Raw genomic sequence first — 55,579 nt, 5'->3', positions numbered from 1 at the left:
AAGAAGCCAAGCAACAGGGCCTGAACTTCGAAGTCGCCACCTTCCCGTGGGCTGCTTCCGGTCGCGCCATCGCGTCCGACTGCTCCGACGGCATGACCAAGCTGATCTTCGACAAGGAGAGCGGCCGTGTCATCGGTGGTGCCATCGTGGGTACCAACGGTGGTGAACTGCTGGGTGAAATCGGTCTGGCCATCGAGATGGGTGCCGACGCCGAAGACATCGCGCTGACCATCCACGCTCACCCGACTCTGCACGAGTCCGTGGGCCTGGCTGCCGAAGTGTTCGAAGGCTCCATCACCGACCTGCCGAACGCCAAGGCCAAGAAGAAGAAGAAGTAATTCTCTTCCCGCCTCATGAAAAAGCCGCTCAATCGAGCGGCTTTTTGTTTTTCAGCGGCAGGCGGCCGGTTGTCAGCAGCGCCCCTTCTTCGCCTGGCCGGGCGGGCAGAAGGTGCCGTAGCCCCCCCGATCCCCGTCGCTGACCCGGATCCGGGTATCGTCCACGCTCACGTCGGCACCGTGCACCCGCACCGGCCCGCTGCTGCAGGCGCTGAGCAGCCCCCCCAGCACTATCATCACTACCAGCTTGCCCATAACTCCTCCTCTCATTTTCCTGATTATGGGGCATTTTCAGAAGCCGGTGGAGGCGGCGTAAAAGCGCCTGCGTCACGGCTTGCCGTGGTGGCGACAGAGGGCGCCGCAGCGCCCTCTGTCGGGTGATGAAGTAGGCGCCAAAAGTTACAGCCGGAAGTTGCCGACCAGCTTGTCCAGCTCGCCGGAGAGGTGCTGCAGGCTGCGGCTCGACTCGGTGAGCTGGTGGGCGATGTCGGCGGTCTCCATGGTGAGCTGGTTGATGTCTTCCACGTTGCGGTTGATCTCGCCCACCACGCTGGATTGCTCCTCGGTGGCGGTGGCGACCTGGATGTTCATGTCGCTGATCTGGGTGATGTGGGCGGTGATCTGGCCGAGGGCGCCGTTGGCGGCATCGGCCTGGGTGACAACTTCCAGGCTCTGGTTGCGGCCCTGGGTCATGGCGTTGACCGCGCGGGCGCTCTGCTCCTGCAACCGGTTGATCATGCCCTGGATCTCGGCGGTGGAGGCGGCGGAGCGGCTGGCGAGGTTGCGCACCTCGTCGGCCACCACCGCGAAGCCGCGGCCCTGCTCGCCGGCACGGGCCGCCTCGATGGCGGCGTTGAGCGCCAGCAGGTTGGTCTGCTCCGAGATGCTGCGAATGGTGTCGAGGATGCTGCCGATGGAGTCGGTCTGGCTGGCCAGCGACTCGATGACCCCGGCCACCCCTTCAATCTCGCCGGAGAGGCCGACGATGCCATGACGGGCCTGGGCGACCACGCCGGCCCCTGCATCCGCCTGCTCGTTGGCCTGTCTCGCCACTTCTGCGGCGAGGGAGGCATTGCCGGCGATTTCGCTCACGGTGGCCCCCATCTCGTGGATGGCAGTGGCCACCTGCACGGTGCGATCCCGCTGGGCGGTGCAGTTGTGCTGGGTGAGCTGGGCCTTGGCGGCCACCTCGTCGGCGGTGGCCGCCAGTTGATGGGAGTTGCGGGCTACCTGCTCGATGGCGCTGTGGATCTTGCTGACGAAATGATTGAAGCTCACCGTGATCTCCGCCAGCTCGTCATTGCCCTTCAGCTGGGCACGGGAATCCAGTGCCAGGTGTTCGGCGGCATAGCCAATGTACTGTTGCAGGAAGCTGACGCGATTGCGCAGGCCACGCAGTACCAGAAAGGAGACCAGCAGGCAGATGACGAGTGCGCCTCCTATGATGGCGAGCATCTGACTTTCGCCCCGTGCGAAGCTCTGCTGACTGATGGCGTGACGCTGCTGGGCCAGCTTCATCAGTTCGTCGAGCTGGGTGTTGGCACTCTTGCGCATGGTGCCGTAGGTCACCGCGTAGCGTTCCTTGTAGATGCGCCGTGCACTCTCCATGTCACCCTGTTCCATGGCTGCCAGCATGGGCTGCAACTCACTCTTTTCCATCGCTTCGAATTGTTCGAACAGCTGCTGGGCATTTTGCCGCGCGGCAGGATCGACCTGGGCGTTGACAGCCAGCTGCATGGCCTGGCGCATCTCTGGGATGTCCTCTTCCCGTGTCTCCTTGACCCGGGTCAACACCCCTTTTTCATCCTTGAGCGAGGTTTCTTGCAGCAGCATCATGTCGAGCCCCACCCGCATGCGGGGGATGCGCGACACTACCTCTGCCATGGCCCGCATCGGGGTGGCGGTGTTCTCGTAGAGCTCGGTGGCCTGTCGTTCGATAGCGCCCATGCTGCGAAGGCTGGCGGCGCCCACCAGCAGCAGCGCCAGACAGGGCACGGCGACAGCCAGTATCAACTGGCTCTTGATTGTCAGTTTACCCTCTAGCATGGGCTCTCCTCGCTGATCATGACGATGTGAATTATCACAGTATAAATCGACGGATCTGGCGCCAACTTGAGCCTTTGTTAACAAACGGCCAACAAAAAGGGGCGCCATGCGCCCCTTGTGATGTCAAAAGCCTCAAAGTCGGAAGTTGCCGACCAGCTTGTCCAGTTCGCCGGAGAGGTGCTGCAGGCTGCGGCTCGACTCGGTCAGCTGGTGGGCGATGTCGGCGGTCTCCATGGTGAGCTGGTTGATGTCTTCCACGTTGCGGTTGATCTCGCCCACCACGCTGGACTGCTCCTCGGTGGCGGTAGCGACCTGGATGTTCATGTCGCTGATCTGGGTGATGTGGGCGGTGATCTGGCCGAGGGCGCCGTTGGCGGCATCGGCCTGGGTGACCACTTCCAGGCTCTGGTTGCGGCCCTGGGCCATGGCACTGACGGCACGGGCGCTCTGCTCCTGCAACCGGTTGATCATGCCCTGGATCTCGGCGGTGGAGGCGGCGGAGCGGCTGGCGAGGTTGCGCACCTCGTCGGCCACCACTGCGAAGCCGCGGCCCTGCTCGCCGGCGCGGGCGGCCTCGATGGCGGCGTTGAGCGCCAGCAGGTTGGTCTGCTCCGAGATGCTGCGAATGGTGTCGAGGATGCTGCCGATGGAGTCGGTCTGGCTGGCCAGCGACTCGATGACCCCGGCCACCCCTTCAATCTCGCCGGAGAGGCCGACGATGCCATGACGGGCCTGGGCGACTACGCCGGCACCCGCATCCGCCTGCTCGTTGGCCTGCTTGGCCACGTCAGCCGCCAGCGACGCATTGCCGGCGATTTCACTCACGGTGGCCCCCATCTCGTGGATGGCGGTGGCCACTTGCACGGTGCGATCCCGCTGGGCGGTACAGTTGTGCTGGGTCAGCTGGGCCTTGGCGGCCACCTCGTTGGCGGTGACGGCGAGCTGGCGGGAGTTGCTCGCCACCTGCTCGATGGAGCCGTGGATCTTGGCGACGAAGTTGTTGAAGCCGGTGGCCACCTGGGCCAGTTCATCCCGCCCTTCCACCTTGAGGCGCTGGGTCAGGTCGCCGTCGCCGCTGCCGAGTTCACGGAACAGGCGGGCCAGCTGGTTGAGCGGGCGGCTCACCGAGCCGGCCAGCAGCATGCCGAGCAGGCCCATGCCGGCGGCGATGGCCAGGCTCACCAGCAGGATGTGCAGGCGGGCCCGATCCAGTTCGGCATAGATCTCCGCTTCCGGTACCTGGGCCACCAGATACCAGTCGAGCAACGGAATGTAGCTGCTGGCCAGTACCACCGGCTGACCATCCACCTCGGCGTGGGTGGCGGCAAAGGGCTGTTTGTTGAGCAGGTTGGTGCTGCCGCTTGCCAGCTGGGTCAGGCTGTCCCGGTCGATGCGGCTGGCGTCGGGGTGCAGCTTCACCTTGCCGCTGCCATCGGTCATGAAGACGAAACCGCTGTCACCGATGCGGAAGTTGGCGAGCATGCTGACCATGCTGTCGAGGGACTTGGCGAGACCGGCGAGGCCGCGGCCATTGAGTTGCTGGAAGTTGACGAACAGCTTCACCTCGCCGTTGCTCTCGCGAAAGATGCTGAGCATCAGGTCTTGCGGGCTCTTGGTGTAGCCGTAGAACCAGGCGTCCTGCTCCGGGGTGAGGTTGCGCAGGAAGCCATCCTGGTTGTAGTAGGCGGCGCTCTGGCGATCGGCGAAGGAGGCGGTGACCAGCCCATACTGGCTCGTCATGTCCTTGAGCTGGTCGATGAGGATGCTCTCCTGCTCCTTGGGCATGCCGCGGGCCACCCAGTCCAGCACGAAGCGATCGTTGGCCAGCTGTCTGGCGGCGCCGGCGACCGAGGTGAGATCCTTCTCGATCTCCTTGCCGATGCGCTGGGTCAGGTTGGGCAGCTCCTGTTCGAACATGCGGGTTTCGATCAGCTGCTGGGCCGAGCGCTGGCTGAAGTAGCCCACCAGCAGGCAGGAGAGCACCACGGCCAGGTTGACCGTGGCCAGAATTTTCTGTTTGAGTGTCAGGCTTGCAAGCATAAGAGTGACTCGGGTGGATGAACGCAGGATTGAGCACATATTAGCGGCAGCCCGGCGCCACCCTTGATAGGCCGGCCCACTTTATTGATGGATTACGTTTGCGCTCACATCGCCGCCTGGCCTGGCTGTGTCCGCCTGCGTCGGAATGCGTGCCGATAACCCGTGCCAACTGTTGCGGTTCGTTTTGCGCACCTTATAGTAGGCTTCACTGCCTAGCTGGCTTGTCCTGGATTCAATGGAAAATCATATGCGCATCTTTCGTCGAGGATGGAACCCCCTGTTCCTGATGTTGCTGGCCTGTCTGCCACTGATGGCGGCGGCCCAGTCCGAGCGGCCCAAAATAGCCCTGGTGCTGAGCGGCGGCGGTGCCAAGGGGTCGGCCCACATCGGCATCCTCAAGGTGCTTGAGGAGAAGCGCATCCCGGTTGACATCATAGTGGGCACCAGCATGGGCTCCTACGTGGCGGGCATGTACGCCATGGGGCTGAGCGCCGAAGAGGTGGAGCGCACCACCCTGGCCATCGACTGGAACAAGGGCTATCAGGACAAGGTAGGGCGCGATGAACTCTCCCTGCGCAAGAAGCAGCAGAGCGAGCAGTATCAGCTGCGCACCGACATCGGCGTCAACGGCGACTCGGTCCAGTTCCCCGACGGTTTCTTCCAGGGCCAGTCCATGGCCAGCCTGCTGCGCCACGCCACCTCCAACCTGCCGGTACAGAAGAGCTTCAACGATCTGCCCATTCCCTACCGCGCCATGGCCACCGACATGGAGACGGTGACCCCCTTCGTGCTGGACCACGGCAGCCTGGCCAAGGCGATGCAGGCCTCCATGTCCATTCCCGGCGCCCTCAAGCCGGTGGAGTGGGAGGGGCACATCCTGGCCGATGGCGGTACCGTCAACAACATGCCGGTGGACGTGGCCAAGGCGATGGGGGCCGACGTGGTGATCGCGGTGGACATCAGCGCCAGGCTGCGCACCCGCGAGTCCCTCAAATCCGGGCTCGCCATGATCGACCAGCTCACCACCTACATGACCCAGGTCGGCACCGAGAAACAGAAGGCGCTGATGGGGCCAGACGACATTCTGCTGACGCCGGAGTTCGGCAACATGGGCATCGCCGACTTTGCCCTGATGCCGGAGGGGATCAAGCTCGGAGAGGAGGTGGCCAACCGCGCCTCGGCCCAGCTCGACAAGCTCTCCCTCTCACCGGCCGCCTATGCCGCCTATCGCAACCAGAAGCTGAGCCGGCGTGCCGAGCGCAGCGGCCAGCCCGCCTACTACATCGACAAGGTGGAGATCATCAACAAGTCCCGTCTCTCCGACGAGACGGTGCGCGCCATGCTGAAGGTGCGTCCCGACAAGATCCAGACCAACGAGAGCCTGGAGGCGGGCATTCGCCGGCTCTATGCGCTGGAGTCGTTCGATCGCATCACCTACGAGGTGGAAGAGCGGGGTGGCGAGAACGTGCTGGTGGTCGACGCCAGCGAGAAGAACTGGGGGCCGGGCTACCTCAACTTCCAGTTCGGCTTCTCCGATGACTTCGAGAGCAGCTCCAACTACAACGTGGGCATGTCCTACACCCTCACCAACGTCAACGATTGGGGGGGCGAGTGGCTGACAGAGGCATCCCTCGGTACCGCCAAGCACTTCAAGACCGACTTCTACACCCCGCTGGAGCCCTCCCAGACCTTCTTCGGCGAGGCTAGCCTGGCCTATGACAAGACCCAGCGCCGCATCTTCATGCCCGAGGAGACGCGAGCGGCCGATGGGGTGAGCTATATCGATTCCGAATACAACTTCACCAGCGTCGATCTGGCGGTGGGCTGGAATCGCCAGCCCTGGAGCCGTCTCTCGCTCGGACTGGAGGGGAAGGTGGGCGACATCGACATTCGCAACGTATCGGATGCCAAGGTGGATGCCTCCTCCTGGGGACCCTATGTTCGCTTCGAACACGACACCCTCGACAGCCGCAACTTCCCCTATCAGGGCGCCTACTGGGATATCAAGGGGGGGTACTCCGCCGTCCGGCTGGATAACAGCAGTGATATCAATGAGTGCTATGAGGGGGTCAACTATCACCTGGCGATGATCAAACCCTGGTCCTGGGACAGACACAGCCTTAACCTCTTGCTGGAAGGGGGAGGTTCCACCTCGCAGGAGGAGTATCCGCTGTTCGTGCAGGATCTGGGCGGGCTGTTCCGCATGTCCGGTTTCCAGCGCTACCAGCTGAGCGGTCGTTACAGCCTGTTTGGCGGGCTGCGCTACATCTATCGGGTAGCGGACAACGACTTCGGCGCACTGCGGGCCCCGCTCTATCTGGGGGGCTCCCTCGAGCAGGGCGGGGTGTGGAACAAGGGAGAAGAGATCAGCATGGAGAGCTCCTTCACCGCCGGCTCCGTCTATGTCGGGGTGGAGAGCTTCCTTGGCCCCATCTTCCTCGGCTACGGCATGGCGGAGGGGGGCAACGACATGTTCTATCTGCAATTGGGCAGCACGTTCGAATAACGGGTAAATGATGCCTTTTTGTTAACTTATTTATGGTGCGCCATTTGTCAGCTTGTAAAACATCAGCAAGTTTAGATGGTTATGTTGTTTTGATGAATATCTGTACAGGCTTTGGATTTTAATTAGTCGTTAAAACTTATATAGTGGGGGGCACCCTACGGGTGTCCCGCAAGGACGATCGCCGCGAGCGTGGGCGAACCCCAAAAAAAGACCAAAGAGGAATTAGTCGTGCTTGAAACATACCGTAAACACGTCGCAGAACGTGCCGCCGAAGGCGTGGTTGCCAAACCTCTGGACGCAGAGCAGGTCGCCGCCCTGGTCGAACTGCTCAAGAACCCGCCCGCCGGTGAACAAGACTTTCTGAAAGAGCTGTTGTCCTCCCGTATTCCCCCAGGCGTTGATGAAGCGGCCTATGTCAAAGCCGGCTTCCTCACCGCCGTCGCCAAGGGCGAAGCCCACTCTCCCATCCTCACCGCTGCCGAAGCCGTCGAGCTGCTCGGTACCATGCAGGGTGGTTACAACATTCAACCGCTGATCGACCTGCTGGACGATGCGACCCTGGCTCCTCTTGCCGCCAAGGGCCTCTCCCACACCCTGCTGATGTTCGACTCCTTCCACGACGTGGAAGAGAAGGCCAAGGCGGGCAATGCCCACGCCAAGCAGGTGATGCAATCCTGGGCCGACGCCGAGTGGTTCCTCTCCCGCCCCGAACTGGCCGAGAAGATCACCGTCACCGTGTTCAAGGTGACCGGCGAAACCAACACCGATGATCTGTCACCGGCGCCGGACGCCTGGTCCCGCCCGGACATTCCGCTGCACGCGCTGGCCATGCTGAAGAACGCCCGTCCAGGCATCACCCCGGACAAGGATGGCGTCATCGGCCCGATCAAGACCATCGATGCCCTGAAAGAGAAAGGTTTCCCGCTGGCTTACGTGGGTGACGTGGTCGGTACCGGCTCTTCCCGTAAATCCGCCACCAACTCGGTGCTCTGGTTCATGGGCGACGACATTCCGTTCGTGCCGAACAAGCGCGCCGGCGGTGTCTGCCTCGGCGGCAAGATTGCTCCGATCTTCTTCAACACCATGGAAGATGCCGGCGCCCTGCCCATCGAAGTGGACGTCTCCAAGCTGGAAATGGGCGATGTGATCGACATCTACCCGTATCAGGGCAAGATCTGCAAGCACGGCACCGAGCAGGTGCTGGCCCAGTTTGAACTGAAAACCGACGTGCTGATCGACGAAGTGCGTGCCGGTGGCCGTATTCCGTTGATCATCGGCCGCGGCCTGACCGACAAGGCCCGCGAAGCGCTGGGTCTGCCGTTCTCCACCGTGTTCCGTCGTCCGCAGCCTGTGGCCGATACCGGCAAAGGCTTCACCTTGGCCCAGAAGATGGTGGGCAAGGCGTGCGGCGTGAAGGGCATCCGCCCGGGCACCTACTGCGAGCCCAAGATGACTACGGTCGGCTCCCAGGACACCACGGGCCCGATGACCCGCGACGAGCTGAAAGACCTGGCCTGCCTCGGCTTCTCCGCCGACCTGACCATGCAGTCCTTCTGCCACACCGCGGCTTATCCCAAGCCCATCGACGTACAGACCCACCACACCCTGCCGGACTTCATCATGAACCGCGGCGGTGTCTCCCTGCGTCCGGGGGACGGCGTCATCCACTCCTGGCTGAACCGCATGCTGCTGCCGGATACCGTGGGTACCGGTGGTGACTCTCACACCCGTTTCCCCATCGGCATCTCCTTCCCGGCGGGCTCTGGCCTGGTGGCCTTCGCCGCCGCCACCGGCGTGATGCCGCTGGACATGCCGGAATCCGTGCTGGTGCGCTTCAAGGGCGAGCTGCAGCCGGGTATCACCCTGCGTGACCTGGTCCATGCCATCCCCTACGCTGCCATCCAGAAAGGGCTGCTGACCGTCGAGAAAGCGGGCAAGAAGAACATCTTCTCCGGCCGCATCCTCGAGATCGAAGGTTTGCCGACCCTCAAGGTGGAGCAGGCATTCGAGCTGGCGGACGCCAGCGCCGAGCGCTCCGCCGCCGGTTGCACCATCAAGCTGGATAAAGAGCCGATCATCGAGTATCTGAAGTCCAACATCGTCATGCTGAAGTGGATGCTCTCCGAAGGCTACGGCGATGTGCGCACTATCACCCGCCGCATCAAGGGGATGGAAGAGTGGCTGGCCAACCCGGTGCTGATGGAAGCGGACAAGGACGCCGAGTACGCCGAGATCATCGAGATCGATCTGGCCACCATCAAGGAGCCGATCCTGTGTGCGCCGAACGATCCGGACGATGCCCGCCTGCTGAGCAGCGTGGCCGGCGACCAGATTGACGAGGTGTTCATCGGTTCCTGCATGACCAACATCGGCCACTTCCGTGCCGCCGGCAAACTGCTCGAGAAGTATCAGGGTGAGCTGCCGACCCGCATGTGGATCGCCCCGCCCACCAAGATGGACAAGGATCAGCTGACCGAAGAGGGCTACTACGGCATCTTCGGCCGGGTCGGTGCCCGCATCGAAATACCCGGCTGCTCCCTCTGCATGGGCAACCAGGCGCGGGTAGCGGAAGGGGCCTCCGTGGTCTCCACCTCCACCCGCAACTTCCCGAACCGTCTGGGCAAGGGTGCCAACGTCTATCTGGCCTCCGCCGAACTGGCTGCGGTTGCCGCCATCCTCGGCAAGATCCCGACCGTGGCCGAGTACCTGCAGTATGCCAAGTCGCTGGATGCCACTGCCGCCGACACCTATCGCTACCTCAACTTCAACGAGATCGCCTCCTACACCAAGAAGGCCGATGCGGTGATCCTGCAGCAAGCGGTATAAGGGGAGGCGCCGACAGAGCGCATCCGTACTGACTCCAAGCCCCGGCCCGTGCCGGGGCTTTTGTTTGTCTCGCTGTCAGCATCTGGTCAATCTTTGCGCATGTTAGGGCCCGATTCAGCATCGGCTGTTAAGGTGGGCTGCCATGTTTGCTGTATGGTCCCGCCATGTCGATGTCGCCGCTCAACCTGGATTTCTCCCGTACCTGGCTAAGGTTCGGATGCACCTTGCTGCTGTTCATGCTGCCCTTTTCGCTCGGGCTGTGGACCATCTACCACGGTCATCTGCAGACGCTGGATCGCCAGTCGCAACGTTCGGCCCGACAGGCGGTCACCCTGATGGAGATCATGCTGACCCACGCAGAGGGGGCCAACCAGGCCTTGCGTCCCTTCGTTGACAAACCGTGCGAGCAGGCCCTGTTCACCCTGCGCCAGCAGGTGGCGCTGGTGCCCTTCGTGCGCACCGTCAACCTGGTGGGGGAGCAGGGGATCTATTGCAACTCGCTGTTTGGTGCTATCCAGTGGCCGGATCGGCTCGAGCATTACAGCGGTGGCCGGCTGCGGCTGATGGCCGGCAATCAGGTGAGGGCCGATCACCCCTTGCTGGCGCTGCGCGACAGCGAGGGCGCCATCTTCAGCACCATAGACAGCGACTACCTGCGCTTCATGCTGGTGCTGAGTGGCCACCCCTGCACCCTGCTGTTGCACGTAGGCAAACAGTGGCTGGATGAGCGGGGCGTGCTGAGTGAAGAGCCGCAGGCGCCCTCCATGCTGGCCGGTCATGAGATCCGCTCTGCCCGCTACCCGCTACCCGCTCTGCCCGCTACCCGCTACCCGCTCTCCATCTATGCCGGGCACGATCTCCCTTCGCTCTGGCGCTCCCTCTGGCAGACCCGCCCCTGGGCCATCCTGCTGTTGCTGGGGATCTGCTTCGGCTTTGCCCTGCTCATCTGGTGGTTGCTGGGGCGACCCCGTTCCCCCGGGATCGAGCTGGCCCGTGCCCTGCGCAATCGGGAGTTCGTACCCTATCTGCAACCGCTGGTGGAGGCGGGGAGTGGTCGGGTGATGGGAGGCGAGGTGTTGATGCGCTGGCAGCACCCGACGGCCGGGTTGATCCGCCCCGATCTCTTCATCCCCCAGGCGGAGGCGAGCGGCCTGATCGTGCCGATGACCACCCTGCTGATGGAGGAGGTGGCCCGCGAGCTGAGCATGGCGCGAGAGCTGGTGCCCCACGGCTTTCACATCAGCTTCAACATCAGTGCCGTCCACTGCCGCGACATGACGCTGCTTGCCGGGTGCCGGCGCTTCCTCGATCACTTCGCGCCTGGCCAGGTGGTGCTGGTGCTGGAGCTGACCGAGCGGGAGTTGCTGGTGGCGGATCCCAAGACGCTGGCGCTGTTTCGCCGGCTCGACGAGATGGGGGTCAGGCTGGCTATCGACGACTTTGGTACCGGCCACTCCAGCCTGCACTATCTGCAGCAGTTCCATGTGGACTATCTCAAGATAGACAAGTCATTTATCGGCAGGATCGGCACCGAATCCCTCTCCGAGCACATAGTCGACAACGTGATCGATCTGGGAACCCGGCTCGGCCTCGCGCTGGTGGCCGAGGGGGTGGAGACGCGCCGGCAGGCCGACTACCTGAGGGGCAAGGGGGTCGACTACCTGCAGGGCTATCTGTTTGGCCGCCCGCTGCCGCTGCGCGAATTTCAGGAGGTGCTGCGCCACTCCTGCGTCGATCCCGCGCGGCAGGCGCTCTCGGCCTGAGTCGTCAGGTGAGGGCGTGCAGCCACTCCGCGAGCTTGGCGTGGGCACTGCCGGGAGCGGGCGGAGCGGGGGCGAGCAGGTGATAGCCGGTGCCATCCGCAATGAAGCCGAGCGGCGCTACCAGCAGGCCGGCTTCTATGTCGTCGCACACCTGCCGGTAGGGGCCGATGGCGACTCCCAGCCCGGCAACCGCCGCCTGCAGGCTGAAGTAGAAGTGCTCGAAGGTCTGCCCCGGTGCCTCCTCGCCGGCGGGTTGGCCGGCGTGCTGCAACCACTCCTGCCAGGCCCCCGGCCGGGTCTTGGTGTGCAGGCGGGGGGCGCCAGGGCGCAGGGCCGGGCCGTTTGCCCCCGTCTCGAAGAAGTGCGCCACCTTGCCCGGCTGGCAGACCGGCCCGGTCAGCTCTTCGAACAGCGGCTGGCTGTAGAGCTCGGCGGGCCACTGGAAGTCGTTGCGCCGGATGGCGAGATCGATGCCGCTGCCGAAGTTGAGGGCGCCGCCACCGGCCATCAGGTGTACGTCCAGCTCGGGGTGCAGGGCCTGGAAGGCGGGCCAGCGCGGGATCAGCCAGCGCATCAGCAGGGTCGGTTCGCAGGAGATGACCAGCGACGTCGGCCGCCCCTGCTGGCGCAGTGCCTGCGCCGTCTGGCGGATACCGCCCAGCCCCTCCCTGACCGCCTGATAGAGCCGTTCGCCCGCCTCGGTCAGAAAGACTCGGCGCTGGCGCCGCTCGAACAGCATGACTCCCAGATCCTCCTCCAACAGCCGCACCGCCCGGCTGACCGCGCCGTGGGTGAGGTGCAGCTCGTCGGCGGCGCGGCTGAAGTGTTCGGTGCGGGCCGCCACCTCGAAACAGCGCAGCGCGGTCAGGGCGGGCAGCGACAGGTTTTTCTGTGAGTTATTCTCACCGTTCATGTCAGAAGTTATCGTTCGTTATTGGTGCTATGGCCAAATAAAATAGCCGATATTCCATGTGATTAGGACTATTTTCATGACCGAACTGTTAGCTGTAGTAGCCATTACCTTCTTTGCCGTCATCAGCCCGGGACCCGACTTCGCCATGGTGTCGCGCAACAGCCTGCTGCTCTCGCGCCGCAGCGGGGTGCTGACGGCGCTGGGCATCGGCGCCGGGGTCTGCGTGCACGTCACCTACACCCTGCTCGGGGTGGGGCTGCTGATCCAGCAGTCGCTCTGGCTGTTCAATCTCATCAAGCTGGCGGGGGCCGCCTACCTCATCTTCCTCGGCATCAAGATGCTGCGGGCCAAGCCGGTGACCGCCGAGGTGCTGGCCGAGCAGCCCGCCCTCTCCAGCCTGGGGGCGCTGCGCACCGGTTTTCTGACCAATGTGCTCAACCCCAAGACCACCATCTTCATTGTCAGTCTGTTCATGCAGGTGGTGCAGCCGCAGACACCGCTGGCGGTCCAGCTCGGTTACGGCGCCTTCATCGTGTTGGCCCACGCCGTCTGGTTCAGCGCGGTGGCGATCTTCTTCTCCACCGACTCGGTGCGGGGTCGGCTGCTGGCGGTGCGCCACTGGATCGATCGGGTGTTCGGTGGGCTGCTGGTGGGATTCGGCATGCTGCTGGCACTGACCCAGCAGACGCGCTGAGGTGAGGGGAGAGGCGCTCTCCCCTATCCACCCCCGACTGTAGGGGCTTGTTTTTCATGCCTTGTGGTCCGCTTTTCGGTAGAATTGGCGCTCATTTTGACGTCAATAAAGATGAGGGGTGGTATGACGGTCAGGTTCCAGGCATTTCACAGCATCAAGGCGATAGGTCAGCGGGAGGTGCTGTTCAACTGGTCCAGGACCAATCCGCTCGGTGCACTGGAGCAGGTGTGGCGTCCGAAGAATCGCGACGAACTGCAGCAACTGCTGCGGGAAAACCCCGAGCGCAAGCTGCGCCTCATCGGCTCCGGCCTCTCCTTCGAACCTATCCACAGCGTCTATGCCGAGGGCAGCCAGGCGCTGCTGGTGGACTTGCACCACCTGCGTGGCCAGTTGGCGCAGACCGCCGACACCGTGACCTATCAGGCGGGCACCCCGCTCGATACCGTCTACGCCGATCTCATCGCCATGGAACGGATGCTGCCGGCTTCCCCCGGCGTCATCGGCATCCAGACCCTGGGCGGTGCGCTCAGCACCGGCACCCACGGCCAGGGGCTGCACCAGTCCGCCCTCTGTGATGCGGTGGCGGCCATGACCGTGATGCTGGCCAGTGGCGACATCATCCGGGTGGATCGCACCGACCCCCGCTTCGGTGCCTTCGTGATGGGGATGGGGATGCTCGGCATCCTGCTCGACGTCACTCTGCAGACCGTGCCCAACCGCATCATGCGCTGCACCAAGTTCACCACCGACTACCCCTTCCTGCTGGAACACAACGAGCGGCTCAACCGCGAGCACGCCTTCGTGAAAAGCTGGTGGTTCGCCTGGACCGGTGAGAGCCACATCTGGCTGGTGGACCCCGCCTCCGAGGAGGAGGTGGCCCGTTATCGGGCAGGTGGCAGCGAGCCGCTGCTGCTGGAGGGCGACATCGACGCCCGCATGAACGCCACCATAGATGCGACTCTGCAGAAGATGGCCAAGGACACCAAGGATGAGGCGCTGGCCGGCGAGCACTTCGAGACGGTGCGCCGCTTCAAGGATGCCTCCGATCTGGTGGGCAACGTCTACCAGATCCTCTGCAAGGGGATCCCGGCGCCCCAGATCAACTGCGAAGTGGCGGTGCCGCTGCATCGCATGAACGAGGCGCTGGAGACCCTGCAGGCGTGGCAGCAGGCCAACCCCGGCGTGCTGCACTACCCCTTTATCCTGCGCTGCACCGGCCCCTCCAAGGCCTGGCTCAGCGCCGCCTATGATCAGTCGGTCTGCTGGATCGGGTTCCTGGTCTATCTGGCGGCGGACGGCACCTTCGTCAACGGCTCCATGGAGCAGATGCGCGAGCTGCAGCAACTGCTGGTACCGCTTGGCGGCATCCCGCACTTTGGCAAGCACCTGGCGATGGATCTCTACGACTTCCCGGCCCTGCTGCCGCGCTGGCACGACTTCCTGGCCCTCAAGGGCGAGCTCGACCCCCACGGCCGCTTCGAAAACCGCTGGCTCGCCGACCTGTTTGCCAACCGGTAAGGACCTGACATGACCGATATGCAAGATACCCGCATCCCCGTGACCCTGCTGACGAGAGGGGAGTCATCCCTATGACGGACATGCAAGATACTCGTATCCCCGTGACCCTGCTGACCGGCTTTCTCGGCAGCGGCAAGACCACATTGCTCAACCACTGGGTCAAGCAGCCCGAGCTTGGCGAGTGCGCTGTGCTGATCAACGAGTTCGGCTCGGTGGGGCTGGATCACCACCTGGTGCAGCAGGTGGACGAGCAGGTGGTGCTGCTCGATTCCGGCTGCATCTGCTGCTCGGTGCAGGGCTCCCTGGTGGAGGCGCTGCAGGGGCTGTTCATGAAGGCCATTCAGCGCAAGATCAAACCGTTCAAGCGACTCATTATCGAGACCACTGGCCTCGCCGATCCGGCCCCCGTGCTGTTCACGCTGAGGGAGGAGGGCTTTATCGCCCAGCGTTACCGCTTCGACGGTACCGTCACCGTGGTGGATGCCGGCCATATCGAGCAGCAGTTGGCGGCTCAGTATGAAGCGGTGAAACAGGTGGCGCTGGCGGATCTGCTGGTGGTGAGCAAGGGCGACCTGGTGGAGGACGAGCAGCTGGAGCGGGTCGAAGCCCAGCTGGCGGCCCTCAACCCAGCAGCCCCCATCGAACGGGTCAGCAACGGGGTGCTGTCGCCTGCGGTGCTGGAGAAGCTGGGGGCCTACAACGAGGCGGCCGGGCGCGACGTGCGCCAGCTGCTGGCCTGGCTGTGCACCGAAGCCCCGAAACAGGGGCTGGCCTCGCCGATGCAGCCGAAGATGAAGCCATTCGCCGCCAAGGTGGGCACGGCCGCGCCGACCCACTTCGAGCACGGCAATATCGAGAGTTTCGCCCTGCGCATCGGCGAGCCGCTCAAGCCCTCCCGCCTGCTGGCCGCCATCGACGCGGTGCAGGCGCAATACGGCGATGCGCTGCTGCGGCTCAAGGGCATCTTGCAGCTGGAAGGCGAGAGCCAGCCGGTGGTGATCCACGGCGTTCATGGCCAGCTCTATCCGTTGCAGGCGCTGGGGGAGTGGCCGGAAGGCAAGGCCCAGTCCCGGCTGGTGTTCATCGTGAAGAGTCAGGACAAGGCGGGCATAGAGCGGTTGTTCCTTGATACCCTCAAGGCGCCCGAGCCCAGCCTGGAAGAGCAGCTCAGAGCCATGCTCGGCCAGCCTGATTCCTGATGTAATGAGATGACCCGCGCTTGTGCGGGTCTTTTTTTGTCTGAAGAGGAGGTGGCTGCAGATGCCCGATAGCACACACATGGTGACCCCTGCCCAGCGCAAATGGCTGCCGCCGCTCACGGCGGTCGGTTCTTCATGCAGACGCTGGATGGCACCATCCTCAACACCGCCCTGCCCAGCATGGCCGAGACCCTGGGCGAGAGCCCGCTGCAGATGCAGTCGGTGATCATCGCCTACATGCTGACGGTGGCGCTGCTCATTCCCGCTTCCGGCTGGCTGGCGGACCGATTCGGTACCCGCCGCATCTATCTGGCCGCCATCCTGCTGTTTACCCTGGGCTCTCTGGCCTGTGCCGCCGCCAACTCCCTGCCGGTGCTGGTGGCCGCCCGGGTGCTGCAGGGGATCGGTGGCGCCCTGCTGATGCCGGTCGGCAGGCTGGCGGTACTGCGGGTCTACAGCAAGCACGAGCTGCTGCGGGTGATGTCGTTCGTCACCATCCCCGGCCTGGTAGGGCCGCTCATCGGCCCGGCACTGGGTGGCTGGCTGGTGGAAGTGGCGAGCTGGCACTGGGTGTTTCTCATCAACCTGCCGGTGGGGTTGCTCGGCTTCATCGCCAGCTGGTACTTCATGCCGGACTTGCGCCAGAGCACGGCCAAATTCGACTGGCAGGGATTCGTGATGTTCAGCGCCGGCATGGTGCTGGTGTCGGTAGGCCTGCAGGGGCTGGGGGAGCACAGCATCTCCACCGGCTGGGCGCTGTTTGCCCTGTTGTTCGGGCTGGCCGCCATGGCGAGTTACTGGCTCTATGCCGCCAATGCCGAGGAGCCGCTGTTCGGGTTGGGGCTGTTCAAGACCAGTACCTTCGCCATCGGCATCTGGGGCAACCTGTTTGCCCGCCTCGGCAGCGGCGCCATGCCGTTTCTCACCCCGCTGTTTCTGCAACTGGGGCTCGGCTTCTCGCCGAGCAAGGCGGGGATGACCATGATCCCCACCGTGCTGGGGGCCATGCTGACCAAGACGCTGGTGAACAAGCTCATTCCGCGCATCGGCTATCGCCGCATCCTGATTGGCAACACCCTGGCGCTCGGGGTGATGATCGCCAGCTTCTCCCTCATCGACAACCAGCTCCCCTACGGGGTGCTGCTGGGCTGGTTGATGGTGTTTGGCGCCATCAACTCGCTGCAGTTCTCCGCCATGAACACCCTGACCCTGCAGGATCTCAGCCCGGAGTTCGCCAGCAGCGGCAACGGCCTGCTGTCGGTGGTGATGCAGCTCTCCATGAGCTTGGGGGTGGCCATCGCCGCCAGCCTGCTGGGGCTCTTCTCTGCCGGCTCGTCGGCGGCGGATGGCCAGTGGCTGGGAGGCTTTCACCTCACCTACCTCTGCATCGGCCTGATGTCGATGCTGGCGGCGCTGATCTTCGCCCAGCTGGCGCGGGACAAGCGCTGATCTTCGCCCAGCTGGCGCGGGACAAGCGCTGAGCTGCGGGCTCAGGGGGCCGGCAGGTAGCTCACCTGGCAGGGCAGCTGGGCCAGCAGTCCGGCCAGGTGGGCGGTTTCTAGCAGGAAGGTCTGCTCGGGGTGGCCCGGGGTCCAGGTAAAGGCGTGGTGGGTCATGAGCACAGGATCCACTAGCAGCGGGATGTCGGCGCGGGGCAGGAAGGGGCAGACCGCGCCCGGCAGGCAGCCGATCTCGGCCTGCATCTCGTCGGCGGTGCAGATGGAGGGCTTGGCGCCGAGCGCCGCCTTGACCGCCTTGTTGTCGAGCCGGCCGTCCCTGTGGGTCAGCAGCAGCGCAAAGCGGCCATCCTTGAACTTGAGAAACAGGGTCTTGCTGAACTCGGCCTGCCAGCCGAGGCGGGCTCTCACCTTTTCATCGGTGGCGTAGTCGAGGATGGGCTCGTGCTCGAAACGCTGATGGGGCAGTTCGGCCAGCAGCCGGCAGTTGAAGTCGTGAATGGTATCGAGTGGCATGGGGTCCTCCTGTGATGGCGGCCATCCTGCCACTTGCCGCGGCGCAGGCCCAATCACGGTTTCTTATCCGTTATCAGCTCTGTCCATCAACGACAAGGGCACCCGTGGGTGCCCTTGTCGTTCAGTGGTGCTGCAATGCGCCCGCTTCCCAGTGAAAGGGAATGGGGCAGAGCCGTTGGGAGGCCTTGTCGTAGCACGCCCACAGCTCGCCGATGGTGCGGCCATCGATGGGGTGGCAGAACTTGGGCGCCAGCTCGGCCAGTGGCCAGAGCACGAAGGCGTTGGTGAGGATCTCGCCGCGCGGCAGCACCAGCGGCGTCTCGCAGACCAGCTCGCCGTAGAGCAGCAGATCGAGATCCAGGGTGCGCGGGGCGAACTTCTTGGCGTCCGGCTCGCGGCCGTGGGCGAACTCCATGGCGCGCAGTCGCTGACACAGGGTCGCCAGCGGCAGCTCGGTGTCGGCACCCACCACCAGGTTGTAGAAGGGGCGACCGTTGAAGCCCACCGCCTCGCTCTCGAACACCCGGGAGACCTGCAGCTCGCCAAACTCGGCCTGCAGCGCATCGAGGCCGGCGCGAATATGGCGTTCCCGCTCGATGTTGGATCCCAGGCTGATATAGATGCGGGTCATCAGTTGGCGCTCGCGGCCGGGGTGCGGTGACGCAGGATCTCGACGCCGACACCGGCGGCATTGGGGACGGCACCCGGCTTGGTCAGGGTGACCTTGACCCACTGCACCCGTTCGTCGGCCAGCACCAGCATGGCGACCTGTTCGGCCATGGTTTCGACCAGCTCCACCACCTTGCTGGCGACGTGATCACAGATCTTGCGAGAGAGGGTGGCGTAATCCAGTGCCAGATTGATATCGTCGGTTGCGGCGGCGGGGCGGTTGTCGAACCCCATCTCGAGGTCGAAACAGAGCTTCTGGCGAATGCCTTTCTCCCACTCGTATACACCGATAGTGGTCAAAACCTCGAGTCCGCGAATAAACACCTTGTCCATGACAGTACTTCTTCTTTACTCTTGATGGGCTGTGATGACAGCGCAGGGATGCAGGCCTGGCCAGCGGATGAGTGCCGGCGGCCGGTTTGGGCGACACGCGGTGGGCAACCCCACGCAGGCGCCAGAGAATGTGGCCCGCATCATACCCCATTCATATCGTGGTAAAAACGACCAAGATGACGGCCCTGACGATTTTGATGATTATTCTGGCCTACCTGGGCGGCTCGCTGTCCAGTGCTGTGCTGGTTTCCCGCATCACGGGTCTGCCGGATCCCCGTGATCACGGCTCCCACAACCCGGGGGCAACCAATGTGCTGCGCCTCGGCGGTCGGCTGGCGGCCGTGGTGGTGCTGCTGCTCGATGTGCTCAAGGGCACGGCTCCCGTCTATCTCGCCTGGTATCTGCAGATCAAACCCGTCTACCTCGGCTTTATCGGGGTGGCTGCCTGTCTCGGCCACATGTACCCCATCTTCTTCCACTTTCGTGGCGGCAAGGGGGTAGCCACGGCGCTTGGCACCATGATGCCCATCGGCTTCACCATGGGGGGCGCGGTGATCGGCACCTGGCTGCTGGTGTTGCTGGTGAGCGGCTATTCGTCGCTGGCCTCCATCATTACCGTGTTGCTGACCCCGCTCTTTACCTACCTGCTCAAGCCGGAATACACGCTGCCGGTGTCGCTGCTCTCCTGCCTCATTCTGATCCGCCATCACGAGAACATCGCCCGCCTGCTGAAAGGGGAGGAGCCCAGAGTCTGGGGCCGCCAGAACCGCGCCGAGCAGGAAGAAGTGCTGGAAATTGATGATCCTGAGCAAAAAAGAGACGAACGAGACAAAAAGTGAAATTTCCCGTTGACCACCTGCCTTAAAATCCGTTTAATAGCGCCCACGCCCAGATAGCTCAGTCGGTAGAGCAGGGGATTGAAAATCCCCGTGTCGGCGGTTCGATTCCGTCTCTGGGCACCAAATTTTGGTGTCGTGAAAGAAAAACTTGTTCATGCACAATGGTTTAAAGTGTGCCGGCTTAGCTCAGTAGGTAGAGCAACTGACTTGTAATCAGTAGGTCACCAGTTCGATTCCGGTAGCCGGCACCATTTGCCCAGATAGCTCAGTCGGTAGAGCAGGGGATTGAAAATCCCCGTGTCGGCGGTTCGATTCCGTCTCTGGGCACCACTTATAATTCCTCCTTAGCTCAGTCGGTAGAGCGACGGACTGTTAATCCGCAGGTCGCTGGTTCGAGCCCAGCAGGAGGAGCCAATTCAAAAGCCCAGCAGCAATGCTGGGCTTTTTCTTTGCCCGTTTTCCGGCATCCGGTGCCCCATTGAGCAAGATCTCGCCAGCTCGGCGGCAAGTTGTCGCAGTGCCCCTGCCGTACCGCTCCCGCCAGTGACTTCCCCCGCCCGCCTAGTATGATGGCGTGATGAGTCCCTATTCTGCCCATCTTGCCCTGGCGGCCTCTGTCGCATCGGTGGGCACAGGAGAACGGGACCGCTTTCTTGAGTGAGGTCATGCATGAATGCAACAGAGCTTTGGCAGCTTTCCCCCGAACAGTTCAACGAGTGGCGCCGGGCCAACGATTATCCCCTGATCTGGGATCTGCTGGTGGCATCGCTGCCCCATTTCGACGACTGGATGACGGAGCAGAAGATCGACAAGCAGGTGATCTTCCAGATCGGCATCGCCCGCTTCATCAGCTCCCGCTGCGTGCTGAGCCTGTGCCTCTACATGAGCGACGACAAGATCAGACTCTATGAGACAGCCTCGAGCGCGCTGGAGTCCCTGCGCAAGAGCGGGCTGATCCGCGCCGAGACGCGCTTTGAACCCTACTGCATGTGGCTGGCCGGCAAACACGGCAAGGACGAGGTGAAGCGGGTGCAGAGCCTGCTCTCGGTCTCCGAGAACAACAAGGGGGAGGCCCAGGTGCTGGGCAGGCACCGGCTGCTCAACATCGGCGGCGTCGAGCTCAAAAGCCCCATCATCTCAGGCCGGCTGCTCGACTTCACCTGCCTGGACGAGCTCTCGCTGGACGGTGCCGTCAACAACTCCAAGGTCTATCTGTGGCACTGCTCGGCCAAGGGGGTGAGGGTCAACGGCGGGGTGATCGGGCTCGATCTGTTCGACTCCCTGCTGTGGGACCACAGGGCCTGGGCCAAGAAGCGGGAGCTGGCGCTGGAGGACGGGGTGTTTCAGGACTTCACCATCGAGTGCGAGGAGATCCGCTTTCACTCCTCCCGGGCGGTGCTGAAAAACTTCAACGTGCGGGCCAAGAACTTCGACGCCACCATGGAGCACACCAACCTGGACAAGGTGCAGGTGGCCTACAATGAGAATGGCCGGGTCGATCACAGCGAGGCCAGCAAGCTTTACCGCAACGCCAAGCGGCTCTTCTCCAGCGTGGGCGACACCGTCGATGCCGGCGAGTGCTACTACCAGGAGAAGCGGCACGAGATGAAGTCGCTGGCGAGCCCCAGGGAGCTGTTCAAGGAGTGCTGGCTGCGCAGCGGCTGGCTCAAGAAAGGCTGGCTCACCCTGCTGTGCTACCTGAAATGCGCCGCCAAGTTCATCACCTGGGGTTTTGGCGAGCGGCCGATCCGCAGCCTGCTGCTGTCGATGGGGGTGATCCTGCTGGCGACCCTGACCTATTATCTGGCGCCGGGATCGGTCACCCATGACCATCTTGGGCGCTCGCTCTATTTCAGCATCGTCACTTTCGTGACCCTGGGCTATGGCGACATCTCCCAGACTTCCTCCCCGCTCCAGCTGCTGTCGGCCATCGAGGCCTTCTGCGGTATGTTCCTGACCGGGCTGTTCCTGGCGGGGTTTGCCGCCAAGACCAAGCAGTATTGACGGGGCGCCGGTCACTGGTCGAGCGGGTCAGGCGGCTGGCGTGATCTCCTGCATCTTGAGCCAGAAGGCCTCCTGGCAGGGGTTGTGGAACAGCTTGCGCACAGGGGTGATGGGAATGGGGCTGGCGACCACCCGGTAGCTGATCCAGCACTCCGGGCAGACTTGTGGGGAGGGCTCTTCGTCCAGCTCCAGCTGGTGGCAGATGACCACGCCGTTGGCGAACCAGTAATGGGTCTGCCGGTGGTGGGTCAGGGGGCCGCTCTCGTCCTGCTCGCTGTGTTGTTCGCTCTGCTGGCGGACGAGTATCGCCGGTCCTGCCTGGCGATGGATGGCCCTGATATAGGTCACGAGGTCGTTCATGGTGCTGCCCATGTTGCTGCCGGATGGTGAATGACGGAGTCGATTGCCGATGGGGAAGCTTACCCGCGCAGGCGCTGGGCGGCAATCCGTACCGGCCACCCCTTGTTTCGCCGATCGGCCCCAGTTGCTATACTGCCGCCCCGTTTCGTCGCCGGGCAGGCCGTGGTGCCGGTGCGCTGGTGCGAGACAGGCAGACTGGACAGGATCGTCCGGCCACCCGTTTTCTCCTCCCCGGCTCAGTCGCCAGCGTGGTGGACAGTCAGTCCGCATGGCACAGTTCGAGTCCGGCAGAAGAATCAATGCAAGGAGCCCTTGTCGCAAGACAAGGGCTCCTGCTTTATGGGGGCCATAACAACAATACTCACCACACAGCGACAGATTTCAGGATTGGTATGGAAAATCAAGCAGTTAAAGATTCTCACCAGGGGGCGGCCTCCCTTCGCCGCTGGCTGGAGCCGGTATTGGTGCTGGCCATTCTCGGCAGTCTGTTTGGCTACCTCGGCAGCCAGATGGGCCTCTCCGCCCTGGTCAACACCCTGTTCAACACCGCCCACCAGCTGCTGCTCAACACTGTGCTCTTCATCATGGGCATCACAGTGCTGTCGGGGGCGCTCAGCCAGCTGCTCAGCGAGTTCGGGGTGATCCGCCTGCTGGAGGTGCTGCTGGCACCGCTGATGAAGCCGGTGTTCCGGCTGCCGGGCCGCACCGCATTGGCGGCCCTGATGACCTTCTTCTCCGACAACCCGGCGGTGATCAGCCTCGCCAGGGACAGCCGCTTTCGCAAGGGCTTCGCCCCCTGGCAGCTGGTCTCGCTCACCAACTTTGGCACCGCCTTCGGCATGGGGCTGATCGTGGTGACCTTCATGGCCACCCTGCAGCTGCCGGGGGGTGAGTCCACCGCCAGTGCGGCGCTGATCGGCCTGCTCGGCGCCCTCATCGGCTCCGTGGTATCGACCCGCCTGATGCAGCGGATGATCCGCCCGCTGGTGGGGGAGACCCCGATCGCCGACGAGGTGGCGAGCGTGGGGGCCAAGCCCGGCCTGAGCCGGGAGGCTGCACCCACCTGGCTGCGGGTGCTCAACGCCCTGCTGGACGGTGGCAAATCCGGGGTGGAGCTGGGGATGGCGGTGATCCCCGGGGTGCTCATCATCAGCACCTTCGTGATGCTGCTGACCTTCGGCCCTGGTGAGAAGGGGTATACCGGCGAGGCCTTCCAGGGGGTGGCGCTGCTGCCGGTGCTGGCGGCCAAGGTGGGCTGGCTGTTCGAGCTGCTGTTCGGCTTCACCCATGCCGAGCTGGTGGCCTTCCCGGTTACCTCGCTGGGGGCGGTCGGGGCTGCCATGTCGCTGGTGCCCCCTTTCATCGGCAAGGGCTGGATCACCGGCAACGAGGTGGCGGTGTTCACCGCCATGGGCATGTGCTGGAGCGGCTTTTTGAGCACCCACACCGCCATGCTGGATGCGCTCGGCTATCGTCATCTCACCTCCCGCGCCATCGTGGCCCACACCGTCGGGGGCCTGTGTGCCGGGGTGGCGGCTCACCAGCTCTACCTCTGGCTGGGCTGATCCATCAAGCAGCAAAAGGGCGCCGAGGCGCCCTTTTGTTTGCGTGGCCGACCGGTGGCCTACAGGTTGCCCGGTTTGGGAATGGGGATGCCGAGCAGGAAGTTGTCCATCATGCCGACCATGCGGCCCAGCTCCGGTTTGGTGATGGTGTCGTTGGCCCCCAGCTGCAGCGCCTTCTGGCGATTGTCATCGCTCATCAGCGACGAGAACATGACGATGGGAATGGTCTTGAAGGCGGGGGTATCGCGCAGCCGCTTGAGCAGGTGCATACCGTCCATGCGGGGCATCTCCACGTCGGTGATGATGCCGCTGACGAACTCGGCCACCGGGATCTTCTCCTCCTGCGACAGGCGATCGAACTCCATCAGCATCTCCAGCCCGTCGCCCCCGTCCTTGGCGGTCACCACGTTGTAGCCCGCGGTGCGCAGGGTGGTCTCGATCATCTTGCGGATGAAGGCGGAGTCGTCCACCACCAGGATGGTTTTGGCCTGGCGCATGGCCATCATGCGATCGTCGATGATGACCTTGCGATCCTGGGTCACATCGTACTTCTCCATGCTCAGCTCGGGGTTGATGTCGGCGATGATCTTCTCGAAGTCGAGGATCATGATGAGGTTGCCGTCGCGCCTGACCACCGCCACCACGCAGTCATTCTCGCCTGCCTCCAGGAACTGGCTGGGGGATTCCACATCCTCCCAGGAGACCCGGTGGATCCTGCTGACGCTGTCGATGAGGAAGCCGTTTGCCATCTTGTTGAAGTCGGTGACGATGACCACCTTGTGGCTGTTGTCCGGGTTGGTTTTGATACCAAGCCAGCCGGCCAGATCCACCAGCGGGATCAGCCGCTCGCGCAGGGAGAAGACCCCCACCATGTGACGCTGGGCGTTGGGGTAGTCGGTGGTCTCCGGCACCCGGATCACCTCGCGCACCTTGGCGACGTTGATGCCGTAGTAGGCTATTTTCTCGCGGCCATCGGGCAGCTGCTTCTTGAGGTGGAATTCGATGATCTCGAGCTCGTTGGTGCCGCTCTCGGTCAGAATGGATTTACGCTCTTCCCCGTCTTTGGCCATCATGGTCACTCTCGTGCTTCTGGTTGCGCTGGCAGCAGCCGCTGCGGTTTTCCCTCAGTATAGGAATGGATCCGCCGCTGACGACGGGATCCACACAAGATCGCCTCCATAACCGCTTGATCCCGCAGGCTGGAAGGCGCGTATCAGCCTATCAGGAAAAGCGCGGGGCGATGGAGAAGGCCATCACACTCGCCGCAAGGGGGGAGTCATGGAAGAGAGTGTCGTGGTGATCGGTGCCGGTGGTGGGCTGGGGAGCGCCCTGGTGGCGCACTGGCTGGCGGCGGGTGCCGCGCCCGTCATCGCCATCAGTCGCCAGCCGCAACCGGCGGGGCTCAATAGCGCCAGGCTGCACTGGCTGCGCTGCGATTACAGTGATGAACAGCTGGCAGATGCGGTGGCCCGCATCGGCGAGCTGGCGCCGAGGCCGCGCTGGCTGGTGATCTGCAACGGCTTGCTGCAGCAGGGAAGCATCCGGCCGGAGAAACGGCTCGAGGCGCTCAACCTCGAGGCCATGACCCAGCTCTATCAGACCAACGCCCTGCTGCCGCTGCGCTGGATCAGCCAGCTGCTGCCCCTGCTGGGGTCGAGCCCCTGTACCCTGGCGGTGCTCAGTGCCCGGGTGGGCAGCATCGGCGACAACCGCACCGGGGGCTGGTATGGCTATCGCGCCGCCAAGGCGGCCCTCAACATGCTGCTCAAGTGTGCTGCCATCGAGCTCGCCAGGCGGGCGCCCGGCGTCAAGCTGCTGGCGTTTCATCCGGGCACGGTGGACACCCCGCTCTCGCGACCGTTTCACGGCAACCTGGCCGCCGGCAGTCTGCACAGCCCGCAGCAGGCTGCCGCGCATCTGGTGACGCTGATGGCGCGGCTGACGCCGGATGGCGAGCTGAGCTACCTCGACTGGCGAGGCGAGCCTATCGAGTGGTAGCGGGCTGCAGCAGCCGGGCCAGCAGGCTGCGCAGCGCCTTGATGACCGCCGGCTTGCCTGCCAGTTGCAGCCTGGCCGCCAGCGCTCCCAAGTCGGCATATTGCCAGATGGTGGCGATCAGCAGTTGTCGCTCGGCGGGGTCAAGCTTTGCCAGTTTCGTCAGGTTGCCCGCCAGCCAGCGCTGCAGGCTGGGCTGGCACAGCTCGAACGGCTTGTGGTGGTGGGCAAAGCAGGCCAGTTCATCCTGATCAAAGCCATCGAGCCTGCTCGAGCTGGCCTCCGCATCCTGCAGGCACTGCCACACCAGTTCGGATTCAAGGGTTTTCAGCTCACCCGCCAGCAGGGTCGGCAGTTGGCGCACGAAGCGCCGATGCCACTCGGCCAGCTCGGTGGCGCGGACCGGTTGCAGTGCCTTGAGCAGCAGGGCGGCGTGGCTGCCGCTGGCGGCATCCCGCTGCAGGCCGATGCGCAGCACCCTGAGCCCGGCCTTGCGCCAGAAGGGCAGCAGATCGGCGCTGGCCGAGAAGGCCGAGCCCAGATAGTCGAACCCTGCTGCCTGATAATGCTGTTCGAGGTGGGCCAGCAGGAGCGACCCCAGCCCGCTGCGATGCAGCGCCGGATGGATGGCGATGCGTATCACCCGGGCGTAGCTGCGTGCGCCTGCCGCCTTGAAGCCGGCGTGCGCCAGCAGCGACTGGGGCAGTAGATGGCCGCGCGGACGCCGCCGCCCGGCCCAGATCGCCTCGGCCAGCTCAGGATCTATCTCTCCTTCCCGGGCCACCAGCGCCACCCCGAGCAGATGCGGGCCCTGCTCCAGCAGGTGGATGTCGAGGGTCGGGCTCTCCAGCAGGTAGCGCAGATCGCTCGGTGTGGTCTGGTAGTGGGCCAGCACCAGCAGGCCGAATACCCGATGGAGCAGCCCTTCGTCGGCAGCCAGTGCATCCTGCTCGAGCCGGCGCCAGCCAGGCTGGGTGGGGGCAGGCGGCGTCTCGACCTCGGCGTTGAGGCCGAGCAGACGGAACACCAGTGGCTCCAGCGGATCCCGGCTGCTCCAGCGGATCGGCTCGGCCAGGTGGATCTCCTGCCAGCCGGGTGTCTCGCGATCGAGCACCCGCTTGAAGCGCAGGTGAAAACCGCGGCCCGTACCCTCGTAGCCGTGCTCCGTGGTGGCGAAGACGATGCGACCGTGCCGGGCCAGCATGGCTTCCAGCAGCGGGGTCGGAATGGCGGCGGCTTCGTCCACCAGCAGCAGATCGGGTTGCAGTGGCTCGTGCACCAGCCGATCCGGCGAGCAGTAGCTGAGTCTTGCCAGCAGTTGCGGCGCGTCTTCAAGGGCACGGGCTGCGTGGGCAAACAGGGTGGCGACCGTGGCCTGGGAGGGGGCAGTCACCAGGATCTGCAGGTCGGGTTGTTGGCGCAGCAGCTCGGCGGCGGCCAGCCCCAGCAGGCTGCTCTTGCCGCGGCCTCGATCCGCACTCAATACCAGCGGACGGCGGCGGTGACCGTGCAACACCTTGTGGATGGCGGGCAGGGCGCGGGCCTGATCACAGCTCAATGGTCGCGCCGGCCCAACCGGCTGCCATTGGGTTGCCGTTGCAGGAGGGGCTAGCTCGAGGGCGGGGTCACCCGCCAGCAACCGCACCAGCCGGGCGAGAAAGCCGTGGCCCGCCAGTGCCGTATCTTCCGGTTGTGCCACCAGACGAACCCGGTCTGGATCCGGCCAGGCAGGCCATTGGGCTCGCGGCGGGGTCAGCAGCAGCAGCAGGCCGCCCGCCCGCAAGGTGCCCGCCAGCGCCCCGAACGCATCGGGGTGAAAACCGCTGCAGGCATTGAATACAAGCGTGTCGCACTCCTGACCGAGTCGCTGCAACGCCTTGGCCGCCGGCTGCGGGTGGTGCTCGCTCGGGCCGTCCCCCAGCCAGTAGCAGAGGCCGCCAAGCAGCGCCTCGGCCCGGGCGATGCAATCGGCCTCATCACCTTCCAGCCAGATCAGCCGCCGTTCGCCGGCGCGGGCCAGTGCCTGGCGCAGCTCGTCGAGCGCAACCGGCATCATGAAGCAGCGCTGTCGGCCGGTTTGCGGGGCTCGAACATGCGATCCCCCATCTGGTCGATAAAGGTGTGCGCCTTCTGCACCATGAAGCGCTCCGCATCGGCGGGGTTGGCAAACAGATCGGATCGGATGAAGCGGTGGGTCTGCAGCACATCGTCCAGCTCCTTGGTGATGCGGCCAGCCAGCCGATACTGACCCCCTTCGGCCATGGGCTCGGGATAGATGAGGTAGCCGGCGTACTCGGTGGGGGTGACTTCGGCGACCGGAGCGGGCTGGTCGCCAAACAGGGCAGTGAACAGTTTCTTGAGCATGATGTTTCCCTCAGTGACAGGGCATTGTCACCAAGGGGTTGATGGCTGGCAAGCGGGGGATCTTATTACCAATAGTTATTTGCACTACGAACCATTCTCATTTAGATTTCATGGCAATCCAGCATGAGGTAAACACTATGTACGTCTGTTTGTGCCGCGGCATCACAGATTCCCAGATCCGCAAGGCGGTACAGGCAGGCAAGACCGAGTTTCGCCAGCTCAAGCAGTCGCTCGACGTCGGCGCCCAGTGCGGCAAATGCGTGCGCATGACCATGGAGATCATCGCCGCCGAACTCGACAAAGCCGAGCTGGAACAGGCGCCGCTCTACTACGAGGTGGCCTGAACAAGGTCGCAATGTCGGTAAAAACCGACCTGTTTTTTCAATCCCTTCCCGCAGGCGAGCTGGCTCGCCGGACCTATTGTTGTCACTTTTCTGGACTAAGCTCTAAGGATCCCAGCCTCAGGCACGAACCAAGGAGCACTGTCGATGAAAGGAGATCCCAAGATCATTGCCCACCTCAACAAGGTGCTGGCCAATGAGCTGATAGCCATCAACCAATATTTTCTGCATGCCCGCATCTACGATGACTGGGGCCTCAAGGCGCTCGGGCACAAGGAGTATCACGAATCCATCGATGAGATGAAACACGCCGACGAGCTGGTCAAGCGGGTGCTGTTTCTGGAAGGACTGCCCAACTTGCAGGATCTGGGCAAGCTGCGCATCGGCGAGACGGTGGAGGAGATGCTGCGCTGCGACCTGTCGCTGGAGATGGATGCCATCCCGGATCTGAAGGTGGCCATCGCCTACGCCGAGTCGGTGCAGGACTACATCAGCCGCGATCTGTTCCAGGATATCCTGGAGGATGAAGAGGAGCACGTGGACTGGCTGGAGACCCAGCTCGATCTCATCGATCGCATCGGGCTGGAGAACTATCAGCAGTCCCAGCTGCATCACGGCGGTTCCTGAATAGTTATGGCATGAAAAAACGATTAAAAAACCCGCTCAGGCGGGTTTTTTAATCTCCGTCTGCATAGCTTTTCATGAGACTTATCATTATGAAAAGTAAGCTTATTTTTGTTAATCATGTCGCAAAAAAGCGAGCGAGAGAGATGCACTATTGGAACCCCTTTTCGGGGGCAAACAATAACAACGGTTAAAGGACTACACCATGCACTTCTTGCCCAACAAGCTGGCGCTGGCTTGCGCCATCGCACTCTCGCTCGCGGCCTGCAATGACAACAGCTCCAACGCTCCGGCGGATCCCGCCGCCACCAAGGCCTCCCTGATGCAGACCATGGATGAGGCCCTGCGCGAGGGCCAGGCGCTCGATCCCTACGGCTTTGCCATCGATGCCGCCAGCATTGCCAGGCGCAAGGCCCTCGACAGTGCCCTGCTCAAACGGCTGGATGCTCTGGACGCGAGCGTGCTGAGCGAACGGGACCGGTTGTTCTACGACATGATCCGCTGGGATCTGCAGATCAACCTGACGGGGTACGATCTGCCCCAGTCCCAGATCCCGATCCACCACTTCCGCAACCGGGTAGTGGATCTGGCTGATGACGTGGGGGCCGCCCCGGCCAGTGGCAGAGCCGCCCGCACCGTCGAGCGCGGCTTCGACTACTTCGAGCAGAGTTCGGCCGAGCGGGTCGCGCCGGGGGATGCCGCCTGGCGGCGCGACCTCGATCGACCGGCTGCGGCACCGGTTCCGGCGAGCAAGGCGAGGGCCGCCACCGCGCCACTGGCCTGGTATCAGGAGCACCTCACCTGGCTCAAGGCCTATGACGGCTACCTTGCCGAGGTGAAGCACCAGTTCGAACTGGGCAGCGCCCAGGGCAACACCCTGCCGGACGAGCTGGTGGATCGGCTGCTGGCCCAGCTCAACAGCAAGCTGGATGGGGAGGCGATCGCCGGCGCCTATCTCGGCTGGCAGCAACTGCCGGGAGAGGCGGACGAGGCGCTGCGCAGCGAGTACAAAGGGGTGCTGGACAGCATCAACGGCCGCTATCTGGCGCTGCGCGACTATCTGGATTACCAGCACGGCGGCGCCTATGCGGTGCGCCTTGGCAGCGGCGAGTGCGACGACGGTTTCTGCGGCATGACCAACGGACGCGACTGGTATCGCTGGCTGCTGAAGAAGCACACCACCACCGACATGACGCCGGAGCAGGTGCATGCGCTGGGGCTGAGCGAGGTGGAGCGGATCTTCGGCTCCATGGTCAAGGTGTGCCATACCGTCGGCAAGTGTGACAGCGACGACGTGAGCCAGAGCAAGCAGAGCGGCCAGATCTACGCCTTCTTTCGTTATCTGAACGAGCCGGCCTTCTTCTACCAGAACCCGCTGGCGGTCTGGTCGACCGGCCTCAACCCGGACAATGCGGCCGGGGCGACCCTGAGCGGGCCGCAGCAACAGGCACTGGCCGAACACGAGCGGGCACTGCAGGAGTACAACGCCTTCAAGAGCAAGGCGGCGCTGGTGCTGCCGGACTTCTTCGATGCCGAGCGCACCATTCCCAAACTGGATTACGAGGTGGTGCCCGTCTCCTATGCGGATGCGCCATACGGCGGGGTGGCCTGGTATCAGGACGGCAACCCGCAGACCGGTCGCAAGGGGCAGTTCTTCCTCAACACCTACTACCCCTATGGTCTGCAGAGCTGGAACATCAGCACCCTGCTGGCCCACGAGGCGGCGCCAGGCCACCACTTCCAGATCACCATCGCCCAGGAGTTGGCCGCCAAGGATCCCGACTTCCCGCAGTACGTGGCGAACGCCTCCTACACCGCCTATGCGGAGGGCTGGGCACTCTACACCGAATACCTAGCGGATCACGACATGGGGCTCTATCAGGGGCGCGGTCTCTATGATCCGGCGGTAGGGGACGTGAAGGTCGAGGGATCATCTGCCTTCAACAACCAGCTGCAGTACTTCGGTCGCCTCAACGAGGAGATGCTGAGGGCCATGCGGCTGGTGGTGGACACCGGCATCCACTGGTATGGCTGGAGCCACGACCAGGCCGTCAACTACATGAAGGAGAACTCGGCGCTGGGGGCGGGGGACATCGGCTCCGAAGTGCCCCGCTACATGGCCTACACCGGTCAGGCAACTTCCTACAAGGCGGGCCAGCTGGCGCTGATCCGGATGCGGGAGTCGGCCGAGCAGGCGCTGGGCGCAGGCTTTGACCTCAAGGCGTTCCACCACCATGTGCTGGAGTACGGCATGCTGCCCATCTCGGTGCTGGAGCAGAAGAACAGGCAGTGGATTGAACAGTCGAAGTGATCACAGTTACGGCGCCCGGCAAGGCAAGGGGCGCCGCTTTCGATTAGGATACGGCTCTATTCAAACAACACTGCTACGGATGATGTCCATGGAACAGATCGCCCGTGAGATGGCGCCCCACAAGCGAGTGGCGCTGGTGGCTCACGACAACATGAAGACCCCCCTGCTGAACTGGGTGATGCGGCGCAAGGAGGAGCTCAAGCTCCACCACCTCTACGCCACCGGCACTACCGGCACCATGCTCGGCAAGCAGGCACAACTGCCCATCACCTGTCTCTTCTCCGGCCCCATGGGGGGCGACCAGCAGCTCGGCGCCCTGATAGCCGAGGGCAAGATCGACGTGCTGATCTTCTTCTGGGATCCCCTCAATGCGGTGCCCCACGATCCGGACGTGAAGGCCCTGCTGCGCCTCGCGGCAGTCTGGAACATCCCGGTCGCCACCAACGAGGCGACCGCCGATTTCATCATGGACAGCCCCCACATGCGCCAGGCATTCAGCGTGCAGATCCCGGACTACGCCGGCTATCTCAAGGCGAGAACCCAGTAACGGGGCAGAAACGACAGAGCCGGCCACAGGGCCGGCTCTTTTTATTGGCGGGAACGACGATCAGCGCTGGAAGCTTTTCTGCGCGAACTTGGGTCTGGCGTTCATGATCTGCTCCACCTGCTCGTCGCTCATCTTGCCGCGCGACAGCCCCAGCACCTTGTAGGTGAGCAGCGGGCGGGCCGGCAGGGCGATCATCAGGGCGCGGATCTGGTTCTCGTCCTCTTTCTCCCGGGCTGGTTTGCCATAGGCGTAGGTGAGCACGCCGGCATCCATCAGGTTTTTGACGGCAGGCTCGGTGATCGGCAAGTTTATGACGCTTTTGCGCTGCAGCACGAACTCGCGCAGCACCGCCTTCTCGTTGAAGTCGAGAAAGGAGATCATCTGGGCCAGCTGATCCTGCTGACGGCGGGACTGCCACTCGTCGCAGGCCCACTCCCAGGCGATCAGGAAGCCCTGGCTGCAGAAGTAGGAGATGGCGATCAGCATGCCGACGCCGAGCCAGGCGGCGTGTGTGGCGGCCCACTGGCTGACGGCCCCCTGCATCAAACCGGCCGGAAACAGCAGAATGATGCTGCAGCAGAGCAGCAGCCAGACCATCAGCCAGTTGAGGCGGTTCAGTTGATAGAAATGTTGGATCCACCGTTTCATCGTTCACCCTTCCCAAATCAGTGTGGACAGTAGTCATCTCATAGCAAACGGTGTGCCAAGGCGAGGAACTCACCGGCATTGGAGTGGATCCGGATGGCAAAGTCGGTGGGAGGGCAGTTACATTCTCTTACAACTTGTTGAGCGAATGATCATTAGTTTGCCTTGTGAGGCGGCGCTCAACTTGGTAAAAAGCCCGCACTGTCATAGGGGAGTAGCAACCCGCCCGTGATCCGGGCAGGGCTCATGTCAACATTCTTGGATCCTCAGATCCATGGCATGAGCGGCGATGATATCCATCGCTCTGCAAGACCTTTGGCCTCGATATGCAAGCCAGCCGGGCGAGCCATATCGGGTCCATTGGTTGTTCTGCTCGCCTGGCGGTTACTCATCATGTTGATCACCCTGCTGTTATTTCTGCTCTCTGCCGTCACCATCTATCTGGCCTGCGAATATTTCGTCAATGGCATCGAATGGACCGGCCACCACTTCAAGTTCTCCCAGAGCGCCACCGGCTCCCTGCTGGCGGCCCTCGGCACCGCCCTGCCCGAGTGCATCGTCACTCTGACTGCATTGCTGATGGGGGATGCCCCCGCTCAGCAACAGATAGGCATAGGCGCCGCCCTCGGCGGCCCGCTGGTGCTGGCCACCATAGGTTATGCCGCCGTCGGCGTGACCCTGTTGCTGTGCATGAGCCGGGAGCACAGGGCCATCGATGGCGAGGTGCAGCGCGAGATAGGCCGCGACCAGGCCTGGTTCGTCGGTATCTTCCTGCTGGCCGTGCTGCTCGGCATGGTGGCCTTTACCGGCAAGGCCTGGCTGGCCCCGTTGTTCGTACTGGTTTATCTGGTCTATGTGCGGCGCGAGCTGAAACAGACCTACAGCCACGAGGTCGAGTTGCCAGAGCCCCTCAAGCTGGATCCGGGTGCCGAGATCCCGGCGCTTGGCAAGGTGCTGCTGCAGACGCTGGTTGCGCTGGTGGTGGTGGCATTGGCGGCCCAGCTGTTCGTCCATCAACTGGAGCAGATGGGCGAGCTGTTCGGTCTCTCGCCGGTGCTGGCGGCCCTGCTGCTGAGCCCGGTGGCGACCGAGATGCCCGAGCTGATGAACGTGCTGATCTGGGTACGACAGGGCAAGCACCGGCTGGCGCTGGCCAACATCTCGGGGGCCATGATGATCCAGGGCACCATCCCCAAGGCATTCTGCCTGTTGTTCACCCCCTGGCTGCTGGACAGCACCATGATGGTCTCCTCGCTGGTGACCCTGCTGGCGGTGGCGTTGTTGTGGTGGGGGTTCAGTCGGGAACGGATGACGGCGGGCAAACTGGCCTGGGTGGGGTTCATCTACCTTGGCTTCTGTGGCTGGCTGGTCATGGGCTGACGTGCCATTGGCGATGAAAAAGGGCGGGATGGTATCCCGCCCTTTTTGCTGTCATTCCCTCTGGCGGCCGAGGCCTGGCAGGGAGATCAGAACTGCTGGAACCAGCGCTGGATCTGGGCCGGATCCTTGCTCTGGGTCAGGGCAAGCATCAGCAGCACCCGCGCCTTCTGCGGGTTGAGGGTCTCGGCGGCGACGAAGCCGTACTTGGCGTCATCGATCTCGGCATCCAGGGTGGTGGAGCCGGTCGGCACGCGGGCGGAGCGCACAACCCGAATGCCGTCCTTGCTCGCCTTGGCCAGGGTATCGAACAGGGTGTGGTAGAGGTTGCCGTTGCCCACCCCGGCGCTGACGATGCCATCGAACTTGGCATCCACCAGGGCCTTGGCCGGCAGATCCGAGGCGTTGGCGTAGCTGTAGACGATGCCGACCTGGGGCAGCTTGTCGAGCTTGCTCACGTCAAACGGGGTCTTGCTGGTGTGCTGGCGGGCCGGGCTGCGCTGATAGTCGATCTTGCCGTTGTGGATGTAGCCGAGCGGGCCGAAGTTGGGGGAGGCGAAGGTCTGCACCCCTGTGGTGTTGGTCTTGGTGACGTCACGGGCATCGAGTACGGTGTCGTTCATCGCCACCATGACGCCACGCCCCTTGGAGGCGGGGTCGGAAGCGGTCACCACGGCGTTGTAGAGGTTCATCGGGCCGTCGGCGCTCATGGCGGTGGAGGGACGCATGGCGCCGACCAGTACCACCGGCTTGTCGCTCTTGACGGTCAGATTGAGGAAGTAGGCGGTCTCTTCCATGGTGTCGGTGCCGTGGGTGATGACGATGCCGTCCACGTCATCCCTGGCCAGCAGCTCGTTGACCCGCTTGGCGAGCTTCAACCACACCTCGTCGTTCATGTCCTGAGAGCCGATCTTCACCACCTGCTCACCCTGCACGTCTGCCACATTTTTCATCTCGGGCACGGCGGCGATCAGCGTTTCGATGGCCACCTTGCCGGCCTCGTAGTTGGACTGGGTGGCGGACTGCCCCGCCCCGGCAATGGTGCCGCCGGTGGCCAGGATATGGACGCTGGGCAGGGCCATGGCCATCGGGGAGAGGGTCAGGCCGAGGACGGCGGCGAGCAGGGTCTTGCGGATCGGGAGAGTCATGCTGCAATTCCTTCTGGGTGATAAAAATTGCAGCAAGTTTGCGCTTTCTGTTGCAGGGGTTTGTGATGACTCTCACCAAAAAACAGCTGGATACAGAACTTTAACCTGTTTTATACCTATATAGAGATAATTTAACTCGCCGAGAAACCTTTGGTTTCGATCAGGGCGATCAGCTCGGCCTTGCTCAGTTCGCTCTCGATGATGGCCTTGCTGCTGGCAAAGTCGACGCTGGCGCTGCTGACAGCGGGTTGGGCCAGCAGGGCTTTTTGCAGGCTGGCGGCGCAGCCACCGCAGGACATGCCGGAGACGGTGAGTTCGATGGTCATGGGATATCTCCTCTGTTGATTGACTGTCAGCGTAAAGCTGCCGCCCGCGGCAAGGTCAAGTCACCCGTCGCTTCCCTGTCACGGCTGGCTAGCCCATCAGCCCCAGGTAGTTCATCAGGGTGGCCCCCAGGCTGGTGGTGACGAGCGAGCCCAGCGTGGTGGTGGCGATGATATTGGCTGCAAGGGCGCTGTCGCCCCCCATGGCGCGAGTCATCACATAGCTGGCGGCGGCGGTGGGGGTGGAGCTGATGAGAAACAGGATGCCGAGGGCCTGCGGGCTGAAACCCAGCGCCCAGGCACCCATCACCAGCAGCAGCGGGATGCACAGCAGCCGGTTGGCGGTGGCCCAGCCGGTCAGCAGGGCACCGCCGCGCAGGGCCTTGAGGTTGAGGCTGGCACCGGTGCACAAGAGTGCCAACGGCAGGGTCATGTTGGCGAAATAGTTGCCTGTGGTGATCACCAACTGGGGCAGCTCGATGCCGAGCAGGCCGAACGGCAGGGCCGCCAGGATGGCGATGATCAACGGGTTTTTGGCGATCCCCCTGAGGATCGGCTTGATCCCCTGGCTGCCCCCCAGGCTGCGGGTCAGGGTGATCACCGCAAGAATGTTGTAGAGCACGGTGACCGAGCCCACCAGCAGGGCGGCGGCGCCGATCCCCTCGGCGCCATAGGCGTTCTGCACATACGCCAGCCCCATGATCCCCATGTTGCCGCGAAAGCTCCCTTGCACGAAGATGCCGCGCTGGCGCCGCTCCGGGATGAAGCGGGCCGCCAGCAGCTCCAGCACCAGAAAGCCGGTGAGGGTGCCGAGCAGGCCGTAGACGATGAGCCAGGGGCTCGGCATGGTGGAGAAATCGGTGCGCACCATGCTGAGAAACAACAGTGCCGGCAGGGTGACCTGAAACACCAGGCGGGAGGCGGACTCGACGAAGCTGTCCGGCAGCAGGCCCAGCTGCTTGAGCCAAATGCCGAGCAGCAGCACCACGCAGATGGGGCCGGTGATGGAGAGAGAGAAGTGCAGACTGGCCAACAGATCCATGATGCGCGTCCTGTGCGATGGCGGGTGGCACGGCATGCGCCGGCGCCAAAAGGGCATTCTAACGCCATGGGCTTGTATTCACAGGGGTTAATCACAACAATGTGGGCAATTCCACCGCCGAGCCCCTGTGAGCCACTTCATGGACAAAAAACTGACCATCCTCGATATCGCCCGACTCAGTGGTGTCGGCAAGTCGACCGTCTCCCGGGTGCTCAACCAGGATCCCAAGGTCAAGCAGGCGACCCGCGAGCGGGTGGAGCAGATCATCGCCGAGCACGGCTTCGTGCCGAGCAAGTCGGCGCGGGCCATGCGCAGCCAGAGCCAGCAGGTGGTGGGGATCATCGTCTCGCGGCTCGATTCCAGCTCGGAAAACCAGGCGGTGCGCGGCATGCTGGAGACCCTCTACCGGTGCGGCTACGACGCCGTGCTGATGGAGAGCAAGTTCTCCCCCGCCAAGGTGCAGGAGCATCTGGCGGTGCTGGAGCGGCGCGGGGTGGATGGCATCATTCTGTTCGCCTTCAACGATCTGGACTATGCCGCCATGGCGCCGCTCAGGGAGAAGCTGGTGCTGGTGGCCCGCGACCATCCCGGCTTCTCCTCGGTCTGTTTTGACGACGCCGGTGCAGTGCGCACCATGCTGGACCAGCTCGCTAACCGCGGCATTCGCGACATCGCCTACCTGGGGGTGGACACCGCCGACCTCACCACCGGCCAGCGCCGGCTCGATGCCTACCTCGGCTACTGTGCCGAACAGGGGCTGACGGCGCGCAGCGCCCTCGGCGATCTCAGCCTGCAGAGCGGCTACCGGCTGGCGGGGGAACTGCTCACCCCGACCACGGGCGCCCTGGTCTGTGCCAGCGACACCCTCGCCATCGGCGCCGCGAAATACCTGCAGGAGCAGGGGCGTAGCGAGGTGCTGGTGACCGGCCTTGGCAACAACCCCATGCTCACCTTTCTCTTCCCCAACGCCCTCAGCCTGGATCTCGGCTACAAGGGGGCGGGGGAGCAGGCCGCGCGCCAGCTGCTCGGCCAGATCGAGCAGGATCAGCGCCCGCTGGCGACCATAGCCCCCTGCCACTCTTTGTGAACGCCATCACCTAGCGCCGCACAAAAAACGCGCTTTTTGTGACCTCGTCCACGTATTGGGAACGTTCCCATTTTGATCGTGACCAATTGGCGGCATGCTAAATGGGAACGATACCAAAAACGCTCGGGCCCGCAGACTGGCCCAAAAGGGCGACGCAGACCAATATCAATGGAGTCACAGAGGGAAGGCTCATGTCCAAGATCAACGCACAACATCTGGCCACGCTCATCGACAAGATCGGTGGCAAGGAGAACATCGCAACCGTCAGCCACTGCCTGACCCGGTTGCGCTTCGTCCTCAATGATCCGGCCAAGGCCGACAGCAAGGCCATCGAAACCATACCGGCGGTGAAGGGAAGCTTCACCCAGGGCGGCCAGTTCCAGGTGGTCATCGGCAACGAGGTGGAGCAGTGGTACAAGGCGCTGACCGAAGAGATCGGCGTCAGCGGTGGCAGCAAGGAGGCCGCCAAGCAGGCGGCGCGCCAGAACATGAATCCGCTGGAGCGGGGCATCTCCCACCTGGCGGAGATCTTCGTGCCCCTGCTGCCGGCCATCATCACCGGCGGTCTGATCCTGGGCTTTCGCAACGTCATCGGCGACATCAAGATGTTCGACGATGGCACCCACACCCTCACCGAGATCAGCCAGTTCTGGGCTCAGGTGCACGCCTTCCTCTGGCTGCTGGGCGAGGCCATCTTCCACTTCCTGCCGGTGGGCGTCTGCTGGTCGGCGGTGAAGAAGATGGGCGGCTCCGAGATCCTGGGTATCGTGCTCGGTATCACGCTGGTGTCGCCCCAGCTGATGAACGCCTACGGCATCGGCCAGCAGACTCCCGAGGTGTGGGACTTCGGTCTGTTCGTCATCCAGAAGGTGGGTTATCAGGCCCAGGTCATCCCGGCCCTGCTGGCGGGTGTCTTCCTCGCCTGGGTGGAGACCAATCTCAAGCGGATCATTCCGGCCTACCTCTACCTGGTCATAGTCCCCTTCATCTCCCTGCTGCTGGCGGTGATCGTGGCCCACGCCTTTATCGGCCCGTTCGGTCGCTGGTTGGGTGACGGCGTCGGCTTTGCCGCCAAGGCCGCCATGACCGGCTCGTTTGCCCCCATCGGTGCCGCCCTGTTCGGCTTCCTCTACGCCCCGCTGGTCATCACCGGTATCCACCACACCACCAACGCGGTGGATCTGCAACTGATGCAGAGCATGGGGGGCACCCCGATCTGGCCGCTGATCGCCCTCTCCAACATCGCCCAGGCCTCTGCGGTGGTCGGCATCATCCTCATCAGCCGCAAGGAGAACGAGCGGGAGATCTCGGTACCTGCCGCCATCTCCGCCTACCTGGGGGTGACCGAGCCGGCCATGTACGGCATCAACCTCAAGTACAAGTTCCCCATGCTGTGCGCCATGGTGGGCTCCAGCCTTGCGGCCCTCATCTGCGGCTTCGCCGGGGTGATGGCCAACGGCATCGGGGTAGGGGGCCTGCCGGGCATCCTCTCCATCCAGCCGCAATACTGGGCCGTCTATGCCATCGCCATGCTGGTGGCCATCGTCGTGCCTATCGTGCTGACCCTGCTGGTTTACCAGCGCCAGCAGGCGGCCGGCAAGCTGGCTCAGGCCAGCGCCTGACTCCACGTATCAGGGCGACCCACAGGGGTCGCCCTCTCCCTTTTTCATTCGAGACAAGAGCAAGACCCATGAGCCAAACACCCTGGTGGCAGAGCGCCGTGATTTACCAGATCTACCCCAAGAGCTTTCAGGACAGCGGTGCCCGCGGTACTGGTGATCTCAAGGGGATCATGGCCCGCCTCGACTATCTCAAGACCCTCGGCGTCGACGCCCTCTGGCTGACTCCGGTGTACGTCTCGCCGCAGGTGGACAACGGCTACGACATCGCCGACTATCTGAACATTGATCCCGCCTACGGCACCATGGCCGACTTCGAGGCGCTACTGGCCGCCGCCCACGCACGCGACATCCGCATCGTGATGGATATAGTGGTGAACCACACCTCCACCGAGCACGCCTGGTTCAAGTCGGCGATGGGGGACAAGAACAGCCCCTACCGCGATTACTACATCTGGAAGGACCCGGTGGAAGGTGGCGTGCCCAACAACTGGCAATCCAAGTTTGGCGGCAGCGCCTGGGAGCTGGATAAGGCCACCGGTCAGTACTACCTGCACCTGTTTGCCCGCGAGCAGGCGGATCTCAACTGGGAGAACCCGGCCGTGCGCGCCGAGGTCAAAAACATCATCCACTTCTGGGCGAACAAGGGGGTGGACGGTTTCCGCCTCGACGTCATCAACCTCATCTCCAAGGATCTGCGCTTCCCGAGCGACGACAGTGGCGATGGCCGCCGCTTCTACACCGACGGGCCGCGCATCCACGAATTTTTGCAGGACGTGAGCCGCGACGTGTTCGCCCCGGTCGGCGCCATGACGGTGGGGGAGATGTCGTCCACTTCGCTGGAGCACTGCCAGCGCTATGGCGCGCTGGATGGCTCCGAGCTCTCCATGGTGTTCAACTTCCACCATCTGAAGGTGGACTATCCCAATGGCGACAAGTGGACCAAGGCGCCGTTCGATTTCCTCGAGCTCAAGCGCATCTTCAACCACTGGCAGAGCGGTATGCATGGCAAGGGATGGTCGGCGCTGTTCTGGTGCAACCACGACCAACCGCGCATCGTCTCCCGCTTCGGCGATGAGGGTGAACATAGGGTAGTGGCCGCCAAGATGCTGGCCAGCACTCTGCACGGCCTGCAGGGCACCCCCTACATCTATCAGGGGGAGGAGATCGGCATGACCAACCCCGGTTATCAGCGCATCGATGACTATCAGGATGTGGAGAGCCGCAACATCTTCGCCATCAAGCAGGCTGAAGGCGTGAGCGAGGCCGAGATCCTGGCCATCCTCGGCGCCAAGTCCCGTGACAACTCGCGCACCCCGATGCAATGGAGCACCGCGCCCAATGCCGGCTTCACCAGCGGCACCCCCTGGCTCAAGCCCGCCGCCAACTATCCCGCGATCAATGCCGAGGCGGCGCTGGCCGACCAGAACTCGGTGTTCTGGCACTACCGGGATTTGATCCGCCTGCGCAAGGCGCACCCCATCTTCACTCACGGGGATTATCAGGAGCTGCTGGCGGGGCATCCGCAGATCTGGGCCTATGCCCGCCGGGCCAACGGTCAGACCCTGCTGGTGGTGAGCAACTTCTACGGCGAGCCGGCCACCTTCGCCCTGCCGGACGAGCTGGTCACCGGCAAGGGGCGCTTGCTGCTTGGCAACTACCCCGATAGCCCGGCCCGGCCTCAATCGGGTATGCTGCGCCCTTATGAATCCCTGATCTGGCTGGTGGAGTAGGCGATGAGCGAGGTGATGATGAAGGCGGCGGTACGTGGCCCCGAGTGGCAGAAGATGGTGGCGGGGGAGCCCTATGATGCGGGCGACCCCGAGCTCAAAGCGGCGCGCGAGCGCTGCCGCAGGCTCTATCACACCTTCAACACCAGCTGGCAGGAGAAACCGGCGCGGGATGCCCTGCTCCATGAACTGCTGGGCGGCCGTGGCAAGGAGTGCGCCATCAACCCGCAGTTCTTTTGCGACTATGGCGCCAACATCTTCGTGGGAGAGAACTTCTACGCCAACGTTAACTGCACCATCCTCGACGTCTGCGAGGTGCACATCGGCGACAACGTGCTGCTGGCGCCCGGGGTGCAGATCTACACCGCCGCTCATCCGGTGGCGGTGGCGCCGCGCTCAAGGCGCCATCCTTCATCTTGTTTGTTCCCAAGGACGTGCCGGCCAAACCGAGCAATGCGTCCTCACTTCAGGTTGGCAGCAAGGCTCCGCAGCGTTTGTGCTGTTTCATGACCACCAGGGTCTTGAAGCTGCGCACCTGCTCCCTGGCATGCAGCACCCGCCGGGTAAACTGGTCGTAGCTCTGCATGTCCCGTGCGGCGACCTGCAGCACGAAGTCCTGCTCCCCCGTGACGTACCAGAGGTCCATGACCTCCGGCTCCCCTTGCAGGCTGGCGATCATCTCATCGACGATGCGGCCGTGATCCCGCTCCAGCGTCACGAGCACCAGCATGGTGATGGGCCAGCCCATGGTGGCCGGTGCCACCAGCGCCACCTCCCGTTCGATGAGTTCCGCCTCCCGCAGCGCCCGCACGCGGCGGTAACAGGCCGGCGCCGAGAGGCCGACCCGGTGGGCGAGCTCGGGGATCGGCAGGCGGGCATCCTGCTGCAGTTCGGCGAGGATGAGCAGATCGAATTTGTCGGTCATGAAAAGAGAGATAAAAATTATCGAATAGGGCCAGTTTTAGACCGAAATTACGGCTATCGCCAGATATATTTTACTTCTCATTGTCTGCTCAGGTTTGAACAAGATGCCGCCGAACACTACTGCTTTTTCCTCCCTGCTGGCGGTCATCCTCGCCATGCTGTCGATTACCCTCGGCGCTTCGCTGGCCAAGTCCTTGTTTCCCCTGATCGGGGCTGCGGGTACCACCTTGTTCCGGCTGGGATGCGCCGCTCTGCTCCTCTCGCTGGTGTTTCGGATCTGGCGAATGCCCCTCGATCGGCGCACCCTGCTGGGGGCCATCCCGTATGGACTGTCGCTCGGGGCCATGAACCTGCTCTTCTATCTGGCGATCGAGCGGATCCCCCTCGGCGTGGCGCTGGCCATCGAGTTCATCGGCCCCTTGACGGTGGCGCTGCTCGGCTCCCGCCATCGGGCAGACTTTCTCTGGCTGGCGCTGGCCATCATAGGCCTGCTGTTGTTGCTGCCGCTGCGGGCGGCCGAGCAGACCCTCGATCCGCTGGGGGCGGCGCTGGCGCTCGGGGCCGGGGTGTTCTGGGGGCTCTATATGCTGACCGGCAAGCGGGCCGGTACCCTGCTGGGGGCGCAGGCGCAGGCGCAGGCGCAGGCGCCGGCGCTGGGCATGTGGGTGGGGGCCTTTCTGGTGCTGCCCTTCGGCCTCGGTGGTGCGAGCGAGGCCACCTTCACCCTGCCCGTGGTGCTGACCATCGTGGGGGTAGGGCTGCTCTCCAGCGCGATTCCCTACTCCCTCGAGATGTTTGCCCTGCGCCGACTGCCGCTCAAGAGCTACGGCATTCTGACCAGCGGTGAACCTGCCATGGGGGCCCTGATGGGGTTGCTGTTGCTGGGGGAACAGTTACCCCCTGGTCAGTGGCTGGGGATAGCGGCGATCATCGTCGCCTCCATGGGCACCACCTGGCAAGGCGGGCGCCGGCGCACCGAGCCGGCGTGATCTCGTCACCCCGTATGGCAGCCGGATCATGCTCATGACCCCGTCGGTGGAGGCCTGCGGTTCGCTGAACCCGGGATGTACAGCCACTTCAGATTTTTTGAACATCTAGGCCAGTTTATCTCGCTAACAATGGCGAGCCAGGATGTTTAATATTCACTCAACGCTTAGGCAGGAACGCCAAGCGGCCAAATAACTGGTCGTTCAAGGCTGTGAGACCTTCAAATAGGAGGTCTGATGTTGGTGAAAGAACTACACACTATTTGAATAACCTCTTGCATGGATGCATTGATTCGGGGCCGTCGGCCCAGGCAATGACATAGAAACCAAGAGAGTGAATGAACATGAAAAACGTAATCAAGATGCTGGCCGTTGCAGGCCTGATGACCGCAGGTTTTGCCCAGGCTTCCGTTCCGGCTGACTTCAACGCCGCCCCGGGTGTGCTGTTTGTAAACTGGCACGCCACCGCTGCGGTGGAAGGCAAGGGCAACCCCATGCTGGAAGTGCGTGACGAGTCTGGTGACCTGGTTGCCTCCGTGCACGCCAACCTGATGGGCAGCCAGCAGGTGCAGATCCCGAGCCGCACCCAGGGCAACCTGACCGTGAGCCTGGGTGAGCAGAGCAGCGACTACCGCATTCCGTTCGGTATCGGCAGCGGGCGTCAGCGCTAAGGGATCCCCGGGCAACCGGACATCCACGCGAGACAAGACAGGGAGGCCGAGGCCTCCCTGTCGTCGTTGGCAAGAATATGCTCCAGCTCTGGCTACCGAGCTCAAAGGTGCAAGCCGGTCGTTGATCGCCATACGGCAGATCCTCGGCGCGACCAGCTCGCAGCGCACTCTTGCGCCACACTCCCGCGCCGCGAGCGCGACAGATCTTCTGTTCCGATATACCGCCTTTTATTTCCCTGTCCGACCATACCGTCGGTACCGTGCAGCTTGCACACATTCTGCCTGTTCAACGCATTGCGCGGGTCTGCTTGGCGACATCCGTCCGCTGACAGCAGCCTGCCGCCTGCCGTTTTCCCGTTCCACAGAAGCCTATACTCCCTGAAGAACCTGTTGTGGGAGTGGTGATCATGCGTAGTCTCGTCTTGTTGGCCTGCTGTTGTATGGGGTCGGCCCTGGCTGCCCCGGTGCAGCTCAGGCTGCTGGAGTGGGGGTATCTGCCCGCCGGATATGAACAGCAATTTGCCGAGTACGCCAAGCGCGAGGGGGTGGAGGCGACAGTGACCCGGATCGAGCCACTGCTCACCGACTTTGACAGCGTCTATCGTGCTCTGCGCACCCGCAGTGCCGACGTGGTGATGCCGACCAGCTACTTCTACAAGGCGCATCATCAACCCCTCTTCAAGCTGCTGCTGCCCATCGACTTTGGCCGCTTGCGCCATTACCAGGAGGTGAGGCCGGCGCTCAAGAATACCGAGTATGACAAGCTGGGGGAGCGCAACTATTCAGTGCCCTTCTCCTACGCCATGTTCAGTCTGGCTTACGACAGCAAGCAGGAAAACACCCCGCCCACCAGCTGGCAGGCGTTGGCCGAGCCGACGCGGCAAGGGCAATTTGCGGTTTTCTGCGATCAGTTTGAGCCCTTGCTCTTCTCCGTGCTGCTCTCCCTTGGCAAGTCACCCGCCCTCTTTGCCAGTGGTGAAATGCTGGCCGATAGCCCGTTGCAGTATGAGGTTGAAGGGCAACTGACCCGGCGGCTCAAGGCGAGTCGGGGCTTCTGGTTCAATCAGGCCAATCGGTGCGAGGATCTGCGCCATCAGCGCCTGGCCACCACCTGGGGGCTGGAGCTGGTGGAGTGCAACCGGCAAAACGGTCAGCAGTGGCGCATCGCCATGGTAAGGGAGGGGGCCATCTATGCCCTTGATGCCCTCTCGATTGCGCGGGATGTCGGGGATGATCCGGTCAGGCTCAAGGCGGCCTACCTGCTGATCGACTTCCTGTTGAGCGAACCCCTGCAGAGCCGCATGTTGATGGGCACACCGACGGTTTCCGGCAGCAATGGATCGGCCCGCCCCCCGCTTACCCCGGAGGAGCAGGCCGTGTTGCCGCCGCAGGCCCTGCCCGAGTTTGACGAGCGCCTGCTGGTGCCGGCCCTGCCCGCGCACATCAAGAATCGCTACAAGCGGATGGTGCAGCAGGCGCTGGCCAGCAGTGGCAAGGAGGGGCTGGCCAAGGTATGTCCCTGGGATCTGGCGAACTGATACCGGCGCTAGCGGGGGGTAAGGACGGGGCGATCGGAGAGGAGCTCCTGCACCAGTTGCACGGCCAGGTGGATATTGGACTCCATGGTATCGCCATCCTGCGCATTGGCTTTCCAGCTGTCGGGGGCTTCAGGATGGGGCCCGGAGACGGCCACTTTTCCTTTACCGTAGGCGCCGATTAAGGCGGCGATCCGGCCATCGTCGAAGTAGGCAAGTTCACGCACCGGTTCGGTGCCTGGCTGCAGGGCGAAGGTAGGGCCGGCCTGGTAGTACATGCGGCGCACCTCCCCGAGCCAGCGAATGTCATAGATCTTGGGAGAGAAGTCACCGTCGTAGTCGTCAGACTCTGCCGGCACCAAACCGAGCGCCTTCACATAATTGCCCTCGTCGGCCCAACCCAGAGACGCGACAAAGGCACCGCCGCAAATCCCCAGATAGCGCCCGCCCTGACTCAGATAGCGTTTGAGCGACCCGGCGATGGCCGGGGTGAACCGATGAACCAGGGGCTCTACGTCATCTTCGGTTCCGCCGATGATAAACAGACGGGCGCCCGCCAACTTGACCGGGAGATCGCTCAGGTTGTCGAGATAAACCACGGGGAGCCCGGCCTGTTTGACCACGGCGGCGATCGCCTCGTTGCTGTCCGGGTCCGAAATGGGGCCTGTATAGAGCAGGGCGTAGCCTGTCGGATTGGCGTCTATCTGTGGCTGGCTCTGGGCCTTTCCCGCGAGAGGGCAGATCATCAGCAGGGTGGACCACAGCAGCCAGCGCACTGGTCGGCTCGCTGATGACCTCAACGCGTGAAGGCCAAGGTGTCGGTTGCTCAACATATCATCTTCCTGTGTGGGTCATCACTGTGGGGACCAGGCCGGCTTATCGCCCTGACCGTAATGGATATGGGATGAGCGTCTTGCAGCCCGGGTTGCGGACGCTTTGTCACCATGATGAAGAGACCATCCTCCTCGCTGTAGAAGCGCTGATAGCGCTCGTCCTGGGTGATGGCCACGAAGGCCGCCTCGTCGTCGAGGCGCATATCGCGCAGCCTCAGGCGCTCGGTCTCAAGGATAAACATGCAGCCCTCCTCCAATGAGCGGTCATTATGGGGCTTAGGATGAGGGGAGGGACAATCCCCAACCGGGGGGCGTCTCGGTAGTTGGCCGCACACCTGGCCTCGGCGAGGATCAGGGGAGTCAATACCGTGCCCCCATTGCCTTATGCGGCGCAGCCGCATCTCTCTTACCCGGTGCAATGCACTGTATTTCCAAGACGAATGAGCCCTCCCGGCCAGGGAGGGCTCGTGCTTGCCACAGGCCAGGCGCTCGGTCGAGCGCCTCCTGCTACGCCTCTACAACTTCACCATGATATGCCGCGGCACCGTGTAGTCCTCCAGCGCGTAGAGGGAGAGATCCTTGCCGTAGCCGGACATTTTCATGCCGCCGTGTGGCATCTCGGAGGTGAGCATGAAGTGGGTGTTGATCCAGGTGCAGCCGTACTGCAGGTGGCTGGCCACCTTGCTGGCAAGGCCGAGATCCCGGGTCCAGACCGAGCTGGCGAGGCCGTAATCCGAGTCGTTGGCCCACTGCACCACCTGCTCGGCGTCGCTGAAGCGGGTCACCGACACCACGGGGCCGAACACCTCCCTACGCACAATTTCATCCTCCTGGCGAGCATGGGCGATCAGGGTAGGCTCGAAGAAGAAGCCGTTGCCGGGGCGGATCTTGCCCCCCGCCGTCACCTCCACGTGACCGCTGCTCTGGGCCCGCTCCACGAAGCTGGCCACCCGGTTGCGCTGCCGGTCAGAGATGAGCGGCCCCATCTCCACCCCCTCCTCGCGCGGACCGCCCACCTTGATGGAGGCCACCGCATCCGTCATGGCGGCGACAAATTTGTCGTAGATCTTGCCCTGGGCATAGATGCGGCAGGCGGCAGTGCAGTCCTGGCCGGCGTTGTAGAAGCCGAAAGTACGGATGCCCGCCACCACGGCCTCCAGATCCGCGTCGTCGAAGATGATGACCGGCGCCTTGCCCCCCAGCTCCAGGTGGGTGCGCTTCATGGTGCGGGCGGCACTCTGCAGGATCTTCTGGCCGGTGGCAATGTCACCGGTCAGCGACACCATGCGCACCAGCGGGTGCTCTACCAGCGGCGCCCCCACGCTCTCGCCCCGGCCGCAGACGATGTTGATGACGCCGCGCGGGAAGAGCTCGCTGGCGAGCTCCGCCAGGCGCAGGGCGGTGAGGGGGGTCTGCTCGGAGGGTTTGAGCACCACCGTATTGCCGGCGGCGAGCACCGGGGCCATCTTCTAGGCCGCCATCATCAGGGGGTAGTTCCAGGGGGCAATGCTGCCCACCACCCCGATGGGATCTCGGCGGATCATGCTGGTGTGCCCCTCGATATACTCCCCGGCGAGTGGCCCCTGCAGGCAGCGGGCGGCCCCGGCGAAGAAGCGGAAGCAGTCCACTACCGCCGGCAGCTCATCGTTCAGCACCGCCAGATAGGGCTTGCCGCAGTTGAGGGATTCCAGCGCCGCAAACTCCTCGGCGTGGCGTTCGATGGCATCGGCCAGGCGCAGCAGCAGGGTACTGCGTTGAGCTGGTGTGGTGCGGCTCCACTGGGCGAAGGCGCGCTGGGCGCCGTTCACCGCCCGGTTCACCTGCTCGAACGAGGCTTCTGGCACCGAGGCGAGAAGTTCCCCGGTGGCAGGGTTGAGGATGGGCTCGGCCGGGCCGTCACCGGTGACGAACTGGCCATCGATCAAGAGTTGGGTAGAGAGTTTCATGGTTGCATCCTTGCGCACGCGTTGAGTCGTTATTTGCCACTGCCGGCGACGTCCTGGCCGTCGCGGGTGAGGTAGTAGGCAAGCAGAATGGGAATGGTGGTGAAGGCCACTATGATGAGCGCCACCACGTTGGTGACCGGCCTGTCCCGTGGCCGGATCAGCTCCTGATACATCCAGATCGGCAGCGTGGTCTGCTGGCCGGCGGTGAAGGTGGTGACGATCACCTCGTCAAAGCTCAGCGCGAACGCCAGCATGCCCCCCGCCAGCAGCGCGGTGGCGAGGTTGGGCAGGATCACGTAGCGCAGGGTCTGGAAGCCGTCGGCGCCGAGATCCATCGACGCCTCGATAAGGCTCTGGTTGGTGCGGCGAAAGCGCGCCAGGGCGTTGTTGTAGACCACCACCACGCAGAAGGTGGCGTGACCGATGACGATGGTCCAGAAGCTGAAGGGTATCTCCATCACTCCATAGGCGGAGCGCAGCGCGATACCGGTGACGATGCCGGGCAGGGCGATGGGCAGTACCAGCAAGAGCGACACCACCTCCTGGCCGAAGAAGCGGCTGCGGGCGATGGCCCCCGCCGCCAGGGTGCCGAGCACCATGGCCACCAGGGTGGCAAGCCCGGCCACCTCCAGCGACAGCTGGATGGCGCGCCACACGTCGGGGCGGTTGAGGGTCACCTCGAACCACTTGAGGGTGAGCCCGGGGGGTGGGAACTGGTAGCTCTTGCTCTCGCTGGTGAAGGCGTAGAGGAAGATGAACAGGATTGGAAAGTGCAGGAACAAGAGACCGCCGATGGCCGCGTACTTGAGCAGGCCGGAGGGCTGGCTGCCATGGTCCCGTTTCATGGGTTGATTAGAGCGCATCGAAAGCCCCCAGACGTTTCGCGATGGTGAGGTAGATGGCGATGATGAGGATCGGCACCAGCGAGAAGGCGGCGGCGAAGGGCAGGTTGCCCGCCGTGCCCTGCTGCATGTAGACCACCTGACCTATGTACATGGTGGAGTTGCCTATGATGCCGGGGATGATGTAGTCCCCGAGCGTCAGGGAGAAGGTGAAGATGGAGCCCGCCACCACGCCGGGCAGGGCCAGCGGCAGGATCAGGGTACGAAAGGTCTGGGCCGGGGTGGCGCCGAGATCGCCGCTCGCCTCCAGCAGAGAGCGCGGGATCCGCTCCACCGCCGCCTGGATGGGCAGGATCATGAAGGGCAGCCAGACGTAGACGAACACGATGAAGGTGCCGAGGCGGGAGAAGGAGAGCGACGGCCCCCCGATCACCGGCAGCGAGAGAATAGCGTCCAGCAGCCAGTCCAGCCCCAGGGTGTCTGCCAGCCAGCTGACGACCCCCTCCTTGGCCAGGATCAGCTTCCAGGCGTAGACCCGCACCAGATAGCTGGACCAGAGCGGCAACATGATACCGACGTAGAACAGGGCCCGGGTCTTGCCGCTGGTGTAGCGCGCCATGTAGTAGGCGACGGGGAAACCGAGCAGGGCGCAGGCCAGGGTCACCAGCAGCGACATGCCGACGGTGCGCAGGATCACGTCCAGATTTTCCGCCCGCAGCAGGGCGACGAAGTTCTGCAGTCCCAGCTCGTGACGGATCTGGCCGCTGAACTCATCCAGCCCGAAGAAGGCGTTGGAGAGCAGCATCATCAGGGAGCCGACGTAGATGATGCCGAGCCAAAGCAGGGGCGGCCCGAGCAGGATGGCCAGCAGCAGGCCGGAGCGGCCGTAGAGCAGGGTAGAGAGGCGCCGCAGCGGCCTGACGCGAACGGGGTCGGTAGCGTGGCTCATGGCAAGGCTCGCACTGTGGGGGGCGCTCATGGTTGAGCTCCCAGAGGGGCGGTGTGCAGGCGATGGATCGCCTGCTCCGGCCAGCTGAGGCTGACCCGGGTGCCACGGGGCAGACGGGCCTGGCCCTCGTTGGGGTGGTTGACGATAAGCTCGAGCTGTTCGCCGAGATCGACCCGATAGCGCACGAAGGGGCCGAGGTACTCCACCTCGCGCACCTCTCCGGACCAGCCGGGCGTACCGGCCTCGGCGAGCCGGATCCGCTCCGGGCGCACCATCATCTGGCGCGCATCGCCGCACAGGCGGCGGGCCTGCTCTCCCTCGAACAGGTTGACGGTGCCGACGAAGCGGGCGACGAAGGGGGTGGCGGGGGCGTCGTAGATAGTATCCGGCGCGGCTATCTGCTCGATCTTGCCCTGATTGAAGATGCAGATGCGGTCGCTCATGGAGAGCGCCTCCTGTTGGTCGTGGGTGACAAAGATGAAGGTGATGCCGAGCTGGCGCTGCAAGGCTTTGAGCTCGAGCTGCATCTGCTCGCGCAGCTTGAGGTCGAGCGCACCCAGCGGCTCGTCCAGCAAGAGGATGCGCGGCTGGTTGATCAGCGCGCGGGCGATGGCGATGCGCTGGCGCTGGCCGCCGGAGAGCTGGCCCGGTTTGCGGTTGCCGACGCCGGGCAGGCGCACCAGCTCCAGCATCTCGTCCACCTTGCGGTAACGCTCCGCCTTGGCGACGCCCTTGAGCATCAGGCCGTAGCCGATGTTGTCGCGTACATCCATGTTGGGAAACAGGGCGTAGTCCTGAAACACGGTATTGAGGTTGCGATCGTAGGGGGGCACGGTGGAGCAGGGTTCGCCAAACAGCCGGATCTCCCCCTCGCTCGGGTATTCGAAGCCCGCGATCATCCGCAGGCAGGTGGTCTTGCCGGAACCGCTCGGCCCCAGCAGGGTGAAAAACTCGCCGGCCGGGATCTGGAAAGAGATGTCGTCGACCGCCTTCACCTCGCCATAGTGGCGGCTGACCCGGTCAAATTGTACGGCGTTCATGGGACGTCCTTGTCTGTGTGGGAAGCGGGCCGGACTCCTGTCCGGCCCCATAGGCATTTACTCAGGCAACTTCAGCGACCACCCAGAATGGCGATATAGTCTGAGACCCAACGGTAGTAAGGCACACAGGTCCCTTGGCTCTTGCACTGGGAGACGGGGGTACGCCAGAAGTGCACCCGATCAAAGTTGTCGATGCCGTTGGTCTTGCACCCCTCTTTCCCGAGCAGGGCATTGCCCTCGCAGGCGGCCGGCACCACGGGCACGGAACCGAACCAGGAGGCGAGATCCCCCTGCAGCTTGTTGCTCAGGGAGTGCTCCAGCCACTTATAGGCACAGGTCAGGTTCTTGGCCTCGCTGTGCACCATGCTGGTGTCGGCCCAGCCGGTGACCCCTTCCTCGGGCACCGTCGTGGCGATGGGCTGCTTGTCGGCGATCAGGGTATTGGCTTGGAACGGCCAGGAGCCGGAGGCTACCACCCCCTCGTTCTTGAAGTCGTCGATCTGGACGAAGGCGTCGTGCCAGTAGCGCCCCACCAGCTGACGCTGCTGGCGCAGCAGGTCGAGGGCGGCCTTGTACTGATCTTCGTTGAGCTCGTAAGGATCCTTGATGCCGAGCGCCTGCTGGTGGCTCATCAGATAGAGGGCGGCATCGGCGATGTGGATCGGGCCGTCGAACGCCTGTACCCGCCCCTTGTTGGACTTGCCGTCCGGCAGGGTCTGCTCCTCGAACACCACGCTCCAGGAGTCAGGCGCCTTGGGGAACACCTTGGTGTTGTACATCAAGATGTTGCCGCCCCACTGGTAGGGCACGCCGTAGTGCTTGCCGTCCACCGTGTGCCAGGGGGCATTCTGCAGGCGGGGATCAATTTTGCTGTAGCTCGGGATGAGCGCTAGGTTGAGCGCCTGCACCTTGCCGCCGGCGATGAGGCGCAGGCTGGCGTCACCGGAGGCGGTCACCAGATCGAAGCCCCCCTCGTTCATCAACGCCACCATCTCGTCCGAGGTGGCGGCCGTCTTGACGTTGACCTTGCAGCCGGTCTCTTTCTCGAAGCCGGTGACCCAGTCGTAGTTCTTGTCGGTCTCGCCGCGCTCCACGTAGCCGGCCCAGGCCACGATGTTGAGCTGGCCTTCACCCTTGCCGAGGGTGGTGGGGGCAGCCTGGGTCTGTCCTGCCAGCAGGGCGGGGATCAGGGCCAGGGTGAGGGGGGTCAGTTTCATCTTGCTCTCCTTGCTGGGGCGGGCACTGTGGTGATGCCACGCTGACAATTAACATCCTGTTAACCAGTCATGAGCGTAGGAGAAGCGCTGAGCAATGAGAATTTCAATTTTTAACGCCAGAGGTATCTGCTAAATCGATATCGAGTGCAGATGAATCTGAATTTTAGTGGTCGCCCGGCAAGAGAGAGTTAGCGAGGGAGTGTCTGCCGGGCCCGCAGCCGGCTCTGATCCCGCACTATGTCGATGAACTCGCGGGCGGTCCACTCCAGCCGGGAGCCACGTCGCCACACCAGGCCGATGTCGATGGCGGGAATGGGCTCCTTGATGGCGCGGGCCTCGACCCGCTCCTGCTCCAGCGACCAGGGGCGGTAGGCAAAGTCCGGCAGCAGGGCGAGCCCGAGCTGGCTGGCCACCAGGCTGCGCACCGCTTCTACCGAGGCGGTCCGCAGCACGATGCGCGGCGCGATACCGTAGCGGCGCAGGCCGCCACCGATGATTTGGTCCAGCTGGTCGGCGGTCAGCGAGATCATGGGCTCTTCGCCGAGCGCCTTGAGAGAGAGGGTCGATTCGGCGCAGAGGGGGTGGTTGGCGGCGAGCCAGACCCGCAGCGGCGAGCGGGTCAGCAGCTCGGTATCGAACGCCTCCTGGCGGATGGTGCGGTTGGTCATCAGGATCCCCACATCCACCTCGCCGTTGACGATCTGGTGCTCGAGATAGGGCTGCTCATCCTCCTTCACCTCGATCTGTACCGCCGGGAAGGCGCGGCAAAAGCGGCCGAGCGCCTCCGACAGGTAGTAGCCGGCCACCAGGGTCGTCACCCCTATGGTGAGCCGCCCCTGATCCTGCTGGGCCACCGCCTTGAGGGAGTGGCTCGCCTCGGTCATGGCGCCGAGGATGCGACGGGCATGGAGCAGAAACTGGTGGCCCTGAGTGGTGAGGCTGACCCCGCGCGGGTTGCGATCGAACAGGGGGGCGCCGAGCTCGCTCTCCAGCTCGCGGATGGCGCTGGTGACTGCCGACTGGGAGATGTGCAGCTCGGCAGCGGCGCGGCTGACCGAGAAGCTGTCGGCCACCGCCACGAAATAGCGGATCTGGCGAAAGGTGAAGTTCATCTGGGCATCCTGCCGCGTGCGATCAAGGTGACTGCCAGCTTAACCTCGAATCGCGCCCAGACAAAAGGCGCCGTGTTGGCGCCTTTGTCATGGTTTTTCCGGCGGTTAGCGGGAGCTGGCCGCCTCGATCACCGGGATCCGGTTCACCGCCTTGCCCAGATAGGCGAGGGTGATGGTCACAATGATGCAGGTGAAGCTGAGCCACATGTAGGGCAGGTAGTCGAGGGTCGCCACCCCGAGGACCCCGGCCATGAAGATGCCGTTGTCGCTCCAGGGCACCATGCCGCAGGTGAGGGTGCCGCCGAACTCGGCGTTGCGGGAGAGGTTCTTGCGCGCCAGCCCCAGCCGGTCGTAGTTCTTGGCCATGATCTTGGGGGTCAGGATCAGCGACACATACATGGCCGAGCCGAACACGTTGGCCAGGAAGGCGGTGCCTATGGTGTGGGTAGTCAGGCTGCCGGCACCCTTGATGCGCTTCTCGAAGGCGCTGGCGATCACTTCCAGGATGCCGACCTTCTCCAGCAGGCCGCCAAAGCCCAGACCGAAGATGATGACCGCCACCGAGCCCAGCATGGACTCCATGCCGCCACGGCCCAGGATGTTGTCGATGAAGTCGACGCCGGAGGTGATGGCGAACGGGCTGTAGGCGGAGTGCATCGCCTTCACCGGATCCATGTCCTGGAACAGGATGGCCCAGACAAGGCCCAGCAGGGCGCCGAAGCTGATCACCGGGAAGGCGGGTTTGCGGTTGGCCAACAGGCCCAGCACCAGCACCACGGGCACTATGGCCAGCGGGGTGATGTTGAACTGCTTGTCGAGCGCCTCCATCACCAGGTTGACCTGCTCCAGGCTGACGTTGCCGGAGTACTGCATGCCGACCACGGTGAACAGGGCGGCGGTGATGACGTAGGAGAACAGGCTGATGGGCAGCATCCCCTTGATGTGCTCCATCACGTCGACGTTGGACATGGTCGAGGCCAGCACCACAGAGTCGGAGAGCGGGGAGAGCTTGTCACCGAAGTAGACACCGGAGAGCACGGCACCGGCTACCAGCGGCGCGGGTACCCCTAGGCTGTGGCCTATACCCATCATGGCGATGCCGGCGGTAGCGGCCGAGCCCCAGGAGGTGCCGGTGGCCAGCGAGGTCAGCGAGCAGATGATCAGGGTCGCCAGCAGGAAGATGGACGGGTGTATCACCTTGAGGCCGAAGTAGATGATGCTGGGGACTATGCCGCCGGCAATCCAGGTGCCGACCAGGGCACCGACGGAGACCAGGATCAGGATGGCCCCCATCCCCTTGGCGACACCGTCGACGGCCGCCTGCTCCAGGGATTTGTAATCATGGCCGAGCTTGATGCCGAGCCCCATGATGACGAACCAGGCGATGAACAGTGCCAACTGGATTGGCAGGTCGAGCACGCTGGTGAAGGAGAAGGTCAGGGCCAGGAAAATGGCCAGACAGGCAAACACCTGCGACATGCCCGGCAATCGGATGTGGTTGTGTTGGTTTTGCATAGATACTTCCTAAACTCTTGCTCGCCAAGGTCGGTCCCTCTCGTCCTGTGGATACACGTATCCCGAGGGGCCCACCCAAAAAGAGGCCGCAATCTACCACAAACCAGGGGGGACAAATCCCAACTGATTTGGCAAAAATGCAATTTTGATTGAAAAACTTACAATTTAGTTGATCTCATAACCCGTTTTTGAGTGCTCTGTCTGCCCCGATGGGACATTCGACTCCGATAGGAAAGTCCGATTGCATACTCCAAAAATACAAATGATAATTGTTATCAATTATTGGAGGGGAGTGTTTCATGAGATGGATAGTGAGGGCCATGCTGCTGATCGGGCTGCTGGCCGTCCTGATCTGGGGTCAGGAGAGGGAGTACGGGGTATGGAGTCTGGGCTTCTTGCTGGCCGCCTGGGTCATGTTCGAACCCAGGCTGAGACCAGCGCTGATCCTGCTGCCGGTGGCCGGCATGACCGGTGTGGCGGCCCTTGTCTGGCAGCAGCCCTGGTTATGACGAGGTGGCCGGTGCGCTCTGCACCTTTTCCAGCGCCTGTTTGAGGGAGGTGATGACGTTCTTCTCCATCTCGTTGCGCTTGGCATCGGTCAGGAAGTAGATCATGTCGACGTCATGGCGAATATAGTGGGAGGGGAGCTGGTTCAGGGTCAGGCAGCAGAGATCGGCCATCTGGTTGGCGTTCAGCGTCTGGTTGAGCCCCTGCTTCTCAATCTCTTTGAGCACCAGATGCTCGTAGAAGTTGTGAATGTCGGTATCCAGTATCATATGCATTCCTTGGCATGACGATGGGCGGTGAGTCGTCAAAAGCATAGTCATAACAAGGAGTAAAAACAAAAGGCCCGTCACTTTCGTGATGGGCCTTTTGCAGAATGAATGGTGCGAAAAGAGGGACTCGAACCCTCACATCCGTGGGACACTAACACCTGAAGCTAGCGCGTCTACCAATTCCGCCACCTTCGCACACTGATTTTCTCCAGCTGGTTTTTAAATGCGGTTGGAGCGCATTTTCTGCGTTTTACATGCCAGAAGCATGGTGCGAAGAGAGGGACTCGAACCCTCACACCCGGGGGGCACTAACACCTGAAGCTAGCGCGTCTACCAATTCCGCCACCTTCGCACATCGGGTTATCAGTCTGAATTTACATGCCGTCTGATAAGAGCATATTGCAGTATGGTGCGAAGAGAGGGACTCGAACCCTCACATCCGTGGGACACTAACACCTGAAGCTAGCGCGTCTACCAATTCCGCCACCTTCGCA

48 protein-coding genes, 7 tRNA genes, 3 pseudogenes and 1 riboswitch (1 of these 59 cut by a window edge) are annotated in these 55,579 nt (G+C 63.3%); of the genes and pseudogenes, 29 read left to right on the top strand and 29 right to left on the bottom strand.

Annotated features, from left to right (window positions below; translation table 11 throughout):
- On the top strand, positions 1-338 hold the final stretch of the coding sequence (lpdA, locus tag CAK78_RS22545; protein WP_094698777.1) for a dihydrolipoyl dehydrogenase. The gene continues 1,093 nt to the left of window position 1, outside the view; the window shows 338 of its 1,431 coding nt (coding positions 1,094-1,431); the start codon falls outside the window, past its left edge; it ends in the stop codon at positions 336-338.
- Positions 339-410: 72 nt separating this feature from the next.
- Here the strand turns inward: lpdA and CAK78_RS22540 are convergent, their stop codons facing one another.
- The 3 genes from CAK78_RS22540 to CAK78_RS22530 form a co-directional block, all read right to left on the bottom strand.
- Positions 411-593, bottom strand: a complete 183-nt coding sequence (locus CAK78_RS22540; protein WP_017779057.1) for a hypothetical protein — start codon at positions 591-593, stop codon at positions 411-413.
- A 144-nt stretch (positions 594-737) separates the two neighbouring features.
- Positions 738-2,384 carry a methyl-accepting chemotaxis protein gene (locus CAK78_RS22535; RefSeq protein WP_010635966.1) on the bottom strand — a complete coding sequence of 549 codons (1,647 nt, stop codon included), beginning with the start codon at positions 2,382-2,384 and terminating at the stop codon, positions 738-740.
- Between the two features lie 132 nt (positions 2,385-2,516).
- Positions 2,517-4,424, bottom strand: a complete 1,908-nt coding sequence (locus CAK78_RS22530) for a methyl-accepting chemotaxis protein (RefSeq protein WP_176452898.1) — start codon at positions 4,422-4,424, stop codon at positions 2,517-2,519.
- 247 nt (positions 4,425-4,671) lie between these two features.
- Between CAK78_RS22530 and CAK78_RS22525 the strand changes: the two genes are divergently transcribed.
- The 3 genes from CAK78_RS22525 (at position 4,672) to CAK78_RS22515 (ending at position 11,519) form a co-directional block, all read left to right on the top strand.
- On the top strand, positions 4,672-6,930 hold the full coding sequence (locus CAK78_RS22525; RefSeq protein WP_094698775.1) for a patatin-like phospholipase family protein: 2,259 nt from the start codon (positions 4,672-4,674) through the stop codon (positions 6,928-6,930).
- A gap of 228 nt (positions 6,931-7,158) precedes the next feature.
- Positions 7,159-9,756: a bifunctional aconitate hydratase 2/2-methylisocitrate dehydratase gene (acnB, locus tag CAK78_RS22520; RefSeq protein WP_094698774.1), complete on the top strand. Its 2,598-nt coding sequence runs from the start codon at positions 7,159-7,161 to the stop codon at positions 9,754-9,756.
- A gap of 164 nt (positions 9,757-9,920) precedes the next feature.
- The gene (locus CAK78_RS22515) at positions 9,921-11,519 is read left to right on the top strand and encodes an EAL domain-containing protein (RefSeq protein WP_094698773.1); all 1,599 of its coding nucleotides are present in this window, start codon (positions 9,921-9,923) and stop codon (positions 11,517-11,519) included.
- 4 nt (positions 11,520-11,523) lie between these two features.
- Here the strand turns inward: CAK78_RS22515 and CAK78_RS22510 are convergent, their stop codons facing one another.
- Positions 11,524-12,432 (bottom strand): LysR family transcriptional regulator, encoded by a 909-nt coding sequence (locus CAK78_RS22510; RefSeq protein ID WP_094698772.1) that lies wholly within the window; start codon positions 12,430-12,432, stop codon positions 11,524-11,526.
- Between the two features lie 76 nt (positions 12,433-12,508).
- On the opposite strand from CAK78_RS22510, the gene CAK78_RS22505 reads away from it, so the two are divergent.
- The 4 genes and pseudogenes from CAK78_RS22505 to mdtD all read left to right on the top strand — a co-directional run bounded on the left by CAK78_RS22505 (position 12,509) and on the right by mdtD (position 17,292).
- Entirely contained in the window at positions 12,509-13,126 is a 618-nt protein-coding gene (locus CAK78_RS22505) for a LysE family translocator (RefSeq protein WP_024944780.1), read from the top strand.
- 123 nt (positions 13,127-13,249) lie between these two features.
- Complete coding sequence (locus tag CAK78_RS22500; RefSeq protein ID WP_094698771.1) at positions 13,250-14,644, top strand: D-arabinono-1,4-lactone oxidase; 1,395 nt, start codon at positions 13,250-13,252, stop codon at positions 14,642-14,644.
- A 71-nt stretch (positions 14,645-14,715) separates the two neighbouring features.
- Positions 14,716-15,843: a CobW family GTP-binding protein gene (locus CAK78_RS22495; RefSeq protein ID WP_176452897.1), complete on the top strand. Its 1,128-nt coding sequence runs from the start codon at positions 14,716-14,718 to the stop codon at positions 15,841-15,843.
- Positions 15,844-15,904: 61 nt separating this feature from the next.
- Positions 15,905-17,292 (top strand): annotated as a pseudogene (mdtD, locus tag CAK78_RS22490) (multidrug transporter subunit MdtD).
- 41 nt (positions 17,293-17,333) lie between these two features.
- Here mdtD and CAK78_RS22485 read toward each other — a convergent pair.
- The 3 genes from CAK78_RS22485 to folB form a co-directional block, all read right to left on the bottom strand.
- The gene (locus CAK78_RS22485) at positions 17,334-17,816 is read right to left on the bottom strand and encodes a YbaK/EbsC family protein (RefSeq protein ID WP_017788220.1); all 483 of its coding nucleotides are present in this window, start codon (positions 17,814-17,816) and stop codon (positions 17,334-17,336) included.
- Positions 17,817-17,937: 121 nt separating this feature from the next.
- Entirely contained in the window at positions 17,938-18,447 is a 510-nt protein-coding gene (gene folK / locus CAK78_RS22480) for a 2-amino-4-hydroxy-6-hydroxymethyldihydropteridine diphosphokinase (protein ID WP_094698770.1), read from the bottom strand.
- On the bottom strand, positions 18,447-18,818 hold the full coding sequence (folB, locus tag CAK78_RS22475) for a dihydroneopterin aldolase (RefSeq protein WP_010635977.1): 372 nt from the start codon (positions 18,816-18,818) through the stop codon (positions 18,447-18,449). The genes folK and folB overlap by 1 nt, the downstream gene beginning before the upstream one ends.
- Positions 18,819-18,994: 176 nt before the next feature.
- On the opposite strand from folB, the gene plsY reads away from it, so the two are divergent.
- The 6 genes from plsY to CAK78_RS22445 all read left to right on the top strand — a co-directional run bounded on the left by plsY (position 18,995) and on the right by CAK78_RS22445 (position 21,661).
- The gene (plsY, locus tag CAK78_RS22470; RefSeq protein WP_043126978.1) at positions 18,995-19,657 is read left to right on the top strand and encodes a glycerol-3-phosphate 1-O-acyltransferase PlsY; all 663 of its coding nucleotides are present in this window, start codon (positions 18,995-18,997) and stop codon (positions 19,655-19,657) included.
- Positions 19,658-19,704: 47 nt separating this feature from the next.
- A tRNA-Phe gene (locus CAK78_RS22465) sits at positions 19,705-19,780 on the top strand.
- A 52-nt stretch (positions 19,781-19,832) separates the two neighbouring features.
- A tRNA-Thr gene (locus CAK78_RS22460) sits at positions 19,833-19,908 on the top strand.
- A 3-nt stretch (positions 19,909-19,911) separates the two neighbouring features.
- A tRNA-Phe gene (locus CAK78_RS22455) sits at positions 19,912-19,987 on the top strand.
- An 8-nt stretch (positions 19,988-19,995) separates the two neighbouring features.
- Positions 19,996-20,071 (top strand) — tRNA-Asn (locus CAK78_RS22450).
- Between the two features lie 255 nt (positions 20,072-20,326).
- A complete protein-coding gene (locus CAK78_RS22445; RefSeq protein ID WP_094698769.1) occupies positions 20,327-21,661 on the top strand; it encodes a potassium channel family protein in 1,335 nt (444 codons plus the stop codon).
- Between the two features lie 27 nt (positions 21,662-21,688).
- On the opposite strand, the gene CAK78_RS22440 is transcribed toward CAK78_RS22445, so the two are convergent.
- A complete protein-coding gene (locus CAK78_RS22440; RefSeq protein ID WP_094698768.1) occupies positions 21,689-22,033 on the bottom strand; it encodes a hypothetical protein in 345 nt (114 codons plus the stop codon).
- A 380-nt stretch (positions 22,034-22,413) separates the two neighbouring features.
- On the opposite strand from CAK78_RS22440, the gene CAK78_RS22435 reads away from it, so the two are divergent.
- Entirely contained in the window at positions 22,414-23,586 is a 1,173-nt protein-coding gene (locus CAK78_RS22435) for a CD0519/CD1768 family membrane protein (RefSeq protein ID WP_094698767.1), read from the top strand.
- Between the two features lie 59 nt (positions 23,587-23,645).
- Here CAK78_RS22435 and CAK78_RS22430 read toward each other — a convergent pair whose 3' ends face one another.
- Positions 23,646-24,659 (bottom strand): chemotaxis protein CheV, encoded by a 1,014-nt coding sequence (locus CAK78_RS22430; RefSeq protein WP_094698766.1) that lies wholly within the window; start codon positions 24,657-24,659, stop codon positions 23,646-23,648.
- 205 nt (positions 24,660-24,864) lie between these two features.
- Here CAK78_RS22430 and CAK78_RS22425 point away from each other — a divergent pair, with 205 nt between their 5' ends.
- Entirely contained in the window at positions 24,865-25,584 is a 720-nt protein-coding gene (locus CAK78_RS22425) for an SDR family NAD(P)-dependent oxidoreductase (protein ID WP_094698765.1), read from the top strand.
- Here CAK78_RS22425 and CAK78_RS22420 read toward each other — a convergent pair.
- Both CAK78_RS22420 and CAK78_RS22415 read right to left on the bottom strand, forming a co-directional pair.
- The gene (locus CAK78_RS22420) at positions 25,571-27,637 is read right to left on the bottom strand and encodes a tRNA(Met) cytidine acetyltransferase TmcA (RefSeq protein ID WP_094698764.1); all 2,067 of its coding nucleotides are present in this window, start codon (positions 27,635-27,637) and stop codon (positions 25,571-25,573) included. The two genes, CAK78_RS22425 and CAK78_RS22420, sit on opposite strands and share 14 nt — an antisense overlap.
- The gene (locus CAK78_RS22415; protein WP_094698763.1) at positions 27,634-27,945 is read right to left on the bottom strand and encodes an HlyU family transcriptional regulator; all 312 of its coding nucleotides are present in this window, start codon (positions 27,943-27,945) and stop codon (positions 27,634-27,636) included. The genes CAK78_RS22420 and CAK78_RS22415 overlap by 4 nt, the downstream gene beginning before the upstream one ends.
- A 137-nt stretch (positions 27,946-28,082) precedes the next feature.
- Here CAK78_RS22415 and CAK78_RS22410 point away from each other — a divergent pair, with 137 nt between their 5' ends.
- The 4 genes from CAK78_RS22410 (at position 28,083) to CAK78_RS22395 (ending at position 31,768) form a co-directional block, all read left to right on the top strand.
- Entirely contained in the window at positions 28,083-28,289 is a 207-nt protein-coding gene (locus CAK78_RS22410) for a bacterioferritin-associated ferredoxin (RefSeq protein ID WP_010635984.1), read from the top strand.
- A gap of 144 nt (positions 28,290-28,433) precedes the next feature.
- On the top strand, positions 28,434-28,913 hold the full coding sequence (gene bfr / locus CAK78_RS22405; protein WP_010635985.1) for a bacterioferritin: 480 nt from the start codon (positions 28,434-28,436) through the stop codon (positions 28,911-28,913).
- A 202-nt stretch (positions 28,914-29,115) separates the two neighbouring features.
- On the top strand, positions 29,116-31,221 hold the full coding sequence (locus tag CAK78_RS22400) for a DUF885 domain-containing protein (protein ID WP_094698762.1): 2,106 nt from the start codon (positions 29,116-29,118) through the stop codon (positions 31,219-31,221).
- 88 nt (positions 31,222-31,309) lie between these two features.
- Positions 31,310-31,768 (top strand): methylglyoxal synthase, encoded by a 459-nt coding sequence (locus tag CAK78_RS22395; protein WP_005305534.1) that lies wholly within the window; start codon positions 31,310-31,312, stop codon positions 31,766-31,768.
- Positions 31,769-31,828: 60 nt separating this feature from the next.
- Here the strand turns inward: CAK78_RS22395 and CAK78_RS22390 are convergent, their stop codons facing one another.
- Positions 31,829-32,416, bottom strand: coding sequence for a superinfection exclusion B family protein (locus CAK78_RS22390; protein WP_005305531.1), 588 nt, complete (start codon positions 32,414-32,416; stop codon positions 31,829-31,831).
- Positions 32,417-32,610: 194 nt separating this feature from the next.
- A riboswitch (yybP-ykoY riboswitch) is annotated at positions 32,611-32,718 on the top strand.
- Between the two features lie 88 nt (positions 32,719-32,806).
- On the opposite strand from CAK78_RS22390, the gene CAK78_RS22385 reads away from it, so the two are divergent.
- On the top strand, positions 32,807-33,793 hold the full coding sequence (locus tag CAK78_RS22385) for a sodium:calcium antiporter (RefSeq protein WP_254924860.1): 987 nt from the start codon (positions 32,807-32,809) through the stop codon (positions 33,791-33,793).
- A gap of 86 nt (positions 33,794-33,879) precedes the next feature.
- Here CAK78_RS22385 and ansB read toward each other — a convergent pair whose 3' ends face one another.
- The 3 genes from ansB to CAK78_RS22370 all read right to left on the bottom strand — a co-directional run bounded on the left by ansB (position 33,880) and on the right by CAK78_RS22370 (position 36,303).
- Positions 33,880-34,938, bottom strand: coding sequence for an L-asparaginase 2 (gene ansB, locus CAK78_RS22380; protein WP_094698759.1), 1,059 nt, complete (start codon positions 34,936-34,938; stop codon positions 33,880-33,882).
- A 131-nt stretch (positions 34,939-35,069) separates the two neighbouring features.
- Positions 35,070-35,264: a heavy-metal-associated domain-containing protein gene (locus CAK78_RS22375; RefSeq protein WP_005305523.1), complete on the bottom strand. Its 195-nt coding sequence runs from the start codon at positions 35,262-35,264 to the stop codon at positions 35,070-35,072.
- Positions 35,265-35,352: 88 nt separating this feature from the next.
- A complete protein-coding gene (locus CAK78_RS22370; RefSeq protein WP_094698758.1) occupies positions 35,353-36,303 on the bottom strand; it encodes an AEC family transporter in 951 nt (316 codons plus the stop codon).
- Positions 36,304-36,442: 139 nt separating this feature from the next.
- Between CAK78_RS22370 and treR the strand changes: the two genes are divergently transcribed.
- From treR to CAK78_RS22350, 4 genes and pseudogenes are all read left to right on the top strand, one after another.
- Entirely contained in the window at positions 36,443-37,390 is a 948-nt protein-coding gene (gene treR, locus CAK78_RS22365) for a trehalose operon repressor TreR (RefSeq protein WP_094698779.1), read from the top strand.
- A 191-nt stretch (positions 37,391-37,581) separates the two neighbouring features.
- Positions 37,582-39,012, top strand: a complete 1,431-nt coding sequence (gene treB, locus CAK78_RS22360; RefSeq protein ID WP_019840679.1) for a PTS trehalose transporter subunit IIBC — start codon at positions 37,582-37,584, stop codon at positions 39,010-39,012.
- Positions 39,013-39,080: 68 nt separating this feature from the next.
- Positions 39,081-40,742, top strand: a complete 1,662-nt coding sequence (gene treC, locus CAK78_RS22355; protein ID WP_094698756.1) for an alpha,alpha-phosphotrehalase — start codon at positions 39,081-39,083, stop codon at positions 40,740-40,742.
- Between the two features lie 3 nt (positions 40,743-40,745).
- Positions 40,746-41,135: pseudogene (locus CAK78_RS22350) on the top strand (maltose acetyltransferase domain-containing protein); the annotation flags it as partial.
- A 70-nt stretch (positions 41,136-41,205) separates the two neighbouring features.
- Here the strand turns inward: CAK78_RS22350 and CAK78_RS22345 are convergent.
- Positions 41,206-41,664 carry an Lrp/AsnC family transcriptional regulator gene (locus CAK78_RS22345; RefSeq protein WP_094698755.1) on the bottom strand — a complete coding sequence of 153 codons (459 nt, stop codon included), beginning with the start codon at positions 41,662-41,664 and terminating at the stop codon, positions 41,206-41,208.
- Between the two features lie 103 nt (positions 41,665-41,767).
- Between CAK78_RS22345 and CAK78_RS22340 the strand changes: the two genes are divergently transcribed.
- From CAK78_RS22340 to CAK78_RS22330, 3 genes are all read left to right on the top strand, one after another.
- On the top strand, positions 41,768-42,652 hold the full coding sequence (locus tag CAK78_RS22340; RefSeq protein WP_176452896.1) for an EamA family transporter: 885 nt from the start codon (positions 41,768-41,770) through the stop codon (positions 42,650-42,652).
- Between the two features lie 335 nt (positions 42,653-42,987).
- Positions 42,988-43,320: a hypothetical protein gene (locus CAK78_RS22335; RefSeq protein WP_094698753.1), complete on the top strand. Its 333-nt coding sequence runs from the start codon at positions 42,988-42,990 to the stop codon at positions 43,318-43,320.
- A gap of 440 nt (positions 43,321-43,760) precedes the next feature.
- On the top strand, positions 43,761-44,858 hold the full coding sequence (locus tag CAK78_RS22330; RefSeq protein WP_094698752.1) for an ABC transporter substrate-binding protein: 1,098 nt from the start codon (positions 43,761-43,763) through the stop codon (positions 44,856-44,858).
- Between the two features lie 8 nt (positions 44,859-44,866).
- Here CAK78_RS22330 and CAK78_RS22325 read toward each other — a convergent pair whose 3' ends face one another.
- The 9 genes and pseudogenes from CAK78_RS22325 to nhaC form a co-directional block, all read right to left on the bottom strand.
- Positions 44,867-45,631: a hypothetical protein gene (locus CAK78_RS22325; RefSeq protein WP_094698751.1), complete on the bottom strand. Its 765-nt coding sequence runs from the start codon at positions 45,629-45,631 to the stop codon at positions 44,867-44,869.
- 50 nt (positions 45,632-45,681) lie between these two features.
- On the bottom strand, positions 45,682-45,930 hold the full coding sequence (locus tag CAK78_RS23475) for a GNAT family N-acetyltransferase (protein ID WP_254924859.1): 249 nt from the start codon (positions 45,928-45,930) through the stop codon (positions 45,682-45,684).
- A gap of 273 nt (positions 45,931-46,203) precedes the next feature.
- Positions 46,204-47,634: pseudogene (locus tag CAK78_RS22315) on the bottom strand (gamma-aminobutyraldehyde dehydrogenase).
- A gap of 29 nt (positions 47,635-47,663) precedes the next feature.
- Positions 47,664-48,479, bottom strand: a complete 816-nt coding sequence (locus CAK78_RS22310) for an ABC transporter permease (protein ID WP_010636002.1) — start codon at positions 48,477-48,479, stop codon at positions 47,664-47,666.
- Between the two features lie 7 nt (positions 48,480-48,486).
- Positions 48,487-49,455 (bottom strand): ABC transporter permease, encoded by a 969-nt coding sequence (locus tag CAK78_RS22305; protein WP_094698750.1) that lies wholly within the window; start codon positions 49,453-49,455, stop codon positions 48,487-48,489.
- Positions 49,452-50,465: an ABC transporter ATP-binding protein gene (locus CAK78_RS22300; RefSeq protein WP_094698749.1), complete on the bottom strand. Its 1,014-nt coding sequence runs from the start codon at positions 50,463-50,465 to the stop codon at positions 49,452-49,454. The genes CAK78_RS22305 and CAK78_RS22300 overlap by 4 nt, the downstream gene beginning before the upstream one ends.
- Positions 50,466-50,536: 71 nt before the next feature.
- Complete coding sequence (locus CAK78_RS22295) at positions 50,537-51,682, bottom strand: ABC transporter substrate-binding protein (RefSeq protein ID WP_094698748.1); 1,146 nt, start codon at positions 51,680-51,682, stop codon at positions 50,537-50,539.
- Positions 51,683-51,870: 188 nt separating this feature from the next.
- Entirely contained in the window at positions 51,871-52,794 is a 924-nt protein-coding gene (locus tag CAK78_RS22290) for a LysR family transcriptional regulator (protein WP_094698747.1), read from the bottom strand.
- 105 nt (positions 52,795-52,899) lie between these two features.
- Entirely contained in the window at positions 52,900-54,309 is a 1,410-nt protein-coding gene (nhaC, locus tag CAK78_RS22285; protein WP_094698746.1) for a Na+/H+ antiporter NhaC, read from the bottom strand.
- Positions 54,310-54,608: 299 nt separating this feature from the next.
- Here nhaC and CAK78_RS22280 point away from each other — a divergent pair, with 299 nt between their 5' ends.
- Positions 54,609-54,818, top strand: a complete 210-nt coding sequence (locus tag CAK78_RS22280; protein ID WP_094698745.1) for a hypothetical protein — start codon at positions 54,609-54,611, stop codon at positions 54,816-54,818.
- On the opposite strand, the gene CAK78_RS22275 is transcribed toward CAK78_RS22280, so the two are convergent.
- From CAK78_RS22275 to CAK78_RS22260, 4 genes are all read right to left on the bottom strand, one after another.
- Positions 54,813-55,085, bottom strand: coding sequence for a late competence development ComFB family protein (locus CAK78_RS22275; RefSeq protein ID WP_176452895.1), 273 nt, complete (start codon positions 55,083-55,085; stop codon positions 54,813-54,815). The two genes, CAK78_RS22280 and CAK78_RS22275, sit on opposite strands and share 6 nt — an antisense overlap.
- A gap of 109 nt (positions 55,086-55,194) precedes the next feature.
- Positions 55,195-55,280 (bottom strand) — tRNA-Leu (locus CAK78_RS22270).
- A gap of 71 nt (positions 55,281-55,351) precedes the next feature.
- Positions 55,352-55,437, bottom strand: a tRNA-Leu gene (locus CAK78_RS22265).
- A 55-nt stretch (positions 55,438-55,492) separates the two neighbouring features.
- Positions 55,493-55,578: transfer RNA gene (locus CAK78_RS22260), tRNA-Leu, on the bottom strand.
- Position 55,579: the final 1 nt, after the last annotated feature.

Source organism: Aeromonas sp. A35_P, from assembly GCF_002259925.1.
GTDB classification, from domain to species: Bacteria; Pseudomonadota; Gammaproteobacteria; order Enterobacterales; family Aeromonadaceae; genus Aeromonas; species Aeromonas dhakensis.
The sequence above is the reverse complement of the archived record's forward strand: the minus strand, read 5'-3'. Positions and strand labels throughout refer to the sequence as shown.

What these genes read in the sequence shown, in the direction of transcription:
- CAK78_RS22330 (WP_094698752.1), top strand. Translation starts at nt 43,761, where the DNA reads ATGGGGTCGGCCCTGGCTGCCCCGGTGCAGCTCAGGCTGCTGGAGTGG.
- CAK78_RS22525 (WP_094698775.1), top strand. Translation starts at nt 4,672, where the DNA reads ATGCGCATCTTTCGTCGAGGATGGAACCCCCTGTTCCTGATGTTGCTG.
- CAK78_RS22500 (WP_094698771.1), top strand. Translation starts at nt 13,250, where the DNA reads ATGACGGTCAGGTTCCAGGCATTTCACAGCATCAAGGCGATAGGTCAG.
- CAK78_RS22495 (WP_176452897.1), top strand. Translation starts at nt 14,716, where the DNA reads ATGACGGACATGCAAGATACTCGTATCCCCGTGACCCTGCTGACCGGC.
- CAK78_RS22485 (WP_017788220.1), bottom strand. Translation starts at nt 17,816, where the DNA reads ATGCCACTCGATACCATTCACGACTTCAACTGCCGGCTGCTGGCCGAA.
- CAK78_RS22425 (WP_094698765.1), top strand. Translation starts at nt 24,865, where the DNA reads ATGGAAGAGAGTGTCGTGGTGATCGGTGCCGGTGGTGGGCTGGGGAGC.
- CAK78_RS22305 (WP_094698750.1), bottom strand. Translation starts at nt 49,455, where the DNA reads ATGAGCGCCCCCCACAGTGCGAGCCTTGCCATGAGCCACGCTACCGAC.
- CAK78_RS22400 (WP_094698762.1), top strand. Translation starts at nt 29,116, where the DNA reads ATGCACTTCTTGCCCAACAAGCTGGCGCTGGCTTGCGCCATCGCACTC.
- CAK78_RS22275 (WP_176452895.1), bottom strand. Translation starts at nt 55,085, where the DNA reads ATGATACTGGATACCGACATTCACAACTTCTACGAGCATCTGGTGCTC.
- CAK78_RS22430 (WP_094698766.1), bottom strand. Translation starts at nt 24,659, where the DNA reads ATGATGGCCAAAGACGGGGAAGAGCGTAAATCCATTCTGACCGAGAGC.
- CAK78_RS23475 (WP_254924859.1), bottom strand. Translation starts at nt 45,930, where the DNA reads ATGTTTATCCTTGAGACCGAGCGCCTGAGGCTGCGCGATATGCGCCTC.
- CAK78_RS22515 (WP_094698773.1), top strand. Translation starts at nt 9,921, where the DNA reads ATGTCGATGTCGCCGCTCAACCTGGATTTCTCCCGTACCTGGCTAAGG.
- folK (WP_094698770.1), bottom strand. Translation starts at nt 18,447, where the DNA reads ATGACCCGCATCTATATCAGCCTGGGATCCAACATCGAGCGGGAACGC.
- CAK78_RS22390 (WP_005305531.1), bottom strand. Translation starts at nt 32,416, where the DNA reads ATGAAACGGTGGATCCAACATTTCTATCAACTGAACCGCCTCAACTGG.
- treC (WP_094698756.1), top strand. Translation starts at nt 39,081, where the DNA reads ATGAGCCAAACACCCTGGTGGCAGAGCGCCGTGATTTACCAGATCTAC.
- CAK78_RS22540 (WP_017779057.1), bottom strand. Translation starts at nt 593, where the DNA reads ATGGGCAAGCTGGTAGTGATGATAGTGCTGGGGGGGCTGCTCAGCGCC.
- CAK78_RS22280 (WP_094698745.1), top strand. Translation starts at nt 54,609, where the DNA reads ATGAGATGGATAGTGAGGGCCATGCTGCTGATCGGGCTGCTGGCCGTC.
- CAK78_RS22510 (WP_094698772.1), bottom strand. Translation starts at nt 12,432, where the DNA reads ATGAACGGTGAGAATAACTCACAGAAAAACCTGTCGCTGCCCGCCCTG.
- CAK78_RS22385 (WP_254924860.1), top strand. Translation starts at nt 32,807, where the DNA reads ATGTTGATCACCCTGCTGTTATTTCTGCTCTCTGCCGTCACCATCTAT.
- folB (WP_010635977.1), bottom strand. Translation starts at nt 18,818, where the DNA reads ATGGACAAGGTGTTTATTCGCGGACTCGAGGTTTTGACCACTATCGGT.
- CAK78_RS22335 (WP_094698753.1), top strand. Translation starts at nt 42,988, where the DNA reads ATGAACATGAAAAACGTAATCAAGATGCTGGCCGTTGCAGGCCTGATG.
- CAK78_RS22295 (WP_094698748.1), bottom strand. Translation starts at nt 51,682, where the DNA reads ATGAAACTGACCCCCCTCACCCTGGCCCTGATCCCCGCCCTGCTGGCA.
- nhaC (WP_094698746.1), bottom strand. Translation starts at nt 54,309, where the DNA reads ATGCAAAACCAACACAACCACATCCGATTGCCGGGCATGTCGCAGGTG.
- CAK78_RS22505 (WP_024944780.1), top strand. Translation starts at nt 12,509, where the DNA reads ATGACCGAACTGTTAGCTGTAGTAGCCATTACCTTCTTTGCCGTCATC.
- CAK78_RS22290 (WP_094698747.1), bottom strand. Translation starts at nt 52,794, where the DNA reads ATGAACTTCACCTTTCGCCAGATCCGCTATTTCGTGGCGGTGGCCGAC.
- CAK78_RS22420 (WP_094698764.1), bottom strand. Translation starts at nt 27,637, where the DNA reads ATGATGCCGGTTGCGCTCGACGAGCTGCGCCAGGCACTGGCCCGCGCC.
- CAK78_RS22375 (WP_005305523.1), bottom strand. Translation starts at nt 35,264, where the DNA reads ATGACCATCGAACTCACCGTCTCCGGCATGTCCTGCGGTGGCTGCGCC.
- plsY (WP_043126978.1), top strand. Translation starts at nt 18,995, where the DNA reads ATGACGGCCCTGACGATTTTGATGATTATTCTGGCCTACCTGGGCGGC.
- treB (WP_019840679.1), top strand. Translation starts at nt 37,582, where the DNA reads ATGTCCAAGATCAACGCACAACATCTGGCCACGCTCATCGACAAGATC.
- bfr (WP_010635985.1), top strand. Translation starts at nt 28,434, where the DNA reads ATGAAAGGAGATCCCAAGATCATTGCCCACCTCAACAAGGTGCTGGCC.
- CAK78_RS22310 (WP_010636002.1), bottom strand. Translation starts at nt 48,479, where the DNA reads ATGAAACGGGACCATGGCAGCCAGCCCTCCGGCCTGCTCAAGTACGCG.
- CAK78_RS22395 (WP_005305534.1), top strand. Translation starts at nt 31,310, where the DNA reads ATGGAACAGATCGCCCGTGAGATGGCGCCCCACAAGCGAGTGGCGCTG.
- CAK78_RS22300 (WP_094698749.1), bottom strand. Translation starts at nt 50,465, where the DNA reads ATGAACGCCGTACAATTTGACCGGGTCAGCCGCCACTATGGCGAGGTG.
- CAK78_RS22530 (WP_176452898.1), bottom strand. Translation starts at nt 4,424, where the DNA reads ATGCTTGCAAGCCTGACACTCAAACAGAAAATTCTGGCCACGGTCAAC.
- CAK78_RS22370 (WP_094698758.1), bottom strand. Translation starts at nt 36,303, where the DNA reads ATGGATCTGTTGGCCAGTCTGCACTTCTCTCTCTCCATCACCGGCCCC.
- CAK78_RS22435 (WP_094698767.1), top strand. Translation starts at nt 22,414, where the DNA reads ATGGAAAATCAAGCAGTTAAAGATTCTCACCAGGGGGCGGCCTCCCTT.
- CAK78_RS22415 (WP_094698763.1), bottom strand. Translation starts at nt 27,945, where the DNA reads ATGCTCAAGAAACTGTTCACTGCCCTGTTTGGCGACCAGCCCGCTCCG.
- CAK78_RS22440 (WP_094698768.1), bottom strand. Translation starts at nt 22,033, where the DNA reads ATGGGCAGCACCATGAACGACCTCGTGACCTATATCAGGGCCATCCAT.
- ansB (WP_094698759.1), bottom strand. Translation starts at nt 34,938, where the DNA reads ATGACTCTCCCGATCCGCAAGACCCTGCTCGCCGCCGTCCTCGGCCTG.
- CAK78_RS22535 (WP_010635966.1), bottom strand. Translation starts at nt 2,384, where the DNA reads ATGCTAGAGGGTAAACTGACAATCAAGAGCCAGTTGATACTGGCTGTC.
- CAK78_RS22445 (WP_094698769.1), top strand. Translation starts at nt 20,327, where the DNA reads ATGAATGCAACAGAGCTTTGGCAGCTTTCCCCCGAACAGTTCAACGAG.
- CAK78_RS22345 (WP_094698755.1), bottom strand. Translation starts at nt 41,664, where the DNA reads ATGACCGACAAATTCGATCTGCTCATCCTCGCCGAACTGCAGCAGGAT.
- CAK78_RS22410 (WP_010635984.1), top strand. Translation starts at nt 28,083, where the DNA reads ATGTACGTCTGTTTGTGCCGCGGCATCACAGATTCCCAGATCCGCAAG.
- CAK78_RS22340 (WP_176452896.1), top strand. Translation starts at nt 41,768, where the DNA reads ATGCCGCCGAACACTACTGCTTTTTCCTCCCTGCTGGCGGTCATCCTC.
- treR (WP_094698779.1), top strand. Translation starts at nt 36,443, where the DNA reads ATGGACAAAAAACTGACCATCCTCGATATCGCCCGACTCAGTGGTGTC.